General features: G+C 68.3%; 54 protein-coding genes (2 of these 54 running past the window's edge). 27 read left to right on the top strand and 27 right to left on the bottom strand.

Translation table 11 applies throughout. From position 1 onward, the window contains the following. A protein-coding gene (locus tag L3V85_RS31485; protein WP_237676520.1) for a LysR family transcriptional regulator crosses the window boundary here: on the bottom strand, positions 1–27 show its 5' portion. It extends 894 nt beyond the left edge of the window; 27 of the gene's 921 nt are visible here — the first part of the coding sequence; its start codon is at positions 25–27; its stop codon lies off the left edge, out of view. 100 nt (positions 28–127) lie between these two features. Between L3V85_RS31485 and L3V85_RS31490 the strand changes: the two genes are divergently transcribed. Then, positions 128–1138, top strand: a complete 1011-nt coding sequence (locus tag L3V85_RS31490) for a zinc-dependent alcohol dehydrogenase family protein (RefSeq protein WP_237676521.1) — start codon at positions 128–130, stop codon at positions 1136–1138. Between the two features lie 186 nt (positions 1139–1324). After that, on the top strand, positions 1325–2032 hold the full coding sequence (gene aqpZ, locus L3V85_RS31495; protein WP_237676522.1) for an aquaporin Z: 708 nt from the start codon (positions 1325–1327) through the stop codon (positions 2030–2032). 4 nt (positions 2033–2036) lie between these two features. On the opposite strand, the gene L3V85_RS31500 is transcribed toward aqpZ, so the two are convergent. The 5 genes from L3V85_RS31500 to L3V85_RS31520 all read right to left on the bottom strand — a co-directional run bounded on the left by L3V85_RS31500 (position 2037) and on the right by L3V85_RS31520 (position 6725). Then, positions 2037–2375 (bottom strand): hypothetical protein, encoded by a 339-nt coding sequence (locus tag L3V85_RS31500; protein ID WP_237676523.1) that lies wholly within the window; start codon positions 2373–2375, stop codon positions 2037–2039. Positions 2376–2536: 161 nt separating this feature from the next. After that, positions 2537–3937 carry a sensor histidine kinase gene (locus L3V85_RS31505; RefSeq protein WP_237676524.1) on the bottom strand — a complete coding sequence of 467 codons (1401 nt, stop codon included), beginning with the start codon at positions 3935–3937 and terminating at the stop codon, positions 2537–2539. A 67-nt stretch (positions 3938–4004) separates the two neighbouring features. Beyond that, positions 4005–4661 (bottom strand): response regulator, encoded by a 657-nt coding sequence (locus tag L3V85_RS31510; protein WP_237676525.1) that lies wholly within the window; start codon positions 4659–4661, stop codon positions 4005–4007. Positions 4662–4803: 142 nt separating this feature from the next. After that, a complete protein-coding gene (locus L3V85_RS31515; protein WP_237676526.1) occupies positions 4804–5925 on the bottom strand; it encodes a winged helix DNA-binding domain-containing protein in 1122 nt (373 codons plus the stop codon). Beyond that, entirely contained in the window at positions 5892–6725 is an 834-nt protein-coding gene (locus L3V85_RS31520) for a pseudouridine synthase (RefSeq protein ID WP_237676527.1), read from the bottom strand. Before L3V85_RS31520 ends, L3V85_RS31515 begins: the two co-directional genes overlap by 34 nt. Before the next feature lie 83 nt (positions 6726–6808). Here L3V85_RS31520 and L3V85_RS31525 point away from each other — a divergent pair, with 83 nt between their 5' ends. From L3V85_RS31525 to L3V85_RS31555, 7 genes are all read left to right on the top strand, one after another. Next, positions 6809–7888 carry a bifunctional nicotinamide-nucleotide adenylyltransferase/Nudix hydroxylase gene (locus L3V85_RS31525; RefSeq protein WP_237676528.1) on the top strand — a complete coding sequence of 360 codons (1080 nt, stop codon included), beginning with the start codon at positions 6809–6811 and terminating at the stop codon, positions 7886–7888. A gap of 64 nt (positions 7889–7952) precedes the next feature. Continuing rightward, entirely contained in the window at positions 7953–9398 is a 1446-nt protein-coding gene (locus tag L3V85_RS31530; protein ID WP_237676529.1) for a nicotinate phosphoribosyltransferase, read from the top strand. A gap of 73 nt (positions 9399–9471) precedes the next feature. Then, positions 9472–10617, top strand: coding sequence for an MGDG synthase family glycosyltransferase (locus tag L3V85_RS31535; protein ID WP_237676530.1), 1146 nt, complete (start codon positions 9472–9474; stop codon positions 10615–10617). Continuing rightward, positions 10614–11108, top strand: a complete 495-nt coding sequence (locus L3V85_RS31540) for a hypothetical protein (RefSeq protein ID WP_237676531.1) — start codon at positions 10614–10616, stop codon at positions 11106–11108. Before L3V85_RS31535 ends, L3V85_RS31540 begins: the two co-directional genes overlap by 4 nt. Further along, positions 11105–11641, top strand: coding sequence for a dual specificity protein phosphatase family protein (locus L3V85_RS31545; RefSeq protein WP_237676532.1), 537 nt, complete (start codon positions 11105–11107; stop codon positions 11639–11641). Before L3V85_RS31540 ends, L3V85_RS31545 begins: the two co-directional genes overlap by 4 nt. An 86-nt stretch (positions 11642–11727) precedes the next feature. Next, a complete protein-coding gene (locus L3V85_RS31550) occupies positions 11728–12864 on the top strand; it encodes a zinc-binding dehydrogenase (RefSeq protein ID WP_237676533.1) in 1137 nt (378 codons plus the stop codon). Between the two features lie 189 nt (positions 12865–13053). Then, the gene (locus tag L3V85_RS31555; RefSeq protein ID WP_237676534.1) at positions 13054–14406 is read left to right on the top strand and encodes a hypothetical protein; all 1353 of its coding nucleotides are present in this window, start codon (positions 13054–13056) and stop codon (positions 14404–14406) included. A 54-nt stretch (positions 14407–14460) separates the two neighbouring features. On the opposite strand, the gene L3V85_RS31560 is transcribed toward L3V85_RS31555, so the two are convergent. The 12 genes from L3V85_RS31560 to L3V85_RS31605 form a co-directional block, all read right to left on the bottom strand. Then, positions 14461–15642 carry an FAD-dependent oxidoreductase gene (locus L3V85_RS31560; protein WP_237676535.1) on the bottom strand — a complete coding sequence of 394 codons (1182 nt, stop codon included), beginning with the start codon at positions 15640–15642 and terminating at the stop codon, positions 14461–14463. 125 nt (positions 15643–15767) lie between these two features. Further along, on the bottom strand, positions 15768–16472 hold the full coding sequence (kdpE, locus tag L3V85_RS31565) for a two-component system response regulator KdpE (RefSeq protein WP_237676536.1): 705 nt from the start codon (positions 16470–16472) through the stop codon (positions 15768–15770). Positions 16473–16476: 4 nt separating this feature from the next. After that, the gene (locus L3V85_RS31570) at positions 16477–19230 is read right to left on the bottom strand and encodes a DUF4118 domain-containing protein (RefSeq protein WP_237676537.1); all 2754 of its coding nucleotides are present in this window, start codon (positions 19228–19230) and stop codon (positions 16477–16479) included. 14 nt (positions 19231–19244) lie between these two features. Further along, complete coding sequence (locus tag L3V85_RS37375; RefSeq protein ID WP_272934377.1) at positions 19245–19376, bottom strand: hypothetical protein; 132 nt, start codon at positions 19374–19376, stop codon at positions 19245–19247. Further along, complete coding sequence (locus tag L3V85_RS31575) at positions 19366–19686, bottom strand: hypothetical protein (protein ID WP_237676538.1); 321 nt, start codon at positions 19684–19686, stop codon at positions 19366–19368. Before L3V85_RS31575 ends, L3V85_RS37375 begins: the two co-directional genes overlap by 11 nt. A gap of 67 nt (positions 19687–19753) precedes the next feature. Next, positions 19754–20365, bottom strand: coding sequence for a potassium-transporting ATPase subunit KdpC (gene kdpC / locus L3V85_RS31580; RefSeq protein ID WP_237676539.1), 612 nt, complete (start codon positions 20363–20365; stop codon positions 19754–19756). Positions 20366–20378: 13 nt separating this feature from the next. Further along, positions 20379–22481, bottom strand: a complete 2103-nt coding sequence (gene kdpB, locus L3V85_RS31585) for a potassium-transporting ATPase subunit KdpB (protein ID WP_237676540.1) — start codon at positions 22479–22481, stop codon at positions 20379–20381. A gap of 13 nt (positions 22482–22494) precedes the next feature. Further along, positions 22495–24294, bottom strand: a complete 1800-nt coding sequence (gene kdpA / locus L3V85_RS31590; RefSeq protein ID WP_237676541.1) for a potassium-transporting ATPase subunit KdpA — start codon at positions 24292–24294, stop codon at positions 22495–22497. Between the two features lies 1 nt (position 24295). Then, positions 24296–24394 (bottom strand): K(+)-transporting ATPase subunit F, encoded by a 99-nt coding sequence (kdpF, locus tag L3V85_RS31595; RefSeq protein ID WP_019657711.1) that lies wholly within the window; start codon positions 24392–24394, stop codon positions 24296–24298. Further along, positions 24391–24513: a hypothetical protein gene (locus tag L3V85_RS37380; RefSeq protein WP_267898696.1), complete on the bottom strand. Its 123-nt coding sequence runs from the start codon at positions 24511–24513 to the stop codon at positions 24391–24393. The genes kdpF and L3V85_RS37380 overlap by 4 nt, the downstream gene beginning before the upstream one ends. 130 nt (positions 24514–24643) lie before the next feature. Next, a complete protein-coding gene (locus L3V85_RS31600) occupies positions 24644–25045 on the bottom strand; it encodes a hypothetical protein (protein ID WP_237676542.1) in 402 nt (133 codons plus the stop codon). Positions 25046–25061: 16 nt separating this feature from the next. Continuing rightward, positions 25062–26093, bottom strand: a complete 1032-nt coding sequence (locus L3V85_RS31605) for a M35 family metallo-endopeptidase (protein ID WP_237676543.1) — start codon at positions 26091–26093, stop codon at positions 25062–25064. A gap of 306 nt (positions 26094–26399) precedes the next feature. On the opposite strand from L3V85_RS31605, the gene L3V85_RS31610 reads away from it, so the two are divergent. Genes L3V85_RS31610 through L3V85_RS31630 form a run of 5 tightly spaced genes read left to right on the top strand, consistent with a single transcriptional unit; the run spans position 26400 to position 33375 of the window. Next, positions 26400–27509, top strand: coding sequence for an efflux RND transporter periplasmic adaptor subunit (locus tag L3V85_RS31610; protein ID WP_237676544.1), 1110 nt, complete (start codon positions 26400–26402; stop codon positions 27507–27509). Then, a complete protein-coding gene (locus tag L3V85_RS31615; protein WP_237676545.1) occupies positions 27506–30586 on the top strand; it encodes a MexW/MexI family multidrug efflux RND transporter permease subunit in 3081 nt (1026 codons plus the stop codon). Before L3V85_RS31610 ends, L3V85_RS31615 begins: the two co-directional genes overlap by 4 nt. Beyond that, on the top strand, positions 30583–32022 hold the full coding sequence (locus L3V85_RS31620; RefSeq protein ID WP_237676546.1) for an efflux transporter outer membrane subunit: 1440 nt from the start codon (positions 30583–30585) through the stop codon (positions 32020–32022). Before L3V85_RS31615 ends, L3V85_RS31620 begins: the two co-directional genes overlap by 4 nt. 35 nt (positions 32023–32057) lie before the next feature. Further along, on the top strand, positions 32058–32753 hold the full coding sequence (locus L3V85_RS31625) for a helix-turn-helix transcriptional regulator (RefSeq protein WP_237676547.1): 696 nt from the start codon (positions 32058–32060) through the stop codon (positions 32751–32753). A 40-nt stretch (positions 32754–32793) separates the two neighbouring features. After that, a complete protein-coding gene (locus tag L3V85_RS31630) occupies positions 32794–33375 on the top strand; it encodes a superoxide dismutase (protein ID WP_237676548.1) in 582 nt (193 codons plus the stop codon). 19 nt (positions 33376–33394) lie between these two features. Here the strand turns inward: L3V85_RS31630 and L3V85_RS31635 are convergent, their stop codons facing one another. Beyond that, positions 33395–33772: a VOC family protein gene (locus tag L3V85_RS31635; protein ID WP_237676549.1), complete on the bottom strand. Its 378-nt coding sequence runs from the start codon at positions 33770–33772 to the stop codon at positions 33395–33397. Between the two features lie 201 nt (positions 33773–33973). Between L3V85_RS31635 and L3V85_RS31640 the strand changes: the two genes are divergently transcribed. Then, positions 33974–34963: a Bug family tripartite tricarboxylate transporter substrate binding protein gene (locus tag L3V85_RS31640; RefSeq protein ID WP_237676550.1), complete on the top strand. Its 990-nt coding sequence runs from the start codon at positions 33974–33976 to the stop codon at positions 34961–34963. A 60-nt stretch (positions 34964–35023) separates the two neighbouring features. Continuing rightward, positions 35024–36034: an MBL fold metallo-hydrolase gene (locus tag L3V85_RS31645; RefSeq protein WP_237676551.1), complete on the top strand. Its 1011-nt coding sequence runs from the start codon at positions 35024–35026 to the stop codon at positions 36032–36034. A gap of 140 nt (positions 36035–36174) precedes the next feature. Here the strand turns inward: L3V85_RS31645 and L3V85_RS31650 are convergent, their stop codons facing one another. Together L3V85_RS31650 and L3V85_RS31655 are read right to left on the bottom strand one after the other, a co-directional pair. Beyond that, entirely contained in the window at positions 36175–36432 is a 258-nt protein-coding gene (locus L3V85_RS31650; protein ID WP_237676552.1) for a hypothetical protein, read from the bottom strand. Between the two features lie 19 nt (positions 36433–36451). Next, positions 36452–37216 (bottom strand): SDR family NAD(P)-dependent oxidoreductase, encoded by a 765-nt coding sequence (locus tag L3V85_RS31655; protein ID WP_237676553.1) that lies wholly within the window; start codon positions 37214–37216, stop codon positions 36452–36454. A gap of 232 nt (positions 37217–37448) precedes the next feature. Here L3V85_RS31655 and L3V85_RS31660 point away from each other — a divergent pair, with 232 nt between their 5' ends. Next, positions 37449–37652 (top strand): transcriptional regulator, encoded by a 204-nt coding sequence (locus L3V85_RS31660; protein WP_237676554.1) that lies wholly within the window; start codon positions 37449–37451, stop codon positions 37650–37652. Then, positions 37642–38862, top strand: a complete 1221-nt coding sequence (locus L3V85_RS31665) for a type II toxin-antitoxin system HipA family toxin (protein WP_237676555.1) — start codon at positions 37642–37644, stop codon at positions 38860–38862. The genes L3V85_RS31660 and L3V85_RS31665 overlap by 11 nt, the downstream gene beginning before the upstream one ends. Before the next feature lie 24 nt (positions 38863–38886). On the opposite strand, the gene L3V85_RS31670 is transcribed toward L3V85_RS31665, so the two are convergent. Then, positions 38887–39354 carry a hypothetical protein gene (locus L3V85_RS31670; protein WP_237676556.1) on the bottom strand — a complete coding sequence of 156 codons (468 nt, stop codon included), beginning with the start codon at positions 39352–39354 and terminating at the stop codon, positions 38887–38889. Next, a complete protein-coding gene (locus L3V85_RS31675; RefSeq protein ID WP_237676557.1) occupies positions 39351–40130 on the bottom strand; it encodes a Crp/Fnr family transcriptional regulator in 780 nt (259 codons plus the stop codon). The genes L3V85_RS31670 and L3V85_RS31675 overlap by 4 nt, the downstream gene beginning before the upstream one ends. 84 nt (positions 40131–40214) lie before the next feature. Between L3V85_RS31675 and L3V85_RS31680 the strand changes: the two genes are divergently transcribed. The 7 genes from L3V85_RS31680 (at position 40215) to L3V85_RS31710 (ending at position 48838) form a co-directional block, all read left to right on the top strand. Further along, positions 40215–42170, top strand: a complete 1956-nt coding sequence (locus tag L3V85_RS31680; RefSeq protein ID WP_237676558.1) for an AMP-dependent synthetase/ligase — start codon at positions 40215–40217, stop codon at positions 42168–42170. After that, entirely contained in the window at positions 42167–43000 is an 834-nt protein-coding gene (locus L3V85_RS31685; protein ID WP_414080170.1) for an ABC transporter ATP-binding protein, read from the top strand. Before L3V85_RS31680 ends, L3V85_RS31685 begins: the two co-directional genes overlap by 4 nt. A 168-nt stretch (positions 43001–43168) precedes the next feature. Further along, positions 43169–44098, top strand: coding sequence for a branched-chain amino acid ABC transporter permease (locus L3V85_RS31690; protein WP_237676560.1), 930 nt, complete (start codon positions 43169–43171; stop codon positions 44096–44098). 5 nt (positions 44099–44103) lie between these two features. Then, on the top strand, positions 44104–45168 hold the full coding sequence (locus L3V85_RS31695) for a branched-chain amino acid ABC transporter permease (protein ID WP_237676561.1): 1065 nt from the start codon (positions 44104–44106) through the stop codon (positions 45166–45168). Positions 45169–45231: 63 nt separating this feature from the next. After that, on the top strand, positions 45232–46563 hold the full coding sequence (locus L3V85_RS31700; RefSeq protein ID WP_237676562.1) for an ABC transporter substrate-binding protein: 1332 nt from the start codon (positions 45232–45234) through the stop codon (positions 46561–46563). A gap of 93 nt (positions 46564–46656) precedes the next feature. Next, complete coding sequence (locus L3V85_RS31705) at positions 46657–47469, top strand: ABC transporter ATP-binding protein (RefSeq protein WP_237676563.1); 813 nt, start codon at positions 46657–46659, stop codon at positions 47467–47469. Between the two features lie 118 nt (positions 47470–47587). Next, positions 47588–48838: a phenylacetate--CoA ligase family protein gene (locus tag L3V85_RS31710; RefSeq protein WP_237676564.1), complete on the top strand. Its 1251-nt coding sequence runs from the start codon at positions 47588–47590 to the stop codon at positions 48836–48838. On the opposite strand, the gene L3V85_RS31715 is transcribed toward L3V85_RS31710, so the two are convergent. Both L3V85_RS31715 and L3V85_RS31720 read right to left on the bottom strand, forming a co-directional pair. Further along, positions 48829–49866 carry a hypothetical protein gene (locus L3V85_RS31715; RefSeq protein ID WP_237676565.1) on the bottom strand — a complete coding sequence of 346 codons (1038 nt, stop codon included), beginning with the start codon at positions 49864–49866 and terminating at the stop codon, positions 48829–48831. The genes L3V85_RS31710 and L3V85_RS31715 overlap by 10 nt on opposite strands. Positions 49867–49956: 90 nt before the next feature. Then, a complete protein-coding gene (locus L3V85_RS31720) occupies positions 49957–51096 on the bottom strand; it encodes a citrate synthase/methylcitrate synthase (RefSeq protein ID WP_237676566.1) in 1140 nt (379 codons plus the stop codon). 82 nt (positions 51097–51178) lie between these two features. Here L3V85_RS31720 and L3V85_RS31725 point away from each other — a divergent pair, with 82 nt between their 5' ends. Beyond that, positions 51179–52420 carry a citrate synthase gene (locus L3V85_RS31725; RefSeq protein ID WP_237676567.1) on the top strand — a complete coding sequence of 414 codons (1242 nt, stop codon included), beginning with the start codon at positions 51179–51181 and terminating at the stop codon, positions 52418–52420. Here L3V85_RS31725 and L3V85_RS31730 read toward each other — a convergent pair. After that, complete coding sequence (locus tag L3V85_RS31730; protein WP_237676568.1) at positions 52365–52934, bottom strand: type 1 glutamine amidotransferase domain-containing protein; 570 nt, start codon at positions 52932–52934, stop codon at positions 52365–52367. The two genes, L3V85_RS31725 and L3V85_RS31730, sit on opposite strands and share 56 nt — an antisense overlap. Before the next feature lie 152 nt (positions 52935–53086). Continuing rightward, entirely contained in the window at positions 53087–54550 is a 1464-nt protein-coding gene (locus tag L3V85_RS31735) for an NAD-dependent succinate-semialdehyde dehydrogenase (protein ID WP_237676569.1), read from the bottom strand. 230 nt (positions 54551–54780) lie between these two features. Here L3V85_RS31735 and L3V85_RS31740 point away from each other — a divergent pair, with 230 nt between their 5' ends. After that, on the top strand, positions 54781–55276 hold the 5' portion of the coding sequence (locus L3V85_RS31740; RefSeq protein WP_237676570.1) for a tripartite tricarboxylate transporter substrate-binding protein. Its footprint extends 479 nt past the window's final position; only the first 496 of its 975 coding nucleotides appear in the window; the start codon lies at positions 54781–54783; its stop codon lies off the right edge, out of view.

A 55276-nucleotide genomic window follows, 5' to 3' on the forward strand; every position in this document is an offset into this window, starting at 1 on the left:
CTCGATGCCCTGAAGACGTTGACCCATTGGAGACTTTCAAGCACCAGTAAAGCGAAAATTATCCGCCACCGGGTACATGGCATCGTCAATAGCATGAAGGCATCTTTCTTTTCCCCGGAGTCCTCTCATGCAAGAAACCCGAACGCTGCGGCGCTGGCAACTGCCGAAGCTCGGCCGCGCGAATCTCGAACAGGCCGAAGCGCCCCTGCCCGCGCCGGGCGCCAACCAGATCCTGGTGCGGGTCGGCGCGGTGGCGCTCAACTACCGCGACCTGCTGATGGTGCGCGACGGCATGGGCATGCCGCTGGCGCTGCCTTTCACGCCTGGCTCCGACATGGCGGGCACCGTGGTGGCCGCGGGCGAGGGCGTGACGCGCTTCGCGTCCGGCGACCGCGTGCTCGGCACCTTCTGGGGCGGCTGGATCGACAGCCACTGGCAGGCCGGCGCCACGCTGCTCGGCGGCCCGGGACCGGGCATGCTGGCCTCGCACGTGTGCATCGACGCGGACTGGGCCGTGACCGCGCCCGCCACGCTGAGCCTGGCCGAGGCCAGCACCCTGCCCTGCGCCGGCCTCACCGCCTGGTTCGCGCTGGCCGAGACCGGCGGGCTGCGCGCGGGCGAGACGGTGCTCATCCACGGCACCGGCGGCGTCGCGCTGTTCGGCCTGCAGATCGCGCGGCTGCATGGCGCGCGGGCCATCGTGGTCACGGGCAGCGAAGACAAGCGCCAGCAGGCGCTCGCGCTCGGTGCATCGCACGTGCTGGCGCGGAGCAGCGACTGGCCGGCCGAAGTGCGCAGGCTCACGCACGGGCGCGGCGCCGACCATGTGCTCGAGCTCGCGAGCGGACCCAACCTCGACCGCTCGCTGCAGGCGCTCAGGCAGGGCGGGCGCGTGTCGATCATCGGCATGCTCGAAGGCGAGACCCTGAGCGCGTCGTTCTATGCCATGGTGCTGGGCCGCGCCACGGTGCAGGGCATCGGCGTGGGCCACCGGCGCGCCCTGGAAGACCTGGTGCGCGCCGTCGACGTGAACGCGCTCAAGCCGGTGATCGCGGCGCGCTACGCGTTCGATGCATTGCCCGACGCGCTCGATCACCTCGCGCGCGGACCCTTCGGAAAGATCGTGGTCACGCTCTGAAAACGTGAAGGAATGCTCGGTTCGCGAATGCGCGGCCGACGGTGCGAATGCACAAAGCGGAGGCGAACGTGAACAGGTTCCGCCAGGCCGAAAGACATGCGGCGACAGCGCGTTTGCCGTTCCTAGAATCCGCCCCGCGCAAAGGCCGGCGGCCGGCGCAAACCCTCAACTTCAGGATGGAGCGTCATGGAACACAGCACCGGCAAGAAATGGGCGGCCGAGTTCATCGGTACTTTCTGGCTCACGCTCGGAGGCTGCGGCAGCGCAGTGCTCGCGGCGGCCTTTCCAGGTACCGGCATCGGCTTTCACGGGGTCGCGCTGGCCTTCGGCCTCACGGTGGTGACCGGGGCCTATGCGCTGGGGCCGATCTCGGGCGGACACTTCAATCCTGCGGTGTCCATCGGCCTCGCGGCGGCGGGCCGCTTCAGGGCCTCTCAACTCGCGGGCTACATCGTGGCGCAAGTGCTCGGCGCCATCGCGGCGGCGGGCGTGCTTTACCTCATCGCCACCGGCAAGCCGGGCGCGGACATCGGCGGCTTCGCCACCAACGGCTACGGCGAGCACTCGCCAGGCAAGTACGGCATGACCGCGGCGCTCATCACCGAAGTAGTGATGACCGCCGTGTTCCTGATCGTGATCCTCGGTGCCACCGCCAAGCGCGCGGCCGGTGGCTTCGCGGGGCTGGCCATCGGCCTGTGCCTCACGCTGATCCACCTGGTGTCGATCCCCGTGACCAACACTTCGGTGAACCCCGCACGCAGCACGGGCCCGGCCCTCTTCGGGCCGTCCTATGCGGTGTCGGAACTGTGGTTGTTCTGGGTGGCGCCCATCGCGGGCGCCATCGTCGGCGCGGTGATCTACCGTGCACTGCTCAGCAGCAGCAACGACGACTGATCGCTCAGCTGCCGCTGCCCGACTTCACCATCGGCAGCGAAGTCGATTGACCGATCGGCTCGGTGCCGGTCGGGTGCGACGCCGCATAGGCGCCGGCCTGGATGTCGGACACCGGCATCGTCGAGTTCATCGCGGGCGCGCTGGTCGACTGGCCAACGGGCTCGGTGCCGGTCGGACGGGCCGCGGCCATCGCGCCGGCCTGGACATCGGGGTTCACGGGCGAGTTCATCTGCAGCGGATGGAAGTCCGAACCATCGGTGGTTTCGGCCGACGCACCGACAGTGCCCAGCGCCGCGATGGCAGCGAAAGAACCGACGGCGAGAAGCTTGAGGGAAATACGCATGGTGTGTTCTCCTGAGGGCATGTTGTCTCCGGCCTCGTGCCATCACGCGAACTGCGCGTGGCAGGACCTGAGTGCACTCTAGGCACGCAGACTGATGTGAAGGTGAGCGAAGAGTTAGGTGCGGGTGAGAGTCCGCGCCTATCCGTGGCCTTTGGCACTCATCAGTAGGAAACAGACGCAGGCGAAGGCGGGGACGGCGGCAGGTGTACGCGCGCCATCAATCCCGGGCCGTCGTCGCGGTTATGCAGTTCGATGCGCAGACCGTGCCGCTCCGCCGCCGTGCGCGCAATGGCCAGCCCCAGGCCGCTGCCGCCGGCCGCCGCGCCGGGCACGCGGAAGAAGCGGTCGAACACGCGGCCCATCATGGCCTTCGGAATGCCGGGGCCGTTGTCGAGCACGTCGACCACCGCATGGCCGCCGAACTGATGCAGCTTCACGTCGACCACGCCGCCTTCGGGCGCATAGCGCAGCGCGTTGTCGATCAGGTTGTCGAACACGCTGCGCAGCTCGGCCGCCGGCGCGAACACCACCGCGGCGATGCTGCCTTCGAAGCCGATGTCCACGCGCCGCGCATCGGCCACCACCATCAGCTGGCTCACGCTTTCGCGCAGCAGCACTTCGATGTCGACACACTCGCCCGCGGTGCTGCGTTGCGGTGCGTCCTGCCGCGACAGGTTGAGCAATTGCTCGATCAGGTGCTGCGCGCGCGTGACGCCGGCTTCGAGCTGATTGAAGCGCTCGGTCGCCTCGCCGGCCGGCACGTGCGCGCGCAGGTTCTCTATCTGCAGGCCGATGGCGGCCATCGGCGTGCGCAGCTCGTGCGCCGCGTCCTGCACGAAGCGGCGCTGCGTCGCGAAGGCGCTGCGCACGCGGGACAGCAGGTTGTTGAAGGCGCCCACCAGCGGTGCGATCTCTTCGGGCACGCGCGCCAGCGACAGCTCGGTGGGGCTGCGCTCGTCCTGCGAGGCCACATCGCGCGCCACCGCGCGCAGCGAGCGCGAGGCGGCCGACACGATGATCCACAGGATCAGCAGCGCCAGCGGCAGCAGCAGCGTGATCGGCAGGCCCTCGAGCAACGCGCGGCGCAGGGCGCGGCGGCGGCGGTAGTCCTCGTTCTGCAGCACCTGCACGCGCGGCTGGTCGGCGCGCGGGCCGGGCTCGGCCGTGAACACGCGCCAGCTCGACTGCGCATGCGCGCCCGTGCTCACGTCGCTGAAGCCCGCACGGGACTGCAGCGGCACCGCGAGCACCGGCCACGAACTGGCGCGCAGCGTGTGGCCGTCGGGGCTCCATATCTGCACGATGAAGACGCCGCGCGAGAACGCGGCTTCGCCGTCCATCGGACGCGGGATCTTCAGGGGATCGCTGCCGCCGTACGAATCGGCCACCAGGCGCATCTGGTCGTCCATCGCGTTGTGCACGAGGTTGCCGTAGGCCACGAAGGAGAACCAGGCGGTCAGCACCGCGGCGCCCAGGTGCAGCGTGATGAGCCACAAGAGCAGCTGCGTGCGCAGCGAATGCGGCCGCCACCAGCGGCCGCTGCTACGGTCCCCGCCGGTCATAAACCAACGGCCCGTTCGCGAAATGCCGCGGCGATACGAAGTGCGCGAAGGCTAGGGGCGAGCCTCATCATGCAACCACTCGCCATCCCAGCCCTCGGACATTGCGGATCGCGTCGGCGCCGAGCTTGCGCCGCATGCCGTGGATCAGCACGTCGATCGCGTTGCTGGTGACTTCCTCGCCCCAGCCGTAGATTCGGTTCTCGAGCTGTTCGCGCGAGAGGATGGCGCCGGGGCGCTCCAGCAGCGCATGCAGCAGCGCGAACTCGCGCGCGGTGAGCGCCTCGCGCTCGCCGTTGACCAGCACCTCGCGCGTGGTGAGGTCCAGCTGCAGCGTGCCGCTGCCGACCAGCGAATGCGCCGCACCGTCGCGGCGCCGCACGATGGCGCGCATGCGCGCGAGCAGCTCGCGGAATTCGAAGGGCTTGAGCAGGTAGTCGTCGGCCCCGAGGTCGAGGCTGTGGATGCGGTCGTCGAGGCCGTCGCGGGCGGTGAGCACCAGCACCGGCGTGGCGTCGCCGCGTTCGCGGGCGCGGCGCAGCACCTCGGTGCCGTCCTGCTTCGGCAGGCCCAGGTCGAGCAGCACGCAGGTGTAGCCGCCGTCGCCCAGGGCGCTCTGGGCGAGTTCGCCGTCGCGCACCCAATCCGCGGACCAGCCCGCACCTTCGAGCGCCTGCTTGAGGCTGCGCCCGATCATTTCGTCATCTTCCACCAGCAGAACGCGCATTGCGGCGACTCCTCAGGCCGCAAGGTAGCACGCGAACGGGATGATCGGAAGTGCCTGCGCCGTGGCGCAGAGTAGGTGTGAATACTTAGGCGCAGCTTAGGCGGCGCATGCATCGCGGGGGCAATGGCCTGCCGCCACAGGATCAGGACATGCGAACGGCGTGGCGCTCGCCCTCGCCGCCCGAGGCGAAGGCCAGCAGGTCGAGGGCTTCCTTCTCCACTGCGGCGCGGTCTGACTTCGACCAGCGTGCGAACGGCTCCAGCAGCACGGTGGCGGCGTTCTTCTTCTCGCGCTCGATCTTCCAGACGCCCGCCACGAAGCCGTCGAGCAGCACCGTGCCGCGCACGATGCCGTTGGCAGTGAACACGCGGGCGCGGTGTGCCTCGCTCAGCACGCGGCTGCGGTCGGCATGGGAGAGCAGCAGGTTGTCCCACTCCGCCACGAGACGCGGCGGCGCGGGCGTGTCGGGATCTGGCCGGGGGGCGCGAGGCAGGTCGAAGAGTTCCTGGCCGTCTTCGCCCGAGAACACGCGCAGCCGGGGCCGCAGGCGCTCGGCCACGGCCTTCCAGCCCGTGAGGCCAGACCATGCGCCGGCATCGGCCAGCGTGGCGGGCCCGAAGGCGGCCAGGTAGCGCAGCAGCAGGTCGTCGTGCGAGGCCGGGCCGGCATCGACGGCATCCCCGAGCCAGTCGCCAAGAGGCTGCAGCAGCGCGCTCTGGTGCGAGTTCCAGGTGCCGGCCGGCGGCAGGTGCACCAGCGGCAGGTTGTTGCGGATCAGCCCGGCGAGCGAAGCGGTCTCGCGCCCCTGCCAGCGCAGGGCCAGGGCCTGCCCGAGTTCGGCGCCGGTGCGTGGCCGCTCTGCGAGGAGCGCGCGCCCCGCCTCGATCACCGCCGCGCGGTCGAGGCCGTCGAGCGCCTTCTTGTGGTTGCCCAGCAGGCCGCGCTGGTGCACGGGCTCCAGCAGCGGGCGCCATGCCAACGCGTCGCGCGCGCTCATCAGGTGCAGGGTGCCGCGCAGGGTCGACATGCGCACGATGCGGCGCTTGCGCAGCGCATCGGTGAGCTGCTCTCGCCGGAAGCCTTCAATGCGGCTCCAGAGGCCGATGTAGGGCGGGTTGGGCGCCTGCGCCTGCAACCCGGCCAGCCGCTCGACGGCCTGCGTCGCCGTCAGGGCGCGCCGCTGCAGCAGCATCTGCCGCGCGAGCGTGGCGCGGTTCAGCGCGCGCAGGCTCAGAACTTCTCGTGCGGCGCCAGGTATCGCCATTGCCCCACCGGCAGGTTGCCCAGCATGACCTTGCCGATGCGCACCCGCTTCAGGCCCACCACCTTCAGGCCGACCAGTTCGCACATGCGGCGGATCTGCCGCTTCTTGCCTTCGGTGAGCACGAAGCGCAGCTGCTCCGGGTTCTGCCACTCGACCCGCGCCGGCTTCAGCGCTTGGCCGTCGAGGCTCAGGCCGTGGCGCAACCTTGCGAGCATGGCGGGCGGGAACACCGCCTGCACGTTGGTGGTGACGGGGTCGTCGTCGTCCATGCGCACCAGCTGGCCGGTGGGCGCGGGCTGGCCCAGGCCGTGGTAGGCCACGCGCACCAGGTATTCCTTTTCCATCACCGAGTCTTCGCCGATGAGCTGGCGCGCGATGCGCCCGTCCTGCGTCATCACCAGCAGGCCGATGGAGTCGATGTCGAGCCGGCCGCACGGCGCGAGGCCGCGCAGCTGCTGCGGGCTGAAGAAGAAGCGCGCGTTGTCCTCGGCCCAGCGGTTCTGCGGCGTGAACAACACGACCGCCGGATCGTGGCCGTCCTCGGCCTGCCCGCTCACGTAGCCGATGGGCTTGTTGATGAGGATGGTGACCTGGTTCGCCTGCTGGCCCTTGGCCGCCTTGTCGATCTCGATGCGGTCGGACGGCGTGACCTTGACGCCCATCTCGGCCGGCCTGCCGTTGACCTTGACCCAGCCGTTGGCGATCCATTCGTCGGCCTCGCGGCGCGAGCACATTTTCAGTTCGGCCATGCGCTTGTTCAGGCGCACGGCATCGGAGGGGGGAGAAGAGGGCTCGGTCATCGGAAGGCTTGATCAATGTGCGGCACCGATGCTATCCTGAACGCAAGCGCGAGCTGATCGCGCCCTTTTTGGGGGATTCCCAAATGAACACGCAAAACACACGCAAGTACCAGTACGCCATCGTCATCGGGCGCTTCCAGCCCGTTCATTTCGGACATCAACGACTCATCGAAGAGGCCTCCCGCGCCGCCGATCGGGTCATCGTGGTGGTCGGCTCCGACCGGCAGCCGCGCAGCGTCAAGAACCCCTTCACCTTCGACGAACGCGAACGCATGGTGCGCGCCTGCCTTCGCAGCAGCGACCAGATGCGCGTGAGCGTGGTCGGCGTGGGCGACTCGCCCTACAACGACCAGATCTGGATCGCGTCGATCCAGTCGGCGGTCGAGCGGCTCATCGCGCAGGACGGCCTGGCGCCCGCCAAGGCCAGGGTGGCGCTGGTGGGCCACCTGAAGGACGCATCGAGCTACTACCTGAAGATGTTCCCGCACTGGGAGTTCGTCGGGCAGAACAGCGTGGAGAGCCTCAACGCCACCGACGTGCGCAGCCTCTACTTCGACCCCGAGAACCGCGGCCAGCTCGCGCGCGCCGACCTGCCCGACGGCACGGCCGCTTTCCTCGACCAGTTCACCCGCACCGCCGACTACGCCGAGCTCTGCGAAGAACGCGCCTTCCTGGTCGACTACCGCGACAAGTACCGCTACGCGGGCAGCGACTTTCCGCCGATCTACACCACGGTCGACGCCGTCGTGGTCGAGGCCGGCCACATCCTGCTGGTGCAGCGCAAGTTCCATCCCGGCAAGGGCACCTGGGCGCTGCCCGGCGGCTTCGTCGGCCAGCAGGAGCGGCTGCAGGAGGCGGCCATCCGCGAGCTGAAGGAAGAAACCCGCCTGAAGGTGCCGGTGCCCGTGCTCAACGGCAGCATGAAGGCCAGCCACGTGTTCGACGCGCCCGAGCGCTCGCAGCGCGGCCGCACCATCACGCACGGCTTCTTCTTCGAGCTGGCGCACAACCAGTGGACGGGTCTTTCGGACGTGCGCGCCGACGACGACGCGGCCGAAGTGCGCTGGGTGCCCATTGCCGAGTTCCTCGACATGCAGGAGCGCATCTACGAAGACCACTTCTTCATCGCGAATCATTTTTTGGGTGGCCTGGGCAAGAACTGAACGCCCCGGCCTTGTCAGCAAGAACGGCCCCGGTTGACGGGGCCAACGTGAAAGGAGCTTTCACATGAACCGCAATCTCACCTCCTCGCCCCTGGGCAACAACCTGCTGCTGCGTACCGACTCCTACAAGGTGTCGCACTGGATGCAGTACCCGCCCGGCACGCAGACGGTGTACAGCTACATCGAGTCGCGCGGCGGCATCTTCAGCCACTCGCTGTTCTTCGGGCTGCAGGCTTACCTTCGCGAATACCTGCAGACGCCGGTGACGCGCGACGACGTGGAAGAGGCCGCCCTGCTCATGGCCGCGCACGGCGAGCCCTTCAACCGCGAAGGCTGGCTGCGCCTCATCGAGAAGCACGGCGGGTTGATGCCGGTGCGCATCCGCGCCGTGCCCGAGGGCAGCGTGACGCCGGTGCACAACGTGCTCGCGACCATCGAGAACACCGACCCCGAGTTCTTCTGGGTCACGAGCTTTCTCGAAACCGAGCTGCTGCGCGCCATCTGGTACCCCACCACGGTGGCCACGCTGTCGGCGGCCGCGCGCACCACGCTGCTGCGTTACCTGGAAGCGACCTGCGACGACCCGCAAGGGCAGATCGCCTTCAGGCTGCACGACTTCGGCGCGCGGGGCGTGTCGAGTCTCGAGTCAGCCGCGCTTGGCGGCATGGCCCACCTGGTGAATTTCATGGGCACCGACACGCTCGCCGCGCTGGTGGCGGCACGCCGGTACTACGACTGCGACGTGGCGGGCTTCTCGATTCCCGCCGCCGAGCACAGCACCATCACGGGCTGGGGCCGCGAGCACGAGGCGGATGCGTACGGGAACATGGTCGAGCAGTTCGGCAAGCCCGGCGCCACATTCGCGGTGGTGAGCGACAGCTACGACATCTTCAATGCCTGCGCGCGCATCTGGGGCGAGGAGCTGAAGGCGAAGGTGGTGGCCTCGGGCGCGACGCTGGTGGTGCGGCCGGACTCGGGCGACCCGGCTGAAACCACGCTGAAGGTGGCGCAGATCCTGGCCGACCGCTTCGGCACCACGACCAACGCCAAGGGCTTTCGGGTGCTGAACAACGTGCGCATCATCCAGGGCGACGGCGTGAATCTCGATTCGCTGCGGCTGTGCCTGTCGAACTTCTTCCACAACGGTTTTTCGACGGAGAACATTTCCTTCGGCATGGGCGGCGGTCTGCTGCAGCAGGTCAATCGCGACACGATGCAGTGGGCGATGAAGTGTTCGGCCATGCAGGTGAACGGCGAGTGGCGCGATGTCTACAAGTCGCCCGTGGGAGACGTGGGCAAGGCTTCGAAGAAGGGGCGTCTTGCATTGGTGCGCAATGCGAACGGCATCGAGAGCACCGTGCGTGAAGAGACACTGGCGGCGGGCCAGGCCGATCTGCTGCAGACGGTGTTCGAGAACGGGCGCATTGTGGAGAGCACGACTTTCGATGCTGTTCGCGCGCGTGCTGCCGCGGGGGTGAATCAGTTCATCACTTCGCGGGCGCCGCTGTAGGCTTTGTCGGGTCAGGCGTTTCGGGAGGGAGTGCAACAAGGCATCGCCATAATCCGCGCAACTCCCGGATTTCATGACCAAACTCCTGATCCTCAGCGTGAGCGCCGGCAACGGCCACGTGCGTGCAGCACAGGCGCTTGCCGCCACCGCCCAGACCCTCGCCCCGCCCTGCACGGCGGTCCACATCGATGCGATGGCCCACGTGGCCGGGGGCTTTCGCAAGGTCTACACCGACTGGTACATCCAGCTCGTGAACCGGGCGCCCGAGCTCTGGTCGTACCTGCACCAGCGCACCGACACCACGCCCCACCACGCGCCCTCGCAGCGCCTGCGCCGCGGCATCGAGCGGCTGAGCACCGGCGCGCTGGTGAAGGAAATCCGCCGCGAGCAACCCGACGCCGTCATCTGCACGCACTTTTTGCCTGCCGAGCTGCTGATGCGCGAGCGCAACCGGGGCCGCATCGACTACCCCGTGTGGCTCCAGATCACCGACTACGACCTGCACAACATGTGGCTGGTGCCGGGCATGACCGGCTACCTCGCTGCCACCGAGGAAGTGGCGTTCCGCCTGCGGGCGCGCGGCATTCCGGCGGACCGCATCCATGTCACCGGCATTCCCGTGATGCCGGCATTCTCCGAGCCCGATGCTCCGGCGCTCGCGCGCGACGCCTGCGCGGCGGAGCTGGGCCTCGATCCGTCGCGGCCGGTACTGTTGATGGCCTCGGGCGGCGCGGGCGTGGGCGACCTGCCGAGCATGGTCGAGCGCGTGCTCGGCCTCGGCGGGGAAGGCAACTTCCAGGTGATCGCCGTCGCGGGCCGCAACGTGGAGGCCTACGGCAAGCTCGAGGCGCTGGCCAGGCGCCACCCGGGCCGCGTGGTCGCCATCGGCTTCACCAACGAAATGCACAAGATGATGGCCGCGTCCGACCTCGTCGTCACCAAGCCGGGCGGGCTCACCGTGTCGGAGTGCCTGGCGCTGGGCAAGCCGATGCTGCTGATATCGCCCATTCCCGGGCAGGAAGAACACAACGCCGGCTTCCTCATGGAAGAAGGCGCCGCATGGCTGGCCTACGACGCCATCGGCCTCGACTACAAGGTCGCGCGCCTGATGGCCGACACCGCCAAGCTCGCGAACATGGCCGCCCGCAGCCGCGCGCTGGGCAAGCCGCGGGCGGCGCGCGCGGTGCTGCAGCACGTGCTGTCGGATCGCGCCGCATGAACCGCGACACTGAAAAGACCGGCGTGGGCCGCACGCTCGGCTATCTCGTCTGGGTGGCCGTCATGGCCTTCTTCTTCGCCAATGCCGAAATCCAGATCGAAGGCGGCGCCGGCTGGGCCACGTCGCTGCCGACCTGGCGCATCGAGAACAGCATCTGGCTCGACATCTTCTGGGGCGGCCGCGCGATGACGGGCTACCACGCATGGGTGTTCACCTTCATGGCGCTGGTGTTCTTCTCGCCGCTGGCCTTCAACGGCCGCTGGACGTGGCGCGACGTCGGGCTCGCGGTGGCGGGGCTGATCGTGTTCTGGGTCTGCGAGGACTTTCTGTGGTTCATCATCAACCCGGCCTTCGGCTGGGCGCGCTTCAACCCGACCGACGCGTTCTGGCACAAGCACTGGCTGTGGGGCGCGCCGGTCGACTACTGGGGCGGCCTCGCGGTGGCGCTGCTGATCCTCACGGTGCGCCACTGGAAGAAGCGCAAGCCATGACGATCGCCTCCGACGCACGCCCCGGCCACTGGGCCGACCCGCTCGACGAGCTGCGCGTCGAGAACCTGCACCGCATCACGCCCACGCTGTACCGCAGCGCGCAGCCCCGTCGCGCCAACATGGCGGCGCTGCAGTCGCTGGGCATCCGCACCGTGGTGAGCCTGCGCTCGTTCAACGACGACAAGAAAGTGTTCGCCGGCTCCGGCGTGCGGCTGGTGCGGGTGCCGATCAACACCTGGTCCATCGACGACGCCAAGGTGCTGCGCGCGCTGCTCGCCATCCGCGAGGCGGAAAAGCAGGGCCCGGTGCTGATCCACTGCATGCACGGCGCCGACCGCACGGGCGTGATCGCGGCGGTGTACCGCATGGCCGTGCAGGACTGGGACAAGGACAGCGCCCGCCACGAAATGCTGCGCGGCGGCTACGGCTACCACACGCTGTGGCGCAACATCCCGCGCTACATCGAGCGCCTCGACCCCGCCCGGATGCGCCATGCGCTGGCGCATGCCCCCGTGATTCCCGTGGTGTCCTGAAGGCGCCAGCGGCTTCCAGACCCCGCTCCTATACTGGCCGCCCCGTGGCCGACGGCCATCTGCGAAGCTTCACGAAGGGCTCTTCCATGGCACTGCAAATCCGCTCCCTCATTCGCTCGAACGGCGAGCTCGAACTCTCGCTGCACGACGACCCCATTCCCGAACCGCAGGCCCACGAAGTGGTGATCCGCGTCGAGGCCTCCCCTCTCAATCCGTCGGACCTCGGCCTGCTGTTCGGCGCGGCCGACATGAGCACCGCCAAGGCCTCCGGCACCGCCGAGCGGCCCGTGGTCACGGCCACCGTGCCCGAACGCGCCCGCCCCGCCATGGCCGCGCGGCTCGACCAGTCGATGCCGGTCGGCAACGAAGGCGCGGGCGTGGTGGTGAAGGCAGGATCGTCGCCCGCCGCGCAAGCGCTGCTGGGCAAGACCGTGGCCGCCATCGGCGGCGCGATGTATTCGCAGTACCGCGCCGTACCCGTCGCGATGTGCCTCGAACTGCCGCCCGGCACCACCGCGGCCGAAGGCGCATCGTGCTTCGTCAACCCGCTCACCTCGCTCGGCATGGTCGAGACCATGCGCAGGGAAGGCCACAAGGCGCTGGTGCACACGGCGGCGGCGTCCAACCTGGGCCAGATGCTCAACAAGATCTGCCAGAAGGACGGTATCGCGCTCGTCAATATCGTGCGCAAGCAGGAGCAGGAAGACCTGCTGCGCGGACTGGGCGCGAAGTATGTGTGCAACGCGACCTCGCCCACCTTCCTCGAAGACCTGACGCAGGCACTGGTCGAGACCGGCGCCACGCTGGCCTTCGACGCCACCGGGGGCGGCAAGCTCGCGGGGCAGATCCTCGGCTGCATGGAAGCGGCGCTGAACCGCACCGCCAAGGAATACAGCCGCTACGGCTCGACCACCCACAAGCAGGTCTACATCTACGGCGGCCTGGACCGCGGCCCGACCGAGTTCGTGCGCAACTTCGGCATGGCCTGGGGCATGGGCGGCTGGCTGCTGTTCCCGTTCCTGCAGAAGCTGGGCGACGAAGGCACGCAACGCCTGAAGGCCCGCGTCGTGGCGGAGCTGAAGACCACCTTCGCCAGCAAGTACACGCGCGAGGTGTCGCTGGTCGAGGCGCTGCAGCTCGATGCGATCGGGGTGTACGGGAAGCAGGCGACGGGGGAGAAGTTCTTGCTGAATCCGAACAAGGGCGCGACCGCTCCCCAGTAGTCCCGCACGCCGCCGGGGCCCGATCCTGACGCGGCCGAGCGCTGCGTCAGGGCAACGCCGCTCAGAAACGCTCAGTTTCAATTTCGCCTTCAGCTCTAACCTGACTGGCCGCCACTCGCTCCCGCTACACGGCGGCGCGCAGTGCATCGAGCCAACGCAGCAGGTGAAGAAGGACACCCGAAAAAGAGCATGACGAACATCATTTCATCGGCATCGCCGCGACGTCTCGCGGCGTGGCCCACCCCCATCACCCGCGCGGTGGGCATCGCTGTCCTTGCCGGCCTCGCAGCCTGCGGCGGCGGAGGTGGCGGCGGATCGCCGGGCTACTTCTTCCCGGCGGCCACGCCCCCTTCGTCGCCCGCGCCTTCGGTCACGCCCGAGCCGGCTGCGCCAACGAGCTTTCATATTTCCGGCACGGTGTCCGGACTGGAAAGCGGACAGCAAGTGACATTGCTCAACAACGGCGGCGACGCCCTCGAACTGAACGCCAACGGTGCATTCGCCTTCCCGACCGCCGTGACCGGGGGCTATGCCGTCACCGTCAATCAGCAGAACAGATGGATGGTCTGCACCGTGAGCAACGGCGACGGCTCGGCAAGCGCCGACGTGACCAACGTGAGCGTCGTCTGCGGTACGGGCGCAGCGGAAGTCAGCACCCTTCAGACGGCTGCGTTCGCGGGCCCCGTGGGCGCCGCCTTCGACGCCGCCGGCAATCTCTATGTCACCGAATGGAATGGTGGTCTTCGCAAGATCGCGGCGGACGGAACCGTCACCACGCTGGCCTCGGCGCTCGACAATCCGTTCGGGGTCGCCGTCGGAAGCGACGGCAACGTGTATGTCGCCAGCAGCGGACAGCACAAGGTGCTGAAGATTTCGCAGGCCGGCGTGGTGACGACACTGGCGGGCAGCGGTGCCCAGTCGTCGAACGACGGTATTGGAACCGCGGCCACCTTCTTCGGTCCCCGCGGCCTCGCGATCGACAGCGCCGGCAATCTGTATGTGGCCGAGTCCGAAGGCAACAAGATCCGCAAGATCGATCCGGCGGGCGTGGTCACGACCCTGGCAGGCGGCAACAACGCCGGATTCGTGGACGGCACGGGCTCGGCGGCGAGATTCAGCAGCCCGGCGCACATGACCCTGGATGCCGACGGCAACATCTACGTCGTGGACGGGCTCAACAGCAGGGTCCGCAAGATCACGCAGACAGGCGAGGTCACCACGCTGGCCGGCAACGGGACCAGGACGTCTGCCGATGGCATCGGTGCCGCGGCCAGCTTCAACTACCCGTACGGCATCGGGATCGACAGCAAGGGCTATTGCTATGTTGTCGAAACCGCCGGCAACAGGGTGCGGCGCATCTCGCCGTCTGGCGTGGTCACGACCCTTGCGGGCAGCGACACCAGAGGGGCGAGCGACGGCATCGGAGCGGCGGCGCAATTCAGTGCCCCGGCCGGCCTCGCACTCGACAAGAACGGCGATCTCTTCATTGCCGAAGAAGGGAGCGGAAAGATCCGCAAGCTCGTGCCCGCGCCCGCGCACTGAGTTGCACGACGCGAGAAAAAAGGCGGCCCGCGAGGGCCGCCTCTTCATGGCCGGTCAACTCTTCGCGAGCCCGGCCGTTTCGCTCGCAGGTGCCGCCACAGCCCCGAACAGCAATGCAGCGCCATCGTTCGACTGCCTGATCGCTTCGCGCGCGAAGTCGCGCATCGCCGCTTCGTAGTCCGCGACCGCCGCCAGCACCGGCGTTCCTTTTATCGCCGCAGTTCCGAGCCTCTCCGCAAGCATCGCCGCATCGTGCAGCGCCGTATTCGCGCCAAGCCCGCCCGCCGGGCTCATGACGTGGATCGCGTCGCCGAGCACAGTCACGCCGTCGCTGGTCCATGCGGGCGGCGCGTTCATCGTGCGGATCGGCAGCATGGCGACGTCCGACGGCTCGGCTCCTTCGAAGAGCGCGCGGAAGCCCGGGTGCCAGCCGGCGGTGTGCGACAGCACCGTGGCATGGGCGTGGCCGCGCGGGTCCGACGCGGGGTTCAGCCGGTCGTTCGGCCCGATCACCCCCCAGTACAGATAGTCGCCCAGCGGCTGCCTGAACTTCATCGGATCGACGATGACCGCGAAACGGTCGGCGAACGCGACCGATGTCCTGGCGAGGAACAGCGGCGCGATCTGAGCGGCGGTGGCGGCCGTGAACAGGGTCTTGCCGTAGATGCAGGTCGAGCCGGTGTCGACCGGCGCCACGCCGGGCAAACGCAGCGCTCGCAGCGTGGAGTTCACGCCGTCGGCGGCCACGAGCACATCGGCCTCGGCCGTGCTGCCGTCATCGAACTTCGCGCGCCACGCATTGCCGCTTTCGTTGCGCTCGTAGCCAGTGAACCCGCGGCCGAGATGCACGTGCGCCTCGATGCCGCGCAGCAGCACCTTGCGCATCGCCAGCCGGTCAGCATTGAGATCTTCGACACGCCCGACGGGCGCATCGTCGCCGCCGGCGCGCTGCCACGAGGCGACCCATCTGTCGCTGACCGGTTCGAGGTCCGGGCCGATGAGGTTCACGCCGTCCACGGGAATCGCGCAGCTGTCGCGGAACAGCGCGTTCAGCGCGGGCGGCAGGCAGGCCTCGATGGCCTGCTGGCCGGTCTGGTCGATCTTGATGCGGAATCCCTGCGGGCGGCTGTCCGGGGCGGTGTCGCGCTCGTAGACGTCGAAGGAAATGCCGCGGCGCTGAAGGCCCTGGGCAAGGCACAGACCGCCGAGGCCCGCGCCGATGATGACTATGTGCAAGTCTGCGCTCCTGTAGTTGAGGTCCGGACATTCGGACAGGAGGAGTGTTTGCCGGGTGGGGCCGAAGGCGGTAACGCCATCTGGACCAAAAACAGTGAATTCTGGCCACTCAGGCTATGACGTTGCTAAACCACCAGCCGATACCCCACCGCCGTCTCAGTCAACAGATGCCGCGGCTGCGCGGGGTCGGCCTCGAGCTTCTGCCGCAGGTGCCCCATGTAGATGCGCAGGTAGTGGCTCTGGTCGGTGTACGACGGCCCCCACACCTCGCGCAGCAGTTGCCGCTGCGTGAGCACGCGGCCTGCGTTCGCGACCAGCACCGACAGGAGCCGGTACTCGGTGGGCGTCAGGTGCACCTCGGCGCCTGCGCGCCGCACCAGCCGCGCCGCGCGATCGAACTCGATCTCGCCGAAGCGGAACAGCGCCTCGGCCGGCTCGTCGTTGCCGCCACCACCGCCCGCGGCGCGCGGGCGCCTGAGGTTGGCCCGCACGCGCGCCAGCAGCTCGCCGGTGCCGAAGGGCTTGGTCAGGTAGTCGTCGGCGCCGGCATCGAGCGCGGCGATCTTGTCGGCCTCGTCGGTGCGCGCCGACAGCACGATGATCGGCACCGCCGACCAGCCGCGCACGTCGCGGATCAGCGAAACGCCGTCGCCGTCGGGCAGGCCGAGGTCGAGCACCAGCAGGTCGGGCTGGCGCGTGCCGGCCGCCGCCAAGCCGTCGCGCAAGGTGCCGGCTTCGTGCACCAGCCAGCCCTCGGCCTCGAGCGCGCCGCGCACGAACCGGCGGATCTGCGGCTCGTCTTCGATCACGATGGCGGTGGGGGCTGGCATGGCTTCAGAGTTGTGCTTCGGCGGGTTCTGGGGGGTCGCGACGCGGCAGGGTGACCGTGAATTCTGCACCGCCGTCGCGCGCGTTGCCTGCCGTGATCTCACCGCCGTGCGCACTCACCACCGCCTTGCAGATCGCCAGGCCCAGGCCCACGCCCGGCGTGGCCGACTCGACCTCGCCGCGCGTGAACTTGTCGAACAGCTTCTGCTCGTGGCCGAGCAATGCGGCGGGCAGGCCGGGCCCGTGATCGCGCACCGTGAGCACCAGCGTGCCGGGCTCGGCCCGCGCGCCGACCTCGATGGGCGGCGCGCCGTACTTGGTGGCGTTTTCCAGCAGGTTGACGAGCACGCGCTCGATCAGCACCGCGTCGAACTCGACCAGCGGCAGCTCGGCGTCGAGTGCGGTGCGCACGACAGTGTTTCCCAGCGAGGTGCGCGCCGCGCGGATGGCCGAGCCCACCACCTCTTCCACCGACTGCCAGTCGCGCCGCAGGTTGACCGCGCCGCCGGCGATGCCGCTTTCGAGCCGCGCCATGTCCAGCAGGTTGTTGACCAGCGCATGCAGCTCGTGCGCCTGCGCGACGATGGCGCGCGCGGCGTTGTCGTGCTCCTCGGGCGGCAGGGTCTGCAGCGACTCGGCCAGGGCGATCAGCGCGGTGAGCGGCGTGCGCACGTCGTGCGAGATGGCGCCGAGCAGCGCGTTGCGCAGCCGCTCCGATTCCATCTCTACCACCGCCTGCTGCGCCACCTCGACGTAGTGCACCCGCTCCAGCGCAATCGCGATCTGCCGCGCCAGCGTGTCGAGCTGCTGCGCCTGCTCGGGAATGAGCAGCCAGCGCGGCTGCGCGGGCGACAGCGCCAGCACGCCGCGCACGCGCATCGGCGCGCGCAGCGGCACGTAGTGCCAGGGCTGCGCGGCCAGCGTGGCGGTCGCAAGGCCCGCCGGCTGGCCGTGGCGGAAGGCCCAGTCGGCCACCTGCGGATCGAAGCCCTCGGGCGCATGGGCCGGCAGCACGAGCTGGTCGGCCGCGTCGGTCACCAGCACCAGCGCATGGCCGCCGAAGTGCCCCTGCACCGCTGCCGTGCCGAGCGCGACCACCTGCGAACTCTCGAGCGCGGCGGACAGCTCCCGCGTCAGCTCGAACAGCGAGCGCGCGCGCCGCTCGCGGCTGGTCGACACGCCGGCCGCGAAGCGCAGACCGGCCGTGAGCTGCCCCACCAGCAGGCCGACGCCCAGCATGATCGCGAAGGTCAGCACGTACTGCACGTCGCTGACCGCGAAGGACATGCGCGGCGGCACGAAGAAATAGTCGAAGGCCGCCACGTTGAGCAGCGCCGCCAGCGCCGAAGGCCCGCGCCCGAAACGCATCGCCACGCCCACCACGCCGAGCAGGAACAGCATGACGATGTTCGACAGCTCCAGCACGCCTGCCAGCGGCGTGCAGATCAGCGTCAGCGCGACGCTGGTGGCGGTGGCCCAGGCATAGCCCGGCCAGTAGGTCGGCGCCTTCTCGTGGTCGTCGCTGTCGATGCGCGCGCCCTCCAGCGGCGCGCGCGACAGCCGGCGCGAACTGTCGGCGGGCGCGACTTCCATGATGTCGAGCGCGGGCGCGCGCTGTGCCAGCGCACGCGACAACGGCGGCGACGCGGCCGCCGGCCACCAGCGGCGCCAGCCCGTGGCCGGCTCCGGGCGCCCGATGACCAGCGTGGCGCAATTGAGCCGCCTTGCCTGTTCGGCGAGCTGCTCGGCCACGTCGGAGCCGGTGAGCACCGCCGTGGCGGCGCCCAGTTCTTCCGCCAGCTTGAGCACCGCGAGGATGCGGTCGCGCTCGGCGGCGGCCAGCCTCTGCAGCCGGGGTGTCTCCACATACACCGCATGCCAGCGCACGTTGAGCTGGCCCGCCAGGCGCGCGGCGGTGCGCACCGTCTGCGCCGCGCCTTCGTGCGGGCCGACGCAGGCGAGGATCGCGCCCGATGTGTTCCAGGCCTGCAGCCCGCGCCCCTTTCCGTTCCCGCCGGCGCCCGGCCCCGACTGCTCCACGCGCCAGCCGCGCACGTCGTCTTCCACGTGCTCGGCGGTGCGCCGCAGCGCGATCTCGCGCAGCGCGATGAGGTTGCCCTTGCGAAAGAAGTTCTGCGCCGCGCGCTCGGCCTGCTGCGGCAGGTAGACCTTGCCGGCCGCGAGCCGCGCCGTGAGTTCGTCGGGCGTGACGTCGACCAGCACCACTTCGTCGGCCTCGTCGAGCACGGTGTCGGGCACGGTCTCGTGCACCCGCACGCCGGTGATGGCACCGACTGTGCCGTTCAGGCTTTCCAGGTGCTGCACGTTGAGCGCCGACCACACCTCGATGCCGGCGGCCAGCAGCTCCTGCACATCCTGCCAGCGCTTGGCATGGCGCGAGCCGGGGGCGTTGGTGTGGGCCAGTTCGTCGACCAGCAGCACGGCGGGCTTGCGGGCCAGCGCGGCGTCGAGGTCGAACTCGGCGAGGGTGCGCCCGCGGTAGGCCAGCTCGCGCAGCGGCAGCGCCTCGAGGCCGGCGAGCAGCGCGGCGGTTTCGCTGCGGCCGTGGGTCTCGACCACGCCGATCAGCACGTCGCGCCCGGCGGCGCGTTCGCGCTGCGCGGCGCTGAGCATGGCCCAGGTCTTGCCGACGCCCGCGCTGGCGCCGAAGTAGATGCGCAGCTTGCCGCGCTGCGCGCGCGCCTCGTCGCTGCGCAGTTGCGCGAGCAGGGCGTCGGGGTCGGGGCGGTCGTCGAGCATGGGTGCCGTGCAGGTTATCGCATCGGAGGGTCCTTGCGGCGGTCGGTGCGGCGCCGCGCGGTGCGCGAGAGCACCCACCACGCAAAGCCGAGCGGCACGAACAGCGCCGCCATCGCCAGCAGGGCCAGAAGCAGGTCAGTGACCATGGCCGAGGCCGCAGCGCGCGAGGTGGTCGCGCCAGCTCACGAGCCGGCCGATCTCGCCCGAAGGCACGCATTCGATCAGGCGATGCAGCACGTCCGCGTAGCTGCCGATCGGCAGGCGGATCATCAGGCGCACGCAGGGCGCATCGCTTTCCTGCGTGCTGCAGGCGTGCAGCAGCGGCTCGCAGCGCACCACACCCGCGTCGGGGCAGCCGGCCACACTGCGGCGCACGCGCAGGGCGTCGGCGCAGCAGACGGTGACGTCGAGCACGTAGTACGGGCTTGTGCCCTGCTTGCTGTTCGGCTTGCTCATGGGTGCGTGCGTTCGCGGCACGCCGGGGTGTTCTCGGTAGGCGGCATAGGCCATGGTCTGTTTCTCCTCAACGGGACGTCGAAGGACTGAAGGAACCTGCGAAGGCATCGAGCGCGATGTTCAGCGCGAGCACATTGACGCGCGACTCGCCCAGGAAGCCCCACTTGGGCCCTTCGGTGTTGTCGGCGATCAGCGTGTTGATGCGGTCGAGAGGAATGCCGCGCACGCGTGCGACACGGGCCGCCTGGTAGCGCGCGGCGGCCGGGCTGATGTCGGGGTCGAGCCCGCTGGCCGACGCGGTGACCAGGTCCACCGGCACCGGCGCGGTGTTGCCAGGGTCGGCCGCGCGCAGCGCCTCGACGCGCGCCTTCACGGCATCGGTCAGCGCCGGATTCAGCGGCCCCTGGTTGGAACCGCCGGAGGCCACGCCGTTGTACGGCTGCGGCGAGGTGGCCGACGGGCGGCCCCAGAAGTGCTTCGGGTCGCTGAAGTTCTGGCCGATGAGCCTGGAGCCCACCGTGGTGCCGTCGAGCACGATCAGGCTGCCATCGGCCTGCGCCGGGAACACCGCCTTGGCGGCGCCGGTGACGGCCATCGGGTAGATCAGGCCGGTGAGCGCGCTCAGCAGCACGAAGAGCACGAGCGCGGGGCGGGCAATGTTGCCGCTGTTGTTGTTCATGATGAAGAACTCCTCAGACGAGATGGACGACGACAAGAAGCCAGTCGATCAGCTTGATGCCGATGAAGGGAACCAGCAGGCCGCCCAGGCCGTAGATGGCCAGGTTGCGGCGCAGCAGCGACGCGGCGCCCACGGGCCGGTAGCGCACGCCCTTGAGTGCCAGCGGAATCAGGAACACGATGACCAGTGCGTTGAAGATCACCGCGCTCAGGATGGCCGACGACGGGCTCGCCAGGCGCATCACGTTCAGCGCGCCCAGCTGCGGATAGGTCGACACGAAGATCGCCGGGATGATGGCGAAGTACTTCGCCACGTCGTTCGCGATCGAGAAGGTGGTGAGCGAGCCGCGCGTCATGAGCAGCGCCTTGCCGGTCTCCACCACTTCCAGCAGCTTGGTCGGGTTGGAGTCCAGGTCGACCATGTTGCCGGCCTCCTTGGCGGCCTGCGTGCCGCTGCCCATGGCCACGGCCACGTCGGCCTGCGCGAGCGCGGGAGCGTCGTTGGTGCCGTCGCCGGTCATGGCCACCAGGCGGCCTTCGGACTGGTACTGGCGGATGAGCGCCAGCTTGTCCTCGGGCGTGGCCTCGGCCAGGAAGTCGTCCACGCCGGCCTCGGCGGCAATGGCGGCGGCGGTGAGCTTGTTGTCGCCGGTGATCATCACCGTCTTGATGCCCATGCGGCGCAGTTCGGCGAAGCGCTCCTTGATGTCGGTCTTGACGATGTCCTTGAGCTCGACCACGCCGAGCACGCGGTTGCCTTCGGCCACGGCCAGCGGCGTGCTGCCGCGGCGCGCGGTTTCCTCGGCCGCGCGCAGCACTTCGGGCGCCATGCTGCCGCCCAGCGCCTCCACGTGGCGGCGCACCGCCTCGACGGAGCCCTTGCGCAGCAGCACGTCGTCGGCGTCCAGGCTGTTGGGCGCGGCCGGCAGGTCGACGCCGCTCATGCGGGTCTGCGCGGTGAAGGGCACGAAGCGCGCGCCTTCCACGGCGGTGGTGTCCAGCCCGTCGCGGCGGGCCAGTTCGACGATGCTGCGGCCTTCGGGCGTCTCGTCGGCCAGCGAAGCGAACATCGCGGCGCGCGCAAGGCGGGCCTTCGGAATGCCGGGCGCCGGCAGGAACGAAGTTGCCTGGCGGTTGCCGTGCGTGATGGTGCCGGTCTTGTCCAGCAGCAGCACGTCGACGTCGCCGGCCGCTTCCACCGCGCGGCCCGAGGTGGCGATCACGTTGGCCTGCATCATGCGGCTCATGCCGGCCACGCCCACGGCCGACAGCAGCCCGCCGATGGTGGTCGGGATCAGGCACACCAACAGCGCCACCAGCGCGGTGAGCGACACCACGGTGCCGGCGCCGGCGGCTTCCACGCTGAAGATCGAGAACGGCAGCAGCGTGACCGTGACCATCAGGAACACGATGGTCAGCGCCACCAGCAGGATGGTCAGCGCGATCTCGTTGGGCGTCTTCTGGCGCTTGGCGGCCTCGACCATGCCGATCATGCGGTCGAGGAAAGACTCGCCCGGGTTCACGGAAATACGCACCACCAGCCAGTCGGACAGCACGCGGGTGCCGCCGGTCACGGCCGAGAAGTCGCCGCCCGATTCGCGTACCACCGGTGCCGATTCGCCGGTGATGGCGCTTTCGTCGACCGAGGCCACGCCTTCGATCACCTCGCCGTCGAGCGGAATGACGTCGCCGGTCTCGACCAGCACCACGTCGCCCTTGCGCAGGTTGGGAGCCTGCTCCGGCAGCCACTGCGCGCCGTGGTGCGGCTCGTGCAGCTTCTTGGCCCAGGTGTCCTTGCGCAGGCCGCGCAGCGAGGCGGCCTGCGCCTTGCTGCGGCCTTCGGCCAGGGCTTCGGCGAAGTTGGCGAACAGCACGGTGAACCACAGCCAGATGGTCACGGCCAGCACGAAGGCGGGCTTCATGCCGGTGTCGCCCGGGAAGCTCAGCGCATGCACCCAGAGCACCGTCGTCAGGATGCTCCCGATGTACACGATGAACATCACCGGGTTGCGCCACTGGGTGCGCGGGTTGAGCTTGGCGAAGGCGGCCCACAGCGCGGGCTTGACCAGCGCCGCGTCGAACAGCGAAAGAGATGTCTTGGTATTGGCAGTAGTCATGTTGCGCTCCTTCTCATTTCCAGAGCACGAGGTGTTCGACGATGGGCCCCAGGGCCAATGCCGGCACGTAGTTGAGCAGGCCGACCAGCAGCACCGTGCCGATCAGCAAAGAGACGAACAGCGGGCCGTGCGTGGGCAGCGTGCCGCTGGTGACGGGCAGGCGCTTCTTGGCGGCCAGCGCACCGGCCACGGCCAGCACCGGCACGATCATCGCGAAGCGGCCGAGCCACATGGCCAGCGCGAGCAGGCCGTTGTAGAAGGGCGTGTTGGCCGACAGGCCCGCGAAGGCGCTGCCGTTGTTGTTGGCGGCCGAGGTCAGCGCGTACAGGATTTCGGAGAAGCCGTGCGCGCCGGGGTTGGCGATGCCGGCCTTGCCGGCGCCCGCGATCACCGCCACCGCCGTGCCCGCCAGCACCAGGACCGGCGTGACCAGGATGGCGATGGAAATCAGCTTCATCTCGCGCACCTCGATCTTCTTGCCGAGGTACTCGGGCGTGCGCCCGATCATCAGCCCGGCAATGAACACCGCGAGCATCGCGAAGATCAGCATGCCGTAAAGGCCCGAGCCCACGCCGCCGAAAACCACTTCGCCCAGTTGCATCAGCACCATCGGCACCATGCCGCCCAGCGGGGTGAGCGAGTCGTGCATGGCGTTCACCGCGCCGCAGGAAGCGGCTGTGGTCACGGCCGCGAACAGCGACGAGGCGTCGATGCCGAATCGCAGCTCCTTGCCTTCCATGTTGCCGCCGGCCTGCAGCGCGCTCGACACCTGGTCCACGCCCAGCGAGGTGAACAGCGGGTTGCCGGCCTGCTCGGCGGGCGTGATGACCATCACGGCGATGACGAACATGATCGTCATCGCGGCCAGCACGGCCCAGCCCTGGCGCATGTCGCCGACCACATGGCCGAAGGTGAAGCACAGCGCGGCCGGGATCAGGAAGATCGCGATCATCTGCAGCAGGTTCACCAACGCCGTCGGGTTCTCGTAGGGATGCGCCGAGTTGGCGTTGAAGAAGCCGCCGCCGTTGGTGCCGAGCATCTTGATGGCTTCCTGCGAAGCCACCGGGCCCATGGCCAGCGTTTGCGTCTTGGTGGTGGCGTCTTCCATCACCGGCTGGCCCTTCTCGTCCTTCAGCGGCTGGCCGTCGGCGCCGTTCTTCGGCTGCTGGAACGCGGTGGTCTCCAGCGTGCTCACCTCCTTGTAGGCATCGAAGTTCTGGATCACGCCCTGGCCCGCGAAGATCATCGCGAGCACGAAGGAGACCGGCACCAGCACCCACAGCGTGATGCGCGTGACGTCGGCCCAGAAGTTGCCCACCAGCCCCTTGCCATCGCCGCGCCGCGCGAAGCCGCGCACCAGCGCGAAGGCCACCGCGATGCCGGTCGCGGCGGACAGGAAGTTCTGCACCGTGAGCCCGAGCATCTGCGTCAGGTAGCTCATGGTCGATTCGCCGGCGTAGCCCTGCCAGTTGGTGTTGGCCACGAAGCTCACCGCGGTGTTGAAGGCCGAGTCGGGCGACACCGCGGTCATGCCCGCGGGGTTCAGCGGCAGCCAGCCCTGCACGCGCTGCAGCGCGTAGAGAAAGATCGCGCCCACGGCGTTGAAGGCCAGCAGCGCGAGCGCATATCGCAGCCAGTGCATCGACTGCTCCGGCTTCGTGCCCGCGAGCTTGTAGAGCGGCGCCTCGACGCGCTGCATCCAGCGCGGCACGCGCTCGTTGCACAGCGCGGCAAGGAACTTGCCGACAGGCCAGGCCAGCACCAGCAGCGCGGCCATGAAAAGGGCCAGCAGGCCCCAGGCGGAGGAGGTCATTTCAGAATTCCTCCGCGCAGATCAGCGCGAACACGAGGTAGGCGAAGAGCACCACGGCAATCAGCGCGCCGAAGCCATAAAGAACTTCGAGGCTGATCATGACGGCGCTCCGTCGGTCTTGTTCGATGGTTTCGGTGCGTCGAGCCTGTTCAGCCCGACCACCATGGCCCCCACCACGGCCCACAGCGCCAGCAAGGCGCCCATCCAGACGATGTCCATGCATCACTCCTGCAAACGAGAAAAGATGGGCTTCAGTCTCGGCAGTCGTGCGTCAAAACGGGGGAAAGAGTGAATGGGCGGGCGTAAAGAAAGCGTAAAAACGCGGTGAGGTCCAGTGCGCCGCGACGGCTCAGTACTTGAAGCCCGGGATCGGCACCGGATTGCAGTCCGGCGCATCCGTCGGGTTCAGCTGGACAACGGCATAGTTTCCATTCGATCGGACATATGCCGCTGGGTAGGCATGCGAGCTGGTGTGAACCGGCAAACCGTCATGAAGGCTGCGCAGGGCGCGGGTGGCGACCTCGGCCCGATGCCTCGCGAGTTCCTTGCCGCCCTGCGTCACCCCAACAGCCACGCCTTCCACATCTGCATCTTGATACCGGAACCAGCCCCGGGCTTCAGCGAGCCAGTTCGCCAATCGCGCAATCTGCTTCGATTCAAGTTGTGCGGAGCCCTCGGGAAACTCCAGCGTGATCTGAATCACGCGCGAGCACGCCTGAGCACTGCCGCCACAAGCCAGCAGCAGCGCCAAAACCAGCGCTGTCGGCCTAGTCTCCGTAGAGCACATAACCCGTGATGCTGTCCGCATTGGCCCGCGCTTCGCTTGGCCGCGAGGCCAGGCCCAGGCTGTGTCGCATGTGGCCGACCGTGTCGTTCGAAGAAAAGGTGTCATCGAAATGAGTCACTTCGTGGATGAGCGTGCTGAGCTGGGAATCGGTCGAGTAGGCGACGCGGGGAATGCTACAGAACTCAAGGGCAATGCCGATGGTGTGCGTCTTGACGTCAGGCTTGCAGACTTCGGCGACGAGGCCCACCTTGTTGCCAGACGGCGTGCATCCGACATTCCGCATGAGCTGCTCCGAATAGCGCACGAAGTTGTCGCAAGAGAGGCGCTTCAGGACATGGACGCAGCCTGCAAGGCCTGATTGCAGGTACTGCCGTAGCGGTTCATCGCTTGCGCCGAACCATGTGGCAACGCGCTGCTGCTCAGGCCTGCCCCACCTTCCCAGATCCTTCAGTCGCACACCGATCAATTCGATCGCCTGATTGCGCAGCCCCATCACAAGCGTGCAGAACTCCTTGTTCGTCATGTTCGGACAGATGTTCTCCGTCTGCTCGGCCTCCGGCGGATGCTCCACGAGGTCATCGACCAGTTTCTTGCTCGCGGCAACAGTCGTCGTATCGCCAACGAACCAACCCGGCAGCGCGGCGAAGCTCGAATTGAAATCGCCCACGGCACCAGCCAACGCGTCATCGCAGGTCGGCGCGTGCCGCAACCTGGAAACCAGCGGAGGCGGAACCGGGCAGTGGCAAACCACCACATCCCCTTCAAGCGCGATCTCGACGCCGTGAAACCATCCCCGGCGAGGTCCGCCGGCCTTGGCGATGATTCCGACGCTGTTGCAGCCTTCGCAATAGGCGCGCCCGCCGATCAGCGCGAGGCGATGCCCGAAGACGTCCGACATGGGGCCGCCATAAGGCAATACCGCTCCGCCTTGCGCGGGCGGATCGCCCACGACGAGTTTTCGCATCATCCCGAAGCTCTCCAGAGTGAGGATGGCGACTTGTACGTGGGCCATGTGATGCCAGTGCTAACCGCCGAAATGGACATCGGCGGAGCGACGAATTCTTCACGCCCCGTGCCGGTTTCCGCAGCGGCAAGACACCGAAAGCCAATGCGGCGCTGTCACAACCAGACCGCCCGCCGCGTCTTCAGGTCTGCGGGACTTCCCCCGCGCCATTCCTGGAGAACCCGACATGCACAGCAGCAGAAGCCTCGCCCGAATAGCCCCTGTCTATGACGGCCATTGCCACGCCTTCATCGACAGGCGGCGGGCCCCGTCAAATAATCAAAGCACATTCTTTGATTAATAATGGACGTCGTCATGAACAAGCAATCAAGGGTCTGGCTGGGTGCCAGCCTTGCGACATTGGTACTGGGGGGTGCCGGCTTCGGGCTCGCCATGAAGCTCAGGCCGGCGCATGCGGAGGGCGGCGGCATGCCGCCGGCAAAGGTGGCGGTGGCCACCGCGCAGAAGACGCAGGTGGCGCGCTTTCTCAGCGGCATCGGCACGCTGGAGGCCAACCGGCAGGTGGAGGTGCCGGCCGAGGTGGAGGGCCGGGTCGCGAAGATCCTCTTCACGCCGGGCGGCGAAGTGCGCGCGGGGCAGTTGCTGGTGCAGCTCAATGACGCACCCGAGCAGGGCGACATGGAGCGCCTGACGGCCCAGCGCGCCAATGCGAAGGCGCTGCTGGAACGCACGCGCCGGCTGCTGCCGCAGCAGGCCGCCACGCAGGAGCAGCTCGAACAGGCACAGGCCGCCTTCGACCAGGCCAGCGGCGACCTGCGGCGCGCACAGGCCGTGCTCGAGCAGAAGCGCATCAAGGCGCCGTTCGACGGCGTGCTCGGCATCCGCCGCGTCAACCTCGGCCAGTTCGTGCGGGCCGGCGACGCGCTGGTGTCGCTCACCGACAGCCGCACGCTGTTCGCCAACCTCACGCTGCCCGAAACCGCCCTGCCCGTGCTCAAGCGCAACCAGCAGGTGGCGCTTTCGGTCGATGCGTATCCGGGCCGGGTGTTCCAGGGCCGGCTGAGCACCATCGAGCCGCAGATCGGCAGCGACACGCGCACCGTGCGGCTGCAGGCCACCATCGACAACGCCGACGGCGCCCTCACGCCGGGCATGTTCGTCAACGGCAAGGTCGCGCTGCCGGCGCGGCCCGACGCCATCACGGTGCCCGAGACCGCCATCACCTACAGCACGCATGGCGACTCGGTCTTCGTGGTGCGCCCCGCCGAGAAGGGCGACGGCTTCACCGCGCAGCAGGTGTTCGTGAAGGCCGGCGAGCGGCAGGACGGGCTGGTCGTGATCGAGAACGGCCTGGCGCCCGGCGATAAGGTCGTCACCTCCGGCCAGTTGCGCCTGTACACCGGCGCGGCCGTGATGCCCACGGCCAAGGACACGCTGGCCCTCGCGCAGGAAGCCAGGCCATGAAGTTCACCGACCTCTTCGTGCGCCGGCCCGTGCTGGCGCTGGTGGTGAGCACGCTCATCCTGCTGCTGGGCGCGCGCGCGCTGGGCGACCTGCCGGTGCGGCAATACCCGCTGACCGAGAGCACCACGCTCACCATCACCACGCAGTACCCCGGCGCTTCGCCGGAACTGATGCAGGGCTTCGTCACGCAGCCGATCGCGCAGGCGGTGGCAACCATCGAGAACGTCGACTACCTGTCTTCGTCTTCCACGCTGGGCCGCAGCGTGATCAGCGTGCGCATGAAGCTCAACGCCGACGCCAACCAGGCGCTCACCCAGGCCATGGCGCAGATCAGCCAGGTGAAGTACCGGCTGCCGGCCGAAGCCTTCGACCCGGTGATCCTCAAGTCGTCGGGCGAGGCCACGGCCGTGGCCTACGTGGGCTTTTCGAGCAAGACGATGCCCATGCCGGCGCTCACCGATTACCTTTCGCGCGTGGTGCAGCCGCAGTTCGCGTCGATCACCGGCGTCTCCGGCGTCGAGGTGTCGGGCGGGCAGACACTGGCGATGCGCGTGTGGCTCGACCCCAACCGCATGGCCGCGCGCGGCATCTCGGCCGGCGAGCTGGCTGACGCGCTGCGCCAGAACAACGTGCAGGCCGCGCCCGGGCAGGTGAAGGGCCTGTACGTGGTGTCGAACATCCGCGTGAACACCGACCTGGTGAACGTGGCCGAGTTCCGCGACATGGTGGTCAAGCGTGACGGCGACGCCATCGTGCGCCTGGGCGACGTGGCCACGGTAGAACTCGGAGCCGCCAGCGCCGACAGCAGCGCCACCATGGACGGCGTGCCCGCCATCTACCTCGGCCTGCAGGCCGCGCCCAACGGCAACCCGCTGGTGATCGTCAAGCGCATCCGCGAACTGCTGCCCGGCATCAAGCAGAACCTGCCGCCGGGCGTGGAGGTGCAACTGCCCTTCGAGCTGGCGCGCTTCATCGAGGCATCGATCGACGAGGTGCAGAAGACGCTGCTCGAAGCCATCGCCATCGTGGTGATCGTGATCTTCCTGTGCCTAGGTTCGGTCCGCGCGGTGCTGATTCCGGTGGTGACCATTCCGCTGTCGATGCTGGGCGCCGCCGCGCTGATGCTGCTGTTCGGCTTCAGCATCAACCTGCTGACCCTGCTGGCGATGGTGCTGGCCATCGGGCTGGTGGTGGACGACGCCATCGTGGTGGTGGAGAACGTGCACCGCCACATCGAGGAAGGCAAGTCGCGCGTGCAGGCCGCGCTGATCGGCGCGCGCGAAGTGGCCGGCCCGGTGATCGCCATGACGCTCACGCTGGCAGCGGTGTACGCGCCCATCGGGCTCATGGGCGGGCTCACCGGTTCGCTCTTCAAGGAATTCGCCTTCACGCTGGCGGGCGCGGTGGTGGTGTCGGGCGTGATCGCGCTCACGCTGTCGCCGGTGATGAGCTCTTTCCTGCTGCCGCAGGACACCACGGGCAGCCGCATGGCGCGCGCGGCCGAGGCGTTCTTCCACAAGCTCGCCACCGGCTACGGCCGGCTGCTCGACGTGTCGCTGCACCACCGCTGGGTGACCGGCGTGTTCGCGGCGCTGGTGCTGGCGAGCCTTCCCTTTCTCTACAACTCGGCGCAGCGCGAGCTGGCCCCGGGCGAGGACCAGGCCATGGTGCTCACGGCCATCAAGTCGCCGCAGCACGCCAACATCGACTACGTCGAGAAGTTCGGCAAGAAGTGGGACGAGGTGTTCGCCGCGCTGCCCGAGAACACCGGCCGCTGGCTCATCAACGGCTCGGACGGCGTGTCGAACAGCATCGGCGGCGTGCAGCTTTCGGACTGGAAGGACCGCAAGCGCAACGCCGACCAGATCCAGGGCGACACGCAGGGCCGCATGAACGACGTGGAAGGCAGCAGCGTCTTCGCGTTCCAGCTGCCCTCGCTGCCGGGCTCGACCGGCGGGCTGCCGGTGCAGATGGTGATCCGCAGCGCGGCCGACCACCGCACCGTGTTCGAGGCCATGGAGGCGCTGAAGAAGTCGGCGCGCGACAGCGGCAAGTTCATCGTGGTCGACAGCGACCTGGAGTTCAACAACCCCACGGTGGAGATCCGCGTGGACCGCGCCAAGGCCAACAGCCTGGGCGTGACGATGAAGTCCATCGGCGACACGCTGGCGGTGCTGGTGGGCGAGAACTACGTCAACCGCTTCGGCATGGACGGCCGCTCCTACGACGTGATTCCGCAGTCGCCGCGCGAGCAGCGGCTGACGGCCGAGGCGCTCTCGCGCTATTTCGTGAAGAGCGCGAGCGGCCAGCCCGTGCCGCTGGCCAACCTGGTGCAGCTGTCGACCAGCGTGGGCCCCAACAAGCTCACGCAGTTCAACCAGCTCAACGCCTCCACCTTCCAGGCGATTCCGGCGCCGGGCGTGACCATGGGCGACGCGGTGGCCTTCCTGAGCGAAGAGGCGAAGAAGCTGCCGGCCGGCTTCAGCTACGACTGGCAGTCGGACGCGCGGCAGTTCACGCAGGAGGGCTCGGCGCTGGTGATGGCCTTCGTGTTCGCCATCGTCGTCATCTACCTGGTGCTGGCGGCGCAGTACGAGAGCCTGCGCGACCCGCTGATCATCCTGATCAGCGTGCCGATGTCGATCTGCGGCGCGCTGGTGCCGCTGGCGCTGGGCTTCGGCACCATCAACATCTACACGCAGATCGGGCTGGTGACGCTGATCGGGCTCATCAGCAAGCACGGCATCCTGATGGTGGAGTTCGCCAACGAGATCCAGATGAACAAGGGCCTGGACCGGCGCGCATCGATCGAGGAAGCGGCGCGCATCCGGCTGCGCCCGATCCTGATGACCACGGCCGCGATGGTGGTGGGCCTGGTGCCGCTGCTGTTCGCGAGCGGCGCGGGCGCCAACAGCCGATTCAGCATCGGGCTGGTGATCGTGGTCGGCATGCTGGTGGGCACGCTGTTCACGCTGTTCGTGCTGCCCACCATGTACACGCTGCTGGCGCGCGACCACCGCGCCGCGGGCCGCTCGCAGCGCGCGGCCGAACTCGAAGCACTGGCCGAAGGAGCATGACCATGAGCCGACTCTTTTCATACGCCGCGCCCTTCGCGTTGAGCCTGCTGGTGCTGGCCGGTTGCGCGGTCGGGCCGAAGTACACCGCGCCCTCGGACGCACCCGTCGCCATTTCGGCGCCCGAGCGCTCGCTGTTCGCCGGCGACGCGGTGCAGCGCGACTGGTGGCGCCAGCTCGACGATCCGCAGCTCGATGCGCTGATCGACCGCGCGCTGGCCGAAAACCACGAGATCCGCATCGCGCAGGCCCGGCTGCTCGAAGCCCGCGCCACGCAGACGGAGGCGGAGCTCGACCGGCTGCCGGTGGTCACGGCCAGCGCGAGCAAGACGCGCGGCATCGCGCAGGGCAACGACGGCCTGCAGCCCGACGTGCGTTCGCTGTCGCAGAGCAGCCGCGCGGGCTTCGATGCCTCGTGGGAAATCGACCTGTTCGGCCGCCTGAAGCGGCTCGACGAGGCGGCCACCGCGCGCGCCGAGGCCAGCGCGGCCGACCTGGAGCAGGTGCGCATCGTGGCCGTGGCCGAGCTGGCACGCAACTACTACGAGATGCGCGGCGCCGAGCAGCGCATTGCCGTGACGCGCCGCACGCTCGACAGCCTGCGCCAAAGCCTGCGCGTGACCGAGGCGCAGGTGCGGACCGGCCGCGGCCTCGAAGGCGACCTGGCGAGCGCGCAAGCCAACCTGGCGACCACCGAGAGCCAGCTGCCCGCACTGGAGACAGCGCGCCGCCAATCGGCCTATCGTGTCGCGGTGCTGGCCGGCCTGCGCCCCGCCGAGCTGGAACCGATGCTGCGGCCCCAGCCGCTGCGCGTGCTCGACAAGCGCCTGCCCATCGGCGACATGGCCGACCTGCTGCGCCGCCGCCCCGACGTGCTGCGCGCCGAGCGCGGCCTCGCGGCCAGCACGGCGGACGTGGGCGCGGTCACGGCCGAGCTGTATCCGCGCTTCGACATCGGCGGCTTCCTGGGCTTCATCGCCCTGCGCGGCTCCGACCTGGGAAGCTCTTCGAGCCGGGCCTTCAGTGTGACGCCGGGCGTGAGCTGGCCCGCCCTGCGGCTGGGCTCGGTGAAGGCCCGTGTGCGCGGCGCGGAAGCCCGTGCCCAGGGCGACCGCGCGCTCTACGAGCAGACCGTACTGCGCGCCATCGAGGACGTCGAAGGCGCCCTCACGGGCTATGGCCAGAACCAGCTGCGGCTGCAGCGGCTGGTGGAAGCATCGGCGCGCAGCGGCCGCGCCGCCGAACTGGCCGAGGTGCGCTACCGCGAAGGGGCCGCGCCCTACCTGAGCGTGCTCGACGCGCAGCGCACCCTGCTGCGCGCGCAGGATGCCGTGGCGGAGGCCGAGACCGCTTCGTACACCAGCCTCGTCGCGCTCTACAAGGCGCTGGGCGGCGGCTGGCAAGCACCTGCCGCGGCAGGGGGAGTGCCAACCACCTGACAATGGGCCCGTTTTCCTCCACGACTGAACTCGCCATGTCCGCCCCAGATGTCGCCAAGCCCACCTGGATGCCGCACCAGCCGGCAGACCGCATCCTCTCGACGCTGAAGACCCGCGGCGCGCTCGGCATTCCCGACATCGCCAAGGTGCTGAACGTCACGGTGGAGGCGGTGCGCCAGCAGATGGCCAAGCTGGAGGCCGACGGGCTGGTCGACGCCGAGAGCCGCTCCGGCGGCCGCGGCCGGCCCACGCAGATCTGGCGGCTCACCGGGGAGGGCCACAAGCGCTTTCCCGACACGCATGCCGAGATGACGGTGCAGATGATCAGCGCCGTCATCAGCGTGTTCGGCGAAAAGGGCATGGACCAGCTCATCACCGCGCGCGAGGCCACCATGCGCGCCAACTACACCCAGGCCATGCGCGGCGCGCGCAGCCTGAAGACGCGGCTCGAGCGGCTCGCGGAAATCCGCAGCCGCGAAGGCTACATGGCCGAGTTCCGGCCCGAAGACGAAGAAGGCCAGGGCAACGGCTGGCTCTTCATAGAGAACCATTGCCCCATCTGCACGGCGGCGCAGGCCTGCAGCGGCTTCTGCCGCAGCGAGCTGCAGCTCTTCGACGAAGTGCTGGGCCCCGACGTGACCGTGAGCCGCGTCGAGCATGTGCTCGCGGGCGCGCGGCGCTGCGCCTACCGGGTCGTGCCCAAGCCGGGTGCGTTGCCGGCCGGCGAATGAATCCGTTTTTCTTTTTTCAACAACCACAAAGGTAATCACGATGGAACACAAGCTCCCACCCCTGCCCTACGCCCTGGACGCGCTGGCACCCGAGTACTCGCAAGAAACGCTGGAGTACCACTACGGCAAGCACCACAACGCCTACGTGGTGAACCTCAACAACCTGCAAAAGGGCACCGAATTCGAAGCGATGACGCTCGAAGAGATCGTCAAGAAATCCAGCGGCGGCATCTACAACAACGCCGCGCAGATCTGGAACCACACCTTCTTCTGGAACTGCATGAAGCCCCAGGGCGGCGGCGCACCCAGCGGCGCGCTGGCCAAGGCCATCGAAGCCAAGTGGGGCAGCTACGACGCCTTCAAGGAAGCCTTCGTGAAGTCGGCCGTGGGCAACTTCGGCTCGGGCTGGACCTGGCTGGTGAAGAAGGCCGACGGTTCGGTGGACATCGTGAACACCGGCGCCGCCGGCACGCCGCTGACGACCGCGGACACCGCGCTGCTGACCGTGGACGTCTGGGAACACGCCTACTACATCGACTACCGCAACCTGCGTCCGAAGTTCGTCGAGACCTTCCTGGCCAAGCTGGCCAACTGGGACTTCGCCGAAAAGAACTTCGGCTGAAAAAACACCGGCTGGCCGCTCAGCCGTTGATGAGGTTCAGGATGTTCCCGTCGGGGTCCTTGAACCACGCGACCTTCATGTCGCCCATGACGTGGAGGTCGCCTTCGAGTTTCGTGTCGGGCATGTCGTAGTGCTCGAAACGCACGCCCTTGGCCTTGAGCGCGGCCACGAGGCGCCCGATGTCGTCGCCCACCTGCCAGGTCACGGCCGTAGCCTGGTTGGTGCCAGCGAACGACGAGCGGTACACGTTGATGCGCGTGCCGCCGCTGCGGTAGACGATCACTTCCTCGCCTTCCGCGTCGACCTGCGCGAGGCCCAGCGTGCCTTCGTAGAAGCGGCGGGCCACGGCGAGGTCCTTGACCGCGAGGTTGGCCACGGCGTCGATGTTTCCGAGCATGGGTGTCTCCTTTTTCGAAAATACTCAACCAGGCGGTGCAGTATTTGCCTCGCCCCGCCCCCTGTCAAGCCAGCGCGAGCCGATACGGGCCCCATCGCGAATCGCGAAAACCCCGGCGCACCGCTTCCGGCACACTGCACCCTCGGTGCAGTGAAGACAACGCGACTGCAACCCCGACACGCTCCCCACAAAGAGACAACCATGATCCGCAGACACCTCGGCACGCTGGCCATCGCGCTCGCACTCCCGCTGGCCTTCACGGCCCCCCTCGCCCACGCGCAGAACGCGGCGGCCTACCCCGCCAAGCCCGTGCGCATGATCGTGCCCTTCCCGCCCGGCGGCGGCACCGACATCCTGGCGCGCCTGGTCGCGCAGAAGCTCACCGAGGTGAACCACTGGACCGTGGTGCCCGACAACCGCGCCGGCGCCGGCGGCACCATCGGCATCGCCGAGGCCGCGCGCGCCGCGCCCACGGGCTACGACATCGTGATGGGCCAGAAGGACAACATGGTCGTCGCGCCCTGGCTCTACAAGAACCTGAGCTACAACCCGGTGAAGGACCTCACGGCCGTGGCCCACGTGGCCTACACGCCGGTGGTGATCGTCACGCAGGCCAACTCCAAGTTCAAGACGCTCGACGACGTGGTCAAGGCCGCGCGCGCCGCGCCCGACACCATCACCTACGGCTCGCCCGGCAACGGCACCACCATCCACCTGGCCGGCGAGATCTTCAACGGCGCGGCCAAGATCAAGATGCGCCACGTGCCCTACAAGGGCTCCAACGCGGCCATGATGGACGTGCTGGCGGGCAACGTCGACCTGATGGTGTCGTCGGTGCCTTCGGCCATGGCGCAGATCAAGGCCGGCAAGCTGCGGCCGCTGGCGGTCACCTCGGCCAAGCGCAGCACCTCGCTGCCCGACACGCCCACCGTGGCCGAGCTGGGCTACAAGGACTTCGACGTGAGCACCTGGTATGGCCTGTTCGTGCCGGCCGGCACGCCCAAGGAAGTGGTGGCCACGCTCAATGCCGAAGTCAACAAGCTGCTGGCCACGCCTGAAATGAACGCGGCCATCATCGCCCAAGGGGCAGAGCCGCAGAGCATGACGCCCGAGCAGTTCGGCAAGCTGCTGAAGACCGACTACGAGAAGTGGAAGAGCATCGTGCAAGCCTCGGGCGCGACAATCGAATAAGCCTGCGCACCGCAGAATGGTGTCTCCAGAACAAGCCGCAACGACGGCATGGAGACACCGATGGTTCCTTCCCTTTCCCTGAAGACGGCCGCTCTCGCGGCGGCTGTAGCCCTCGTGCAGGGCTGCGCGCAGACACCGGCCGCGCAGAAGCCTTCAGACGCGACCGTCGCCGCCCACGTCGCGGCGGCCACGCAGGCCGCGGGCTCCGACCTGGGGCCGCTGCTTTCGCTGTGCAAGCCCGCCCCCGCCACGCGCCCGCCGCAGGAAGAGCTCGACAAGGGCCTCCCCCTGCTCATCAACAAGCCCGCGCCGCCGCCCGCCAAGGCCTTCGACAACCTGTACTTCGTGGGTGCCGACTGGGTCAGCGCCTGGGCCGTGAAGACCTCGGACGGCATCATCCTCATCGATGCGCTCAACAACCAGGTGGAAGCCGCCGCGCTCATCGAGGGTGGCATGCGCAAGCTGGGCCTGGACCCGGCGCAGATCAAGTACGTGATCGTCACGCACGGCCACGGCGACCACTATGGCGGCGCGCCCTACCTCGCGCAGAAGTACCGCGCGCGGGTCGTCATGAGCGATCTCGACTGGCGCATGACCGAGACGAAGCTGGAGTTCGCCACGCCGATCTGGGGCGCGCCGCCCAAGCGCGACATCTCGGTGAAGGACGGCGACCGCGTCACCCTGGGCGACACCACCGTCACGCTGTACCTCACGCCGGGCCACACCATGGGCACGCTCTCGCCGGTGTTCGACGTGAGCGAGAACGGCAGGAAGCACCGCGCCATGCTCTGGGGCGGCACGGGCTTCAACTTCGGCAAGGACGTGCCGCGGCTGGACAGCTACATCGCGTCCACGAAGCGCATGGACTCGCTGGTGAAGGCGCAGAACATCGACGTGATGCTGTCGAACCACTCGAACGTCGACAGCTCGCAAGCCAAGATGGCGGCGCTGCGCCAGCAGCCGGCGGGCGCGGCGAACCCCTTCGTGATGGGCACGCCGACGGTGGAGCGGGCGCTGAGCGTGATGGGGGAGTGCGCGCAGGCGCAGCGGGACAGGTTTGCGATGCAGTGAGCACGGCCGCATTGCTCCTTCCCCCTCTGGGGGAAGGTTGGGATGGGGGCAGTCGGCATCAAACAGGCTGACTGCAATCGATACGCCGCCGTGCCCCCCCCCTGCCCTCCCCCAGCGGGGGAGGGAGAAATACCGGGGACTCAGTCCGGCACGAACTTGCTGTTGAAGATGGCCACGTCCCCCGCATCCTCGAACGTCGCCACCTGCCCCATCTTCCCGTCGCTCATCCTGCAGGCCGAGAACAGGCTGTAGCGCCCCTTGAAGTAGAACTCGTCCATCACGATCAGCGCGTACGGGTACGGCACGAAGACCTGGTGCTCGAAGACGATGCGGTGCACGTTCCTCGGCGAGGGGAAGAGCTTGTATTCGAGGGTGTCGATCGACTTGGCGGTGGCCATGGCTTGGGTGTCCCTGGTTTCAGGCCGGATCGCGCACATCGGCCACGGGCTTGGCGCCGAAGTCTTCGCGCGCCAGGTAGCCCAGCACCTTCGTGGCGGCGGCGGCCGGGCTGTCGAGCATGCCTTCGTTCTTCATCTTCTCGAAGCGCGTGCGGTCCGGGAACTTGTCGGCCGAGGCGCCGCGCAGCTGCACCTGCATGTCGGTGTCGATCACGCCGGGCGCGAGCGAGACGATGCGCGCGCCGTTCGGCGCATTCGCTTCCTCGAGCGCCACGGCGCGCGAGAAGTGGTCCATGCCCGCCTTGGCCGCGCAGTAGGGCGCCTGGCTGCCCATCGCGTTGCGGCCCAGGCCCGACGAGATGTTGAGCACCTTGCGCGTGCCGCGCCATTCGCGCGTCGCGCCCAGGAACGCGGCCGTGATCAGCATCGGCGCTTCCAGGCCGATGCGCAGCGCCAGCGACAGCTCGGCTTCCACGGCGCGCGACAGCGGCGCGGGGTTGCCGACGGTGCCGGCGTTGTTGATGAGCGTGACGCTGTCGAAGCGCTGCGCATCGACGGTCTTGAGCCATGCCGACACGCGCTCCGACGCGGCCACGGGGTCGGACAGGTCCTGCTCCCATTGCACGAGTTCGGCGCCGGCGGCCTTGGCGGCTTCGGCCAGCTCGGGCGACTGCTTGCGCGAAATGCCGAGCACCGTGTGGCCGGCCTGCAGCAGCTGTTCGGCCATGGCGCGGCCCAGGCCACGGGAGGCGCCGGTGATGAGGGTGAGGTGAGAGATGGACATGGGGATTGGGGTGGAGACAGAAAGTAAGCCGCAAGCTTAGGCGATGCGCGAAAGTCTGGCAGGCCCGCAGCTGACACAAAGCCGCCGCACCTCGTTCAATGGCGCGCCAGCAAATCGTCCTCGTCGATGGACATTTTTCCCCATCGATCACAAAATGTGGCATATGAAGGACAAAATCAGACTCCCTCTCGAGCTTGGACAAGCCATTCAGCGCGCGCGAAAAGAAGGCCGCATGAAGGCGACCGACATCGCCTCGCGGTCGGGCCGCGCGCGCAACGTCCTCTACCGCCTGGAACGAGGGGAAGACATCACCCTCGCCTCGCTTTTCGACATCCTGCGCGCCATGGATCTCACGATCCGCCTGGAACGACTGGGCATGCCGACGCTGGAGGAAGTCACGGAGCGCTTCGGACAGGACGACGACGATGCTTCCTGAAAAGATCAAGCAACTCGACGTCGAGATCGCCGGCGCGTCGGCCGGACAGTTGCTCAGGCACTCGGTCTACGAGTTCCGGTATCTCGACAGCCGTGCGGATCAGCCCTCGGTCGCGCTGCTCATGCCGCCGACCCGGCCGACCTATCAGGACGGCGACCTCTTCGCCGTCATGGATCAGAACCTGCCCGAAGGCGACCTGTATCTGCGCCTGCGGGCGATGTTTCCCAAACAGCAGCTCACCCCGATGCACCTGCTCGCGGTGGTCGGCTCCAACGGCATCGGGCGGCTGGGGTTCAGGCTGCCGGGGGCGCAGCCGCTCGCGGCGCCCCGGATCATCGACCGCAAGACCTTGCTAGGAACCCGCTACACGCCCGAGGTGTTCGACGAGCTGGTGCGGGCCTACCTGAGCACGGGCGCCGGCATTGCCGGCATGCAGCCGAAGATCATGGTGCCGGACCGGATCACCCTTGCGGTACCCACGATCATCGTGAAGGCCGCCGCACCGTCCTATCCGGGCCTGTCGGCCAACGAGTTCATGTGCCTGACGGCGGCACGCCACGCCGGCATCGAGACCCCCACCTTCGATCTCTCGGACGACGGGCATCTGCTGCTGGTCGACCGCTTCGACATCGCCGCGGACGGGTCCCGCATCGGCTTCGAGGACATCGCTGCGCTGATGAACCTTCGAGTGCGCGACATCCAATCCGACCGGAAGTACCACGGGAGCTACCAGCGCATCGCCGAGCTGATGCAATACCTTCAGCTGCCCAGCGAGAACCTCGCGCGCTTCTTCGAGCAGGTGGCATTCAGCATCATGGTGCGCAACGGCGATGGCCACCTCAAGAACTACGGCTTGCTCTACACCTCGGCGGCGGACTGCCGCCTGGCGCCGATGTTCGATGTGGTGACCACCGCGATCTACAAGTACACGCGCTATGAAGGCGGCCCAGAACTGGAAGACCGCACGCTGGCGCTCAAGCTCTTCGCCGGCAAGGGCCACACCAAGGCCTATCCGACCACCGAAGAATTGCTGCTGTTCGGCAGCAAGGTATGCGGGGTCGCGAAGCCCGCGCTCGTCCTTGCGCGAATCGCCGAGGGGATGCGCAAGACGCTGGACCAGGCGGGCAGTGACCAGCGAATCCCGAAGGGCTTGCTGGAAAAGATGCGGGACACGTGGACCGACGGGATGACCTACGCCACGTCGCGGTAGGTCGCTCGATACATCGGGTCCGCCCTAGCGGAACTGCTTGCGCAGGAAGTTGCGGTGCCGCACGATGTGCTGCAGCTGCGCCGGCGCGACGGTGCCGCCCAGGTCGACTTCGTCGGCGCCGTTGAGCACCGCATTGGCGTTGGCCATGGCGCGCGACACCACCTCTTCCTCGCTCACGCCGAGCTGCGCCGCCAGGTCGAGCGCCACGCGCCGCATGGCGCGCTGCGACAGCATCCACATGGCGCCGAAGCGGTCCCAGGCGAGCGCGGTTTCCTCGGCCTTCTCGCTGTCGGCGAGGATCTCGCCGAGCGGCTTGGCCAGCACCGCGTCGAGCGCCTCCAGCTTTTCGGACAGTTGCTCGTTGCGCGCGAGCGCCTCCTCGAGCGTCGGTCCGGTCTCTTCGGCCTTGGGCTTGCTCGAAGGCTCCGGCGGGGGAATGAACGCGGCCTCGGCGTTCGCGGGCACGATCTGGATCTGGTCTTTGAGGGTCATGGGGTTTCCGTTTCCGCGGAGGGTTGGCTGTTCTTCTTGTTCGACATCGCGGTCGCGCGCAGGCCCGGCAGGTCGAGCACGCGCAGGCCGCCGTACTCCACCCGGATCAACCCCTGCGCCGACAGGCCGTTGAGCGCCTCGTTCACCCGCTGGCGCGAGAGGCCCACCAGGTAGGCCAGCTCCTGCTGCGTGATTCGCAAGACCTCGCCCACGCCCGGGTACAGCACCGGGTTGAACAGCGACACCAGGTTGCGCGCCACGCGCGCGTCGGGGTTGTTGAGCCGGTCGATCTCCAGCGCCGCGATGAACTGGCCCAGCCGCTCGTTGAGCTGGTTCATCACGAAGCGGTTGAAGCCGATGGAGTGGTCCAGCAGCCAGTGGAAGCTCTCGGTCGGCAGGCCCGCGATGAGGCTGCGGCGCAGCGCCTGGATGTTGTAGCGGTAGGGCTCGCGCTTCATCACCGTGCCCTCGCCGAACCAGCCGCCGGGCGGCACGCCGGTGTAGGTGACCGAGCCGCCGTCGGCGTTGTCGTTGCTCATCTTGAGCAGGCCCTCGACCACGCCGAACCAGTAGGTGGGCGAGCGGCCGACGCGGCACACCAGATCGCCCGGCTCGGCCTCGCCGACCACCAGCGTGGCCTCGGCGCGGCGGCGCTCGGCGGGGGTGAGCGTGGGCAGCCAGGGAATGCCGTCGAGCTCGGCGGCGTTGGCCGGACGCACGCGGTCCTTGATCGAACCGCCGAGCACGTTGTTGTGGTTGAGGTTGCCGTGAGGCATCGGGAAACTCCGGGGAGTAGTGTCCCTAGGATTGTCGTTGGAACGACAACCGGGCGTCAAAGTGAGACCTACGATCCGCCCACTGTGCAAACAACCGCCCCCACCTTCCCCCGCCTGATGCTCGCGCATGCCGAAGCTCGTCCGGAGTCGCCGGCCGTGCGCGAGAAAGACCTCGGCATCTGGCAAACCTGGACCTGGAACGCCGTGGCGCAGGAAGTGCGCGAAATGGCCTGCGGCCTGGCGAGCCTGGGTTTCAAGGCCTTCGACAACCTGGCCATCGTCGGCGCCAACCGGCCGCACCTGTACATGGCGGTGATCGCCGCGCAAAGCCTGCGCGGCGTGCCGGTGCCGCTCTACCAGGACGCGGTGGCAGGCGAGATGGTCTTCATGCTGCAGGACGCGGGCATCGAGTTCGTCATCGTCGAAGACCAGGAGCAGGTCGACAAGCTGCTGGAGTGCCGCGACATCCAGCAGGGCAAGCTGCCGGCCATCCGCCACGTCATCTACGACGACCCCAAGGGCCTGCGCCACTACGACCAGCCCGGGCTCATGAGCTACGAGCAACTGCGCGCGCTGGGCCGCGAGTTCGACAAGGCCAACCCCGGCTACTACGACCGCGCGGTGGCCAGCGGCGAAGCGACGGACGTGGGCGTGATCCTCTACACCTCCGGCACCACCGGCCGCCCCAAGGGCGTGTGCCAGACGCACGCGAGCTTCATCGCGGCGGGCCGCGGCGGCGTGGAGACCGACAGGCTCGGCCCCGGCGACAACATCATGAGCTACCTGCCGATGGCCTGGGTGGGCGACCACCTGTTCTCGGTGGCGCAGTGGCTGGTGGGCGGCTTCACGCTCAACTGCCCCGAGTCGAGCGAAACGGTGATGAACGACATGCGCGAGATCGGCCCGAGCTACTACTTCGGCCCGCCGCGCACCTTCGAAGGGCTTCTCACGGCCGTGTCGATCCGCATGGAAGACGCGGCCGCGCCCAAGCGCTGGCTGTATGCGAAGTTCATGGCGCTGGCGCGGCGCGTGGGCGCGGACATCCTCAACGGCGCGCCGGTGGGCATGGGCGACCGGGCGCTGTACGCGCTGGGCAACCTGCTGATCTACGGCCCGTTGCGCAACGTGCTGGGCATGAGCCGCATCCGCGTGGCCTACACCGCGGGCGCGGCCATCGGGCCCGACCTGTTCCGCTTCTACCGTTCCATCGGCGTGAACCTCAAGCAGTTCTACGGCCAGACCGAGACCTGCGCGTACGTGTGCCTGCAGCAGGACGGCAAGGTCAAGCTGCAGACCGTGGGCACCGCCGCACCGGGCATCGAGCTGAAGATCGCCGCCGACGGCGAAGTGCTGGTGCGCGGCGTGTCGGTGCTCAAGGAGTACTACAAGCGCCCCGACGCCACCGCCGAGGTGCTCGACGCCAACGGCTACTTCCACACCGGCGACGCGGGCGTGCTCGACAGCGAGGGGCACCTGCGCATCATCGACCGCGCCAAGGACGTGGGCCGGCTCGTGGGCGGCGCGATCTTCGCGCCCAACTACATCGAGAACAAGCTCAAGTTCTTCCCGCAGATCAAGGAAGCCGTGTGCTTCGGCAACGCGCGCGACGAAGTGTGCGCGGCCATCAACATCGACTTCGAGGCGGTGGGCAACTGGGCCGAGCGGCGCGGCCTGGCCTACGGTGGCTACGTCGACCTGGCCGGCAAGCCCGACGTGCTGGCGCTGGTGGCCGAGTGCATCGGCAAGGTGAACGCCGACCTCGCGACCGAGGACGGCATGGGCGAGACGCAGATCGCGCGCTTCCTGGTGCTGCACAAGGAACTGGACCCCGACGACGACGAACTGACCCGCACGCGCAAGGTGCGCCGCGGCTTCATCGCCGAGAAATACGCGGTGCTGGTCGACGCACTCTATGGCGGCAAGGCCGAGCAGTTCATCGAGACCCAGGTCAAGTTCGAGGACGGACGCACGGGCTCGGTGAGCGCCACGCTGAAGATCGTCGACGCGAAGCGCTTTCCACTGGTCAAGGCGGCCGCATGAACGCGCACAACCACACAGAGGCCTCCATGCTTGCAACAACGACCCGCGGCGGCCGCAAGGATGGCGAGGTCATCCTCGACGTGCAGAACATCAGCTTGAGCTTCGGCGGCGTGAAGGCGCTGACGGACATCAGCTTCAACGTGCGCGAGCATGAAGTGCGCGCCATCATCGGGCCGAACGGCGCGGGCAAGAGTTCGATGCTGAACTGCATCAACGGCGTCTACCAGCCGCAGCAGGGCTCCATCACCTTCCGCGGCCAGACCTTCAGGCACATGAACTCGCGCCAGGTGGCCGAGATGGGCGTGGCGCGCACCTTCCAGAACCTGGCCCTCTTCAAGGGCATGAGCGTGCTCGACAACATCATGACCGGGCGCAACCTCAAGATGAAGAGCGGGCTGCTGGCCCAGGCCTTCCGCTGGGGCCCCGCCGAACGCGAGGAACTGCAGCACCGCGAGTTCGTCGAGCACATCATCGACTTCCTGGAGATCCAAGCACACCGCAAGACACCCGTGGGCCGCCTGCCCTACGGACTGCAGAAGCGCGTGGACCTGGGCCGCGCGCTCGCGATGGAGCCGCAGGTGCTGCTGCTGGACGAGCCCATGGCCGGCATGAACGTGGAGGAGAAGCAGGACATGAGCCGCTTCATCCTCGACGTGAACGACGAGTTCGGCGCGACCATCGTGCTGATCGAGCACGACATGGGCGTGGTGATGGACATCTCCGACCGCGTGGTGGTGCTGGACTACGGCAAGAAGATCGGCGACGGGACGCCGGATGAAGTGCGCAGCAACGAGGACGTGATCCGGGCTTATCTGGGTGTGGAGCACTGACGCCATGCCAACCCTCGCCCTGAAGCATTGCTCCTTCCCCCGCTGGGGGAAGGCTGGGATGGGGGCACGACGGCCCTCACGACACGGCAGCGCCTCATCGAGCGCCGCCCGCCCCCACCCCAACCCTCCCCCAGCGGGGGAGGGAGAAAAACAAGAAAGACACTGACCATGGGCTTTTTCCTCGAAACCCTCTTCGGCGGCCTCATGGTCGGCATGCTCTATTCGCTGATCGCCATCGGCTTCGTGCTGATCTACAAGGCCTCCGGCGTCTTCAACTTCGCGCAGGGCGCGATGGTGCTGTTCGCGGCGCTGGCCATGGCTCGCTTCTCCGAATGGTTCCCGCTGTGGTTCGGCTTCCAGAGCCAGATCCTCGCGAACATCCTGGCCTTCGTCGCGGCCATGGCGGTGATGGTCGTGGTCGCCTGGCTGATCGAACGGCTGGCGCTGAGCAAGCTGGTGAACCAGGAAGGCATCACGCTGCTGATGGCCACGCTGGGCATCGCCTATTTCCTGGACGGCATCGGCCAGACGCTGTTCGGCAACGACATCTACAAGATCGACGTGGGCATGCCCAAGGAACCGCTGATGGTGCTCGAAGGCACCTTCCAGGGCGGGCTGCTGCTGAGCCAGGAAGACCTGATCGCCGCGCTGGTGGCGGCCGGGCTGGTGGTGGTGCTGGCCATCTTCTTCCAGAAGACGGCCACCGGCCGCGCCCTGCGCGCGGTGGCCGACGACCACCAGGCCGCGCAGTCGATCGGCATTCCGCTCAAGCGCATCTGGGTGATCGTGTGGTCGGTGGCCGGCTTCTCGGCGCTGGTGGCCGGGATCATCTGGGGGTCGAAGCTGGGCGTGCAGTTCTCGCTGTCGCTGGTGGCGCTGAAGGCGCTGCCGGTGGTGATCCTCGGCGGGCTCACCTCGATACCGGGCGCCATCATCGGCGGCCTGCTGATCGGCGTGGGCGAGAAGCTGTCCGAAATCTATCTCGGCCCCATGCTCGGTGGCGGCATCGAGATCTGGTTTGCCTATGTTCTTGCACTGGTCTTCCTGCTCGTGCGGCCCCAGGGGCTGTTCGGCGAGAAGATCATCGATCGGGTCTGAACGCGATGTTCTACAGAGAAAACGGCCAGTTCAAGTCGAGCTACAGGGCCGACCAACAGATCTTTCCGATCGCGCAGGACCGCATCGCGATCCTGGTGCTGCTGCTCGTGGCGTTCGTGGTGGTGCCGCTGGGCGTGTCCGACTACTGGATGCGCGCCATCCTCACGCCCTTCCTGATCCTTTCGCTCGCGGCGCTGGGTCTCAACATCCTGGTGGGCTATTGCGGCCAGATCTCGCTGGGCACCGGCGCCTTCATGGCGGTGGGCGCCTATGCGGCCTACAACTTCCAGGTGCGCATCGACGGCATGCCGCTCATTGCGTCGCTGCTGCTGGGCGGCCTTTGCTCCACGGTGATCGGCGTGCTGTTCGGCATTCCGAGCCTGCGCATCAAGGGGCTGTACCTCGCGGTGGCCACGCTGGCGGCGCAGTTCTTCACCGACTGGGCTTTCCTGCGCATCCAGTGGTTCACCAACAATTCTTCGTCGGGCTCTGTGAGCGTGGCGGGGCTGAACGTGTTCGGCGTGCCCATCGAATCGCCGGTGCAGAAGTATTTGTTCTGCCTGGCCTTCGTGGTGGTGTTCGCGCTGCTGGCCAAGAACCTGGTGCGCAGCGCCATCGGCCGCGAATGGATGGCGATGCGCGACATGGACGTGGCCGCCGCGGTGATCGGCATCCGCCCGGTGTACGCCAAGCTCACGGCCTTCGCGGTGAGCAGCTTCATCGTCGGCGTGGCGGGCGCGCTGTGGGGCTTCGTGCACCTGGGGGCGTGGGAGCCGGCGGCCTTCAGCATCGACCGTTCGTTCCAGCTGCTGTTCATGGTGATCATCGGCGGGCTCGGCTCGATCATGGGCAGCTTCTTCGGCGCCGCGTTCATCGTGCTGCTGCCGCTCTTTTTGAACCAGCTGCCGGCGTGGCTGGGCTTCTCGATTTCGACCGCCCTGGCCTCGCACCTGGAGACCATGATCTTCGGCGCGCTGATCGTGTTCTTCCTGATCGTCGAGCCGCACGGGCTGGCCCGGCTGTGGTCCACGGCCAAGGAGAAGCTGCGGCTGTGGCCCTTCCCGCATTGATTCGTTTCGAGAGTTCCCGTTCGTAAAAACCCGGCACCGAGGTGCCCACAAAAGGAGACAGGCATGAAACTGAAATCGCTCGCTCTGACCGCCGCCCTGGTGGCCAGCACTCTCGGCGCCGCGTTCGCACCATCGGTCGCGCAGGCGCAGGCCAAGGAACAGTTCTTCCCGCTGCTGGTGTACCGCACCGGCCCCTACGCGCCCAACGGCACGCCCTGGGCCAACGGCAAGCAGGACTACCTGAAGCTGGTGAACGCGCAAGGCGGCATCAACGGCGTGAAGATCACTTTCGAGGAATGCGAAACGGGCTACGCCACCGACAAGGGCGTGGAATGCTACGAACGCCTGAAGGGCCGCCCCGGCGTTGCGTTGTTCGACCCGCAGGCCACCGGCATCACCTTCGCGCTGACCGACAAGGTGCCCACCGACAAGATCCCGCTCGTCACGCTGGGCTACGGCCTCGCAGCCTCGCAGGACGGCGGTGTCTTCAAGTGGAACTTCCCGCTGATGGGCTCCTACTGGACCGCGGCCGACATCCTGATCCAGCACCTGGGCAAGAAGGAAGGCGGCATGGACAAGCTCAAGGGCAAGAAGATCGCCCTCGTGTATCACGACTCGCCCTTCGGCAAGGAACCGATTCCGCTGCTGCAGGAGCGCGCGAAGATGCACGGCTTCGACCTGTCGCTGATTCCGGTGACGGCACCCGGCGTGGAGCAGAAGTCGGCCTGGCTGCAGGTGCGCCAGCAGCGTCCAGACTTCGTGCTGCTCTGGGGCTGGGGCGTGATGAACTCCACCGCGCTGAAGGAAGCCGTGGCCACCGGTTACCCGCGCGAGAAGATGTACGGCGTGTGGTGGGCCGGCGCCGAACCCGACGTGAAGGACGTGGGCGCCAACGCCAAGGGCTACAACGCGCTGGCGCTGAACGGCTCCGGTCCCGACAACAAGGTGATCCAGGACATCATCAAGCAGGTGCACGACAAGGGCCAGGGCACGGGCCCGAAGGAAGAAGTGGGCTCGGTGCTCTACACGCGCGGCGCGATCATCTCGATGCTCGGCGTGGAGGCCGTCAAGCGCGCGCAGGAGCGCTTCGGCAAGGGCAAGGTCATGACCGGCGAGCAGGTGCGCTGGGGCCTGGAGAACCTGGCGCTCGACCAGAAGAAGCTCGACGCGCTGGGCTTCGCGGGCGTGATGCGCCCGGTGAGCACTTCGTGCCAGGACCACATCGGCTCCACCTGGGCGCGCATGGAAACCTGGGACGGCGCCAAGTGGAACATCGCGCCCGACTGGTACCAGGCCGACGACCAGATCATCAAGCCGATGGCCAAAGCAGCGGCCGACAAGTACGCAACGGAGAAGAAGCTGACGCGCCGCGAAGCGGCCGACTGCCAGTCCTGATGCACCGCTGAGTTCCGTGGCGGCTCGCAAGAGCCGCCATTCGACAGCGCGACGCCTTTTGCCGCGCCGTTGTCGAATGCTTCGGACCACACCATGAGCGAACCCAACATCCTCCTCAATGTCAACGGCATCGAGGTCATCTACAACCACGTGATCCTGGTGCTCAAGGGCGTCTCGCTCACGGTGCCCGACGGCGGCATCGTGGCGCTGCTCGGCGGCAACGGCGCGGGCAAGACGACCACGCTGCGCGCGGTGAGCAACCTGCTCGCGGGCGAGCGCGGCGCCGTCACCAAGGGCACCATCGAGTTGCGCGGCGAGCGCATCGAGGCGCTGTCGCCGGCGGAGCTGGTCAAGCGCGGGCTGATCCAGGTGATGGAAGGCCGGCACTGCTTCGCGCACCTGACGATCGAAGAGAACCTGATGACCGGCGCCTACACACGCACCGACGGCAAGGCCGCGGTGCAGCAGACGCTGGAGAAGGTGTATGCGTATTTCCCGCGCCTGAAGACGCGGCGCACTTCGCAGGCGGCCTACACGTCGGGCGGCGAGCAGCAGATGTGCGCCATCGGCCGCGCGCTGATGGCCAACCCGACGATGGTGCTGCTCGACGAGCCCTCGATGGGCCTGGCGCCGCAGATCGTGGAAGAGGTGTTCGAGATCGTCAAAGACCTGAACACCAAGGAGCGCGTGACCTTCCTGCTGGCCGAGCAGAACACCAACATGGCGCTGCGCTATGCCGACTACGGCTACATCCTGGAGAACGGCCGCATCGTGATGGACGGCGAAGCGCAGAGCCTGCGCGAGAACGAGGACGTGAAGGAGTTCTACCTCGGCGTGGGTGGCGCGGACCGCAAGAGTTTCCGGGACGTGAAGAGCTACAAGCGGCGCAAGAGGTGGCTTGCTTGACTCTCCCCCAGTCTTCGCGCACTCCGTGCCGCTTCGCCAACCCCCTCTCCGGGGGCAACACCTGCGGCCCAGAGCAGTTGAGCGCCTTGAAAAGAACAGAAAGACAAAGGGTACGGACATGACCGACCACTACGACAAGCTGGAAATCCGTGACCCCGCCGAACGCGAACGCGACCTGCTGGCTGCATTGCCCAGGCAGATCGCGCAGGCGCAGACGACGGCACCCGCATTCGCGAAGATCCTCGACGGCGTGAAACCCGCCGACATCACGACACGCGAAGCACTCGCGAAACTGCCCGTCACGCGCAAATCGGAACTGCTCGAACTGCAGAAGGCACGGCGCGCCGACGACCCCTTCGGCGGGTTCGCTTCGATCGTGCGCGGCCCGCGCATGCCCCGCGTGTTCGCGAGCCCCGGCACCATCTACGAGCCCGAAGGCGAGGCGCGCGACTACTGGCGCACCGCGCGCGCGCTGCATGCGGCGGGCTTTCGCGGCGGCGAGCTGATCCACAACAGCTTCAGCTACCACATGACGCCCGCCGGCTCCATCATGGAAAGCGGCGCGCGCGCCCTGGGCTGCACCGTGTTCGCGGGCGGCACCGGCCAGACCGAACAGCAGCTCGAGGCCATGGTCGACCTCAAGCCCGAAGGCTACGCGGGCACGCCCAGCTTCCTGAAGATATTGCTGGAAAAGGCCGAGGAGAAAGGGCTGAAGCTGCCCTCGCTCACCAAGGCGCTCGTCTCCGGCGAAGCCTTCCCGCCGAGCCTGCACGACTGGATCGCCGCGCACGGCGTGAAGGGCACGCAGTGCTATGCCACAGCCGACCTCGGCCTCATCGCCTACGAGACCAGCGCGCGACAAGGTCTGGTGATCGACGAAGGCGTGCTGGTCGAGATCGTGCGTCCCGGCACGGGCGACCCCGTGCCCGACGGCGAGGTCGGCGAGATCGTCGTCACCAGCTTCAATCTCGACTACCCGCTGGTGCGCTTCGGCACCGGCGACCTGTCCGCCGTGCTCGCGGGCACCTGCCCCACGGGCCGCACCAACAAGCGCATCAAGGGCTGGCTCGGCCGCGCCGACCAGACCACCAAGGTGCGCGGCATGTTCGTGCACCCCTCGCAGGTGGCCGAGATACTGCGCCGCTTTCCCGAGGCGCAGCGCGCTCGGCTGGTGGTGTCCGGCGAGATGGGCGACGACCGCATGGCCCTGCAGCTCGAATGCGCGGGCGCCGTGCCCGAAGGGCTGCAGGCGCGCGTGGGCGATGCAATCCGCGAAGTGACCAAGCTGCGCGGCGAAGTCGTCGTGGTCGGCGCCGGCGAACTGCCCAACGACGGCAAGGTGATCGAGGACGCGCGCAGCTACAAGTAGCGGCGGTACAACCAGCGCGTGGCGGCGCGCATCAGCGCCACCACGTGTATCGCGTAGATCAGCACGAACGCGAGCACGAAGCCGATGAGCCCGGCCGGGCTGTAGAAGCTGCGCGAGATGCTCGACGCGATGTACAGCCATGCGATGGCAATGACGATGCAGCTGACCTGCACCAGCACGAAGGCCAGCACCGAAGCGCCCACGGCCCTGAACGGGCGCGCCCTCGCGAGCCCCGCCGTGGCGCCGAGCCAGCCGCCCCAGAACGCGAGCCCGAAGACCACCAGCGGCGGCACCATCCACGCGAACAGCAGCTCGGGGCCGTCCACGCCGCGCCCCATGGAGGTCCATCGGCTCATGGCCACGCCGCTCCACATCTGAAGCGAGGCGAACATCGCGGCGCCCACCAGCGCCACCGCGCGCCGTGGCGGCGCGCCACCCACGTCTTCACTGTCCGGCGCTTCGGCAGCAGACGCAAGCTGCGCGGCACGCCCGGCGCGCAGCGCGACCCATGCCGCGGCCCACACGCCGAGCACGAGCACGATCAATTGCGCGACGGACTGCAGGAACACGAACACAGCCATCACCGCGCGCATGGAAGACGGCCCGGCCACGTCCTGCAGGCGGCCACCGGGCATGAAGAGCAGCTGCACTTCATACAGCAGCGGACTCAGCGCATAGAAGTTCAGCAGCAGCACCACCAGGTAGGCGGCCGCATAGCGCAGGCGCGGGCGAGCGAGCAGCGACACACTGCCGACACCGCGCTTTTCCAGCGCGTTGCGCCCATGGCTCCAGGCCAGCGCCGCCGCCAGCACCCAGGCCATGCCGAGGCTGAACACCATCGGGATCCACACGCCCGGCAGGGCGTAGGTGCCGCGCATCTGCGCGCCCTCGGGCGTATCGGGCGCGAGCTGCACGGCCAGGTTGACCAGCACCATGAGGGCATCGATGGCCACGGTGATGAGCGCAAGGTCGCGCGGCAGGCGCCGCGCGGTCTCGTGCGGGGTCGGATGAAGGGAGGTCGCCGTCATGAGGGAATACTTTCGCTTTGCATGGCGCATGCCGTGGCATGCGTGGAACAAGGCGAGCGTATCGGATGACGGCGACCGCGCCCTGTAGGCTCAGTGCGCGAGTGCGGCTTCGCCCGCCTCCTCGGGCGCGGGGCCCACGTACACCGACTGCGGACGAATGAGCCGCCCCTTCTTGACCTGCTCGCGCGCATGCGCCACCCAGCCGCCCACGCGGCCGGCCGCGAACACGCAGGTGAAGCTCTCGCGGCCGAAGCCCAGCGCCTCCAGCAGCAGCGCGGTGTAGAACTCGACGTTGGTCTCCAGCGCGCGGCCCGGCTTCTTCTCGCGCAGGATGGCCAGCGCGGCCTGCTCCGCCGCCTCGGCCAGCGCGAAGCGCGCGGCATTGACGCTGCCCTCCTTGCCGAGCCGCCCGAGCGCACCCTTGAGCGCATCGGCGCGCGGATCGCGCACGCGGTAGATGCGGTGGCCGAAGCCCATCAGGCGCTGGCCCTCGGTCACGGCCTGCTCCAGCCACGCGCGGGCGTTGGCGGCGCTGCCGATGGCGTCGAGCGCATCGAGCACCGGCCCGGGCGCGCCGCCGTGCAGCGGCCCCTTCAGCGCACTGATGCCGGCAAGCACGGCCGAGGCCAGTCCGGCGCCTGTCGACGCGACCACGCGCGCCGCGAAGGTCGAGGCGTTGAGGCCGTGGTCGCACACGGTGACGAGGTAGGTGTCGAGCGCCGCGCTCTGGGCCGGCGTGGGCGCGCGGCCATGCAGCATGCGCAGCATGTCGGTGGCGTGCGGCAATGCCTCGTCGGGTGCGAGCGCCTGCACGCCCAGGCGCCAGCGCATCACCGCGGCGGTGTAGACGGCCGGCGCCGCCACCAGGCGCAGCGCGGTCGGCAGGTCGTCGCCCAAACCGTCACCGTCAGGCAGCCGCGCCAGCAGCGCGCGCACCGCCTCGATGGGCGGCAGCCGGCGCAGCACGGCGTCGTCGTTCGGCTGCAGGCGCTCGAAGGCCTCGCGGCGCGCGCGGCCGATGGCGATGCGCAGGGCCTCTGTTCCCGTGCCGGGCAGCGTGTCGAAGAAGCCTTCGAACAGCAGGCCCACCACGTCTTCATAGCGCCAGCGCTGCGCGATCTCGTCCAGCGCATGGCCGCGGATCACGAGCCGTCCGGCCTCGCCGTCCACCTCGGACAGCACGGTGCGTGCGGCCACCACGCCTTCGAGGCTGCCGTCGTCGTTGTTCATCGCTCTTTACTCCTGGGTTGTCACGATGACATTGATTCTGTCCCGATGAATATTGACGTCAATCTTGATCTATTCTGTCAACATGACCACCAAGAGAACCGCGCCCCTGTGGCTGCCCGCCGCACAGGCGCTCGAACTGATGCAGGTGCGCCCGCAGACGCTCTACGCGAGCGTGAGCCGCGGCCGCATACGCGCCAAGCCCGATGCGGCCGATCCGCGCCGCAGCCTCTACCACCGCGACGACGTGCAGCGCATCGCCACGCGCGCGCGAGGCCGGCGCAGCAGCGAGACGGTGGCGAGCGAGGCGATCCAGTGGGGCGAACCGGTGCTGGCCTCGGGCGTGTCGACCGTGGCCGAAGGCCGGCTGCTCTATCGCGGACAGGACGCGTGCATGCTCGCGGAACACGCCACGCTCGAAGAAGTCGCGGGCCTGCTGTGGGAGTGCGCGCCGCCGCACTTTCCGGCTTCCGCCGTGCCGGTTGTCTCGGCCGGCGATTCGCCGCCTCTTCAAGCCGGCCTGCTCGCGCTCGCGGCGCGCGCCGCCACCGACCTGCCTTCGCGCGGCCGCTCGCCCCACGTGCTGCGGGCCGAAGCGGCAGAGGCGATCGGCGCACTGGCCGACGCATTGCTCGGCACGGCCCCGTCGCGCGCGATGCCGCTGCACATGCGGCTGGCCGCGGCATGGCGCCGACCGCGCGCCGCCGACGACCTGCGCCGCGCGCTGGTGCTTCTGGCCGACCACGAACTCAATGCATCGACCTTCGCCGCGCGCGTGACGGCATCGACCGGCGCATCGGTGGCGGCATGCCTGCTCACCGGCCTCTCGACGTTGACGGGGCCGCTGCACGGCGGCGCCTCTGCCGCAGTGCAGGCGCTGATGCGCAACGCCGTTGCCATCGGCACCGAGGCAGCGGTGCGCGAGTGGCTCGCGCACGACCGGCCGCTCGCGGCCTTCGGGCATCCGCTCTATCCGAATGGGGACGCGCGCTGCCGTGCATTGCTGGCCAACATCGAACTGCCACCGGCATTCAGCGAGTTGCGCGCCATCGGCGAGAAGCTGCTCGGCGACGCGGTGAACATCGACTTCGGGCTCGCCGCCCTCGCGGCGGTGCACAAGCTGCCGGCCGGCGCGCCGCTGGCACTGTTCGCGCTCTCGCGCACCGTCGGCTGGACGGCGCACGTGCTCGAGCAGCAGGCCACCGGCCAGCTGATACGCCCGCGTGCGCGCTACACCGGGCCCGTGGCGGCCGACGCGGCCGCGCAGGAACTCAATGAATCGACGCCTCGTACGCGAGCTCGAAAGCCTTCGTCATCTCGCGGTTGAAGGCGGGCAGGTCGTCGGGCTTGCGGCTGGTGACGAGGTTGTGGTCGACCACCACTTCCTTGTCGCTCCACTTCGCGCCCGCATTCTTCAGGTCGGCGTGCAGCGAAGGCCAGGAGGTCATCTTGCGGCCCTTCACGCCGCCCGCGTCGATCAGCGTCCACGGCCCGTGGCAGATGGCCGCGATGGGATTGCCCGCCTCCACGAAGGCACGCACGAAAGCGACCGCCTTCTCGTCGATGCGCAGGGCATCGGGGTTCACCACGCCGCCCGGCAGCAGCAGCGCGTCGAAATCTTCCGGCTTCGCGGTCTTCAGCGGCACGTCGACCTCGAAGCTGTCGGCCGGGTCGTGGTGATGCCAGCCGCGCACGCGGCCGTCCACCGGCGACACGATCTGCGTCTGCGCGCCGGCCTGGTCGAGCGCCTTGCGCGGCTCGGTCATCTCGACCTGCTCGAAGCCGTCGGACACGAGGATGGCGACCTTCATTCCGTCGAGTGAAGATGAGGTGATGGGCATGTGTGAATCTCCTTCGGGGTTGCAGAAAACCGGCAATGAAGACTCACCCTAGGCCCCGCGCACGGCCGACGCATCGTCCTGCGCCGGCTCCGCCTGTCGGACAGTTCGACGGGCGGCAAACTTCTCTTACGAACGGGTTGCGCGTGACCGACTCATTTGTCGAGCCCCGCGAGGCAGACATATTTCACTTCGAGGAAATCGTCGAGCCCGTACTTCGAGCCTTCGCGCCCGAGCCCCGATTGCTTGACGCCGCCGAAGGGCGCCTCGGCGGTCGACACCAGTCCGGTGTTCACGCCCACGATGCCCGACTCCAGCGCCTCGGCCACGCGCATGATGCGGCCGATGTCGCGGCTGTAGAAGTACGCGGCCAGGCCGAACTCGGTGTCGTTGGCAGCGGCGATGGCTTCCTCTTCGGTGTCGAACGCGAACACGGGCGCGAGCGGGCCGAAGGTTTCCTCGCGCGCGAACAGCATGTCGGCGGTGGCGTTGCCGATCACCGTGGGTTCGTAGAACAGGCCGCCGAGCGCATGGCGCTTGCCGCCGGCCAGCACCTTGCCGCCCTTGGCCACGGCGTCGGCCACGTGCTCCTCGATTTTCTCGACGGCCTTGGCGTCGATCAGCGGGCCCTGCGTCACGCCGGCCTCGGTGCCGTCGCCGACCTTCAGCGCATTGACCTTGGCCACCAGCTTCTGCGTGAAGGCTTCCAGCACGCCGCGCTGCACGTAGATGCGGTTGGCGCACACGCAGGTCTGGCCGGTGTTGCGGTACTTGGAGACCATCGCGCCTTCGACGGCGGCGTCCACGTCGGCGTCGTCGAACACGATGAAGGGCGCGTTGCCGCCGAGTTCGAGCGACAGCTTCTTGATGGTGTCGGCCGACTGCTTCATGAGCGTGCGGCCCACCTCGGTCGAGCCGGTGAAGGTGAGCTTGCGCACGACGGGGCTGCGCGTCATCTCGCCGCCGATCTTGCTGGCCGAGCCGGTGAGCACCGACAGCAGACCCTCGGGCACGCCCGCGCGCTCGGCCAGCTCGGCGAAGGCCAGCGCGGAGAACGGCGTCTGCGTGGCGGGCTTGACCACCATCGCGCAGCCGGCAGCGAGCGCGGGGCCGGCCTTGCGCGTGAGCATGGCGGTGGGAAAGTTCCACGGCGTGATGGCGGCGGTGACGCCCACCGGCTGCTTCAGCGCGAGGATGCGGCGGTCGGCCTGCGGCGCGGGAATGGTGTCGCCGTACACGCGGCGCGCCTCCTCGGCGAACCATTCGATGAACGAGGCGGCATAGGCGATCTCGCCGCGGCTCTCGGCCATGGGCTTGCCCTGCTCGGTGGTCATGATGAGCGCGAGGTCGTCGACGTTGGCCAGCATCAGGTCGTTGAGCCTGCGCAGGATGGCCGAGCGCTCCTTGGCCGGCACCCTGGCCCAGGCCTTCTGCGCCTTCTCGGCGGCGGCGATGGCGCGCGCGGTTTCATCGGCGCCGCACATGGGCACGGTGCCGATGCGCTGGCCGTTGGCCGGGTTGGTGACGGCCACGGTGGCACCGTCGTCGGCATCGGCCCAGGCGCCGGCGATGTAGGCCTGCTGGCGCAGCAGGGTCGGGTCTTTGAGTCGGATCGACATCGGGAAAGGTCTCCAGGTTTTTTCGAAAAATCGAAGCGCGAGGGGACCACGCCCGCGCGCCGGCCGCAAGCGGGGGCGGCCAATTCCGCGCGCCGGGCTCGGGTTTGGCATGCCTCCCGGCATGCACCGGCAAGGGGCGGATCGCGCTTCTCGCATAAGGGCTATTGGGTATAGGTCAGCCTGCGGTCAGCCCTTAAGATCGCGGCCTTTTTACCCCTCTCGGAGACGAAATGAAGAAACTGTTCGCCCTCGCGGCGATTGCCGCCGCAGCTGTCGGTGCTCATGCCCAGGACTTCCCCGGGAACAAGACCGTCACGCTCGTGGTGCCTTTCGCGGCCGGCGGCCCGACCGACCGCGTGGCGCGCGACCTCGCCGAAGCCATGCAGAAGACGCTCGGCACCACCATCGTGGTGGACAACACCGCCGGCGCGGGCAGTTCCATCGGCACCGCCAAGGTGGCGCGTGCCAACCCCGACGGCTACACGCTGCTGCTGAACCACATCGGCATGTCGACGATGCCAGCGCTGTACCGCAAGCTGCCGTTCAACGTCGAGACCGACTTCGAATACCTGGGCATGGTCAACGAAGTGCCGATGACGCTGATCGGCAAGCCCGGCCTGCCCGCCAACAACTACAAGGAACTGACGGCCTGGATCGCCGCCAACAAGGGCAAGATCAACCTGGGCAACGCAGGCCTGGGCGCCGCGTCGCACCTGTGCGGCCTGC

This window comes from Variovorax paradoxus, from assembly GCF_022009635.1.
Taxonomy (GTDB): domain Bacteria; phylum Pseudomonadota; class Gammaproteobacteria; order Burkholderiales; family Burkholderiaceae_C; genus Variovorax.

Coding starts and splice junctions, on each gene's coding strand:
- L3V85_RS31715 (WP_237676565.1), bottom strand. CDS start 49,866: ATGACGGCGACCTCCCTTCATCCGACCCCGCACGAGACCGCGCGGCGC.
- L3V85_RS31735 (WP_237676569.1), bottom strand. CDS start 54,550: ATGTCGATCCGACTCAAAGACCCGACCCTGCTGCGCCAGCAGGCCTAC.
- L3V85_RS31555 (WP_237676534.1), top strand. CDS start 13,054: ATGACGAACATCATTTCATCGGCATCGCCGCGACGTCTCGCGGCGTGG.
- L3V85_RS31650 (WP_237676552.1), bottom strand. CDS start 36,432: ATGGCCACCGCCAAGTCGATCGACACCCTCGAATACAAGCTCTTCCCC.
- L3V85_RS37375 (WP_272934377.1), bottom strand. CDS start 19,376: ATGGTCACTGACCTGCTTCTGGCCCTGCTGGCGATGGCGGCGCTGTTC.
- L3V85_RS31490 (WP_237676521.1), top strand. CDS start 128: ATGCAAGAAACCCGAACGCTGCGGCGCTGGCAACTGCCGAAGCTCGGC.
- L3V85_RS31515 (WP_237676526.1), bottom strand. CDS start 5,925: ATGGCGATACCTGGCGCCGCACGAGAAGTTCTGAGCCTGCGCGCGCTG.
- L3V85_RS31655 (WP_237676553.1), bottom strand. CDS start 37,216: ATGTCCATCTCTCACCTCACCCTCATCACCGGCGCCTCCCGTGGCCTG.
- L3V85_RS31510 (WP_237676525.1), bottom strand. CDS start 4,661: ATGCGCGTTCTGCTGGTGGAAGATGACGAAATGATCGGGCGCAGCCTC.
- L3V85_RS31645 (WP_237676551.1), top strand. CDS start 35,024: ATGGTTCCTTCCCTTTCCCTGAAGACGGCCGCTCTCGCGGCGGCTGTA.
- kdpB (WP_237676540.1), bottom strand. CDS start 22,481: ATGACTACTGCCAATACCAAGACATCTCTTTCGCTGTTCGACGCGGCG.
- kdpE (WP_237676536.1), bottom strand. CDS start 16,472: ATGCCAGCCCCCACCGCCATCGTGATCGAAGACGAGCCGCAGATCCGC.
- L3V85_RS31705 (WP_237676563.1), top strand. CDS start 46,657: ATGAGCGAACCCAACATCCTCCTCAATGTCAACGGCATCGAGGTCATC.
- kdpA (WP_237676541.1), bottom strand. CDS start 24,294: ATGACCTCCTCCGCCTGGGGCCTGCTGGCCCTTTTCATGGCCGCGCTG.
- L3V85_RS31710 (WP_237676564.1), top strand. CDS start 47,588: ATGACCGACCACTACGACAAGCTGGAAATCCGTGACCCCGCCGAACGC.
- L3V85_RS31685 (WP_414080170.1), top strand. CDS start 42,167: ATGAACGCGCACAACCACACAGAGGCCTCCATGCTTGCAACAACGACC.
- L3V85_RS31665 (WP_237676555.1), top strand. CDS start 37,642: ATGCTTCCTGAAAAGATCAAGCAACTCGACGTCGAGATCGCCGGCGCG.
- L3V85_RS31530 (WP_237676529.1), top strand. CDS start 7,953: ATGAACCGCAATCTCACCTCCTCGCCCCTGGGCAACAACCTGCTGCTG.
- L3V85_RS31640 (WP_237676550.1), top strand. CDS start 33,974: ATGATCCGCAGACACCTCGGCACGCTGGCCATCGCGCTCGCACTCCCG.
- L3V85_RS31500 (WP_237676523.1), bottom strand. CDS start 2,375: ATGCGTATTTCCCTCAAGCTTCTCGCCGTCGGTTCTTTCGCTGCCATC.
- L3V85_RS37380 (WP_267898696.1), bottom strand. CDS start 24,513: ATGGACATCGTCTGGATGGGCGCCTTGCTGGCGCTGTGGGCCGTGGTG.
- L3V85_RS31520 (WP_237676527.1), bottom strand. CDS start 6,725: ATGACCGAGCCCTCTTCTCCCCCCTCCGATGCCGTGCGCCTGAACAAG.
- L3V85_RS31635 (WP_237676549.1), bottom strand. CDS start 33,772: ATGCTCGGAAACATCGACGCCGTGGCCAACCTCGCGGTCAAGGACCTC.
- L3V85_RS31605 (WP_237676543.1), bottom strand. CDS start 26,093: ATGGCCCACGTACAAGTCGCCATCCTCACTCTGGAGAGCTTCGGGATG.
- L3V85_RS31615 (WP_237676545.1), top strand. CDS start 27,506: ATGAAGTTCACCGACCTCTTCGTGCGCCGGCCCGTGCTGGCGCTGGTG.
- L3V85_RS31535 (WP_237676530.1), top strand. CDS start 9,472: ATGACCAAACTCCTGATCCTCAGCGTGAGCGCCGGCAACGGCCACGTG.
- L3V85_RS31620 (WP_237676546.1), top strand. CDS start 30,583: ATGACCATGAGCCGACTCTTTTCATACGCCGCGCCCTTCGCGTTGAGC.
- L3V85_RS31695 (WP_237676561.1), top strand. CDS start 44,104: ATGTTCTACAGAGAAAACGGCCAGTTCAAGTCGAGCTACAGGGCCGAC.
- L3V85_RS31720 (WP_237676566.1), bottom strand. CDS start 51,096: ATGAACAACGACGACGGCAGCCTCGAAGGCGTGGTGGCCGCACGCACC.
- kdpF (WP_019657711.1), bottom strand. CDS start 24,394: ATGATCAGCCTCGAAGTTCTTTATGGCTTCGGCGCGCTGATTGCCGTG.
- L3V85_RS31675 (WP_237676557.1), bottom strand. CDS start 40,130: ATGCCTCACGGCAACCTCAACCACAACAACGTGCTCGGCGGTTCGATC.
- L3V85_RS31550 (WP_237676533.1), top strand. CDS start 11,728: ATGGCACTGCAAATCCGCTCCCTCATTCGCTCGAACGGCGAGCTCGAA.
- L3V85_RS31505 (WP_237676524.1), bottom strand. CDS start 3,937: ATGACCGGCGGGGACCGTAGCAGCGGCCGCTGGTGGCGGCCGCATTCG.
- L3V85_RS31610 (WP_237676544.1), top strand. CDS start 26,400: ATGAACAAGCAATCAAGGGTCTGGCTGGGTGCCAGCCTTGCGACATTG.
- L3V85_RS31575 (WP_237676538.1), bottom strand. CDS start 19,686: ATGAGCAAGCCGAACAGCAAGCAGGGCACAAGCCCGTACTACGTGCTC.
- L3V85_RS31540 (WP_237676531.1), top strand. CDS start 10,614: ATGAACCGCGACACTGAAAAGACCGGCGTGGGCCGCACGCTCGGCTAT.
- L3V85_RS31525 (WP_237676528.1), top strand. CDS start 6,809: ATGAACACGCAAAACACACGCAAGTACCAGTACGCCATCGTCATCGGG.
- kdpC (WP_237676539.1), bottom strand. CDS start 20,365: ATGAACAACAACAGCGGCAACATTGCCCGCCCCGCGCTCGTGCTCTTC.
- L3V85_RS31700 (WP_237676562.1), top strand. CDS start 45,232: ATGAAACTGAAATCGCTCGCTCTGACCGCCGCCCTGGTGGCCAGCACT.
- L3V85_RS31625 (WP_237676547.1), top strand. CDS start 32,058: ATGTCCGCCCCAGATGTCGCCAAGCCCACCTGGATGCCGCACCAGCCG.
- L3V85_RS31545 (WP_237676532.1), top strand. CDS start 11,105: ATGACGATCGCCTCCGACGCACGCCCCGGCCACTGGGCCGACCCGCTC.
- aqpZ (WP_237676522.1), top strand. CDS start 1,325: ATGGAACACAGCACCGGCAAGAAATGGGCGGCCGAGTTCATCGGTACT.
- L3V85_RS31630 (WP_237676548.1), top strand. CDS start 32,794: ATGGAACACAAGCTCCCACCCCTGCCCTACGCCCTGGACGCGCTGGCA.
- L3V85_RS31570 (WP_237676537.1), bottom strand. CDS start 19,230: ATGCTCGACGACCGCCCCGACCCCGACGCCCTGCTCGCGCAACTGCGC.
- L3V85_RS31670 (WP_237676556.1), bottom strand. CDS start 39,354: ATGACCCTCAAAGACCAGATCCAGATCGTGCCCGCGAACGCCGAGGCC.
- L3V85_RS31730 (WP_237676568.1), bottom strand. CDS start 52,934: ATGCCCATCACCTCATCTTCACTCGACGGAATGAAGGTCGCCATCCTC.
- L3V85_RS31725 (WP_237676567.1), top strand. CDS start 51,179: ATGACCACCAAGAGAACCGCGCCCCTGTGGCTGCCCGCCGCACAGGCG.
- L3V85_RS31690 (WP_237676560.1), top strand. CDS start 43,169: ATGGGCTTTTTCCTCGAAACCCTCTTCGGCGGCCTCATGGTCGGCATG.
- L3V85_RS31660 (WP_237676554.1), top strand. CDS start 37,449: ATGAAGGCGACCGACATCGCCTCGCGGTCGGGCCGCGCGCGCAACGTC.